The organism is Sphingomonas sp. Leaf4 (assembly GCF_920939515.1).
In the GTDB taxonomy this organism is placed as follows: Bacteria; Pseudomonadota; Alphaproteobacteria; order Sphingomonadales; family Sphingomonadaceae; genus Sphingomonas.
Genome location: NZ_CAKLBB010000007.1, coordinates 1 through 55,405 on the forward strand (window position 1 = coordinate 1; position 55,405 = coordinate 55,405).

Genomic DNA, 55,405 nt, shown 5'->3' on the forward strand with positions numbered 1-55,405 from the left:
ATGAAGCGTGCCGCCGAGCGGCTCAGCTCAAGTGTCGCGGGGTGGAGCAGCCCGGTAGCTCGTCAGGCTCATAACCTGAAGGTCACAGGTTCAAATCCTGTCCCCGCAACCATACTTACACAACGCCACACAACACATAGCCCGCGTCCGTCAGGACCGCGGGTCGCTACGCGTTCGACGTGCGCCATAACGCTTCGTCAGCGTGTATATGGCCGCACGCACAAGCCCGGCGATCGGAGGCTCGATGCCTGCCGATCGCCAGACGCACGCCTTATCCCTGCCGCATCGTTTTGACCGCATGATCCGCGGCTCGCGCCGTCAGCGCCATGAAAGTGAGCGACGGGTTGACGCAAGACACCGATGCCATCTGTGCGCCGTCGGTTACATAGAGATTGGCCGCGTCATGCGCCTGGCTCCACCCGTTCAGCACCGACTTGCCGGGGTCCGCCCCCATCCGCGCCCCGCCCATTTCGTGGATCGCGTCGCCGGGGACGTGCTCGCCCTCGTAACTGGTGACGTTGCGCATGCCTGCCGCCTTGAGCATCGCCTCGCCCTGTTCGCGCGCGTCGCGCATCATGCGCAGCTCGTTCTCACGGAAGCGGACGTCGAAACGCATCAGCGGAACGCCGAACCGGTCGAGCTTGTCGGCCTTCAGCGAGACGCGGTTGTCGGCATAGGGCAGGCATTCGCCGAACGCGCCCATGCTGAACTTCCACGGCGAATAGCGTCGCATGCCCTGTTTCATGCTTGCGCCGAACCCGACCGGGGCGGCGGGATCGCGGCGGGCGCTGCCCTGATAGCCATAGCCGCGCTTGAAACCGACATCCTCGGTCGGGTTCAGGTTGCGGAAGCGGGGGACGTAGACGCCGCCGGGGCGGCGGCCATATTCGATGAATTCCTCCATGCCGGGAATCTCGCCCGACACGCCGACGCGGAAGATATGGTCCATGACATAGCGGCCGAGCGTCCCGCTGGTATCGAAATGGCTGCGCTCGCTGCCCGGCGCGCGTGAATTCATCAGTATCTGCACCGATCCCATCGCCGAGGCGCACAGGAACACCAGATTGGCACTGACGGTCTGCGCCTGTCCGGTCTTGGCATCGATATAGCGCACGCCGGTCACGCGCTTGTGTGCCGCGTCATAGTCGAGGCTGGTGACGACCGCGTCGGACTGGAGCGTCAGCCGACCGGTCGCGCGCGCGGCGGGCAGCGTCACCGCCTGTGTCGAGAAATAGGCGCCGAACGAACAGCCATTGCCGCACTGGTTGCGGAACTGGCATTTCGTGCGGTTCTGGTCGGGCTTGTCCTCGGTCATGTTGGACAGGCGGGTGTTGATGAGCTTGCGTCCCGGAAACCCGCTTTCCAGCCGGCCCTTGAGCCATTTCTCGGCGACGTTCATCGGCATCGCCGGCTGGAATTCGCTGTCGGGCAGATAGGGCAGATTCTCGCGCGATCCCGAGACGCCGATGTATTTTTCGACATAGCTGTACCATGGGGCGACATCGTCATAGCCGATCGGCCATGTGCCATCGACGCCCTCGCGCTGGTTCGCCGCGAAATCGTCGGCGCTCCAGCGGAACGTCCAGCGGCCCCAGATCAGCGACTTGCCACCGACCGCGCCGGGGCGGATCCAGTAGAATTTGTCGCCCTCGTCGAACGCATAGGGGTTCAGCCGGTCGTTGTTGTAGAAGCCCATGTTGCTCGGGGCGACATAGCCGTGCTTGGCGATGAAATAATCGCTCTCGATCAGCGGCTGCGGCATGATGTTGCGCGCGGGCACCTCATAGGCGGGCTTGCCGTCATAGGGATAGTCCTCGCCATGCTCGACCATCTTGCCACGGTCGAGCATCAGCACGCGCAGGCCCTTTTCGGTCAGTTCCTTGGCGGCGAACCCGCCGCTGACGCCGGAGCCGATGACGATCGCGTCGAAACGGTTGGTCGCTGCCATGATGGATCCTCAGTACCGGAGGCTACGCAAAGTGCGGAAGCTGGTGGTGATGTCGGGGAGATAGGGGGCGGGTGCTTGGTCGTTCTCGACATAGAAATGGCGAACGCCGGCGCTGCCTTTCAGCGCGAACAGCCGGGCGAAGTCGGTACGGCCCGCCCCCACCGCGGTCATGCTGCGATCGGCGCGCATGTCCTTGACGTGATAGCCGTAGATGCGCGACCCCAGCCGCTCGATCAACGCCGCCGGGTCCTCGCCGGCGAAGGCGACCCAGTAGAGATCGAGTTCGACCTTCACCAGCGCCGGGTCGGTCCGCGTCAGCAATTGTTCGTACAGGCTGACGCCGCCGGGGCGGACGGTGAATTCGAAATCATGGTTGTGATAGGCGAAGCCGAGGCCGGCACGGCGCAACTGTTCGCCGAAGCGGTTGAAATTGGGCAGCGCCGCCTGCCAGCCCGCCTCGGTGCGATGCTCGTCGGTCATATAGGGCAGGACGATCGTGTCCGCGCCCAACGCCTTGGCCATCGCCACCGACTTGTCGAAATTGCCCAGCAGCGCGTCATAGCCGACATGGATCGACGGCGCGCGCAGCCCCAGCCGGTCCATCGTCCGGCGCAGCAGACCATGGTCCATGGCGTCGTACCCGCCACCGCCATATTCGACCTCGCGGTAGCCGATCTTCGCGACCGATCGCAGCGTGGCGACCGGGTCCTTCTGGAACAGTTCGCGCACCGTATAGAGTTGCAGGCCGATCGGCCCCAGCCGTGCGGCGAAGGCTGGCGTTCCGGCAAGGGTCAGCGCGGCGCAACCGCCGGCGCCGGCCAGCATATGGCGACGGGAAAGGATCATGCGCTGTAGACCTTGTTGACCTGGGCATAGGGGAAGGCACCGTTATATTCGCCCGGCACCGGCAGATATTCGCGTTCCTGCGTCATTCCGATTTCCGACGTGTAATAGCCGGTGATGACGAGCTGGCGGAAATTCTCGAAGAAGCGCCCGTCGTCGCCCAGCGCCTTGTTCATCGCCAGCGTCAGCAGCGCGTCCTGCTGCGCCGGCGTCGCCTTCACCGCCGATACCTTGTAGTCGGCGATGCTGCGCGCCTCGACGGCATTCAGCCCGGCGAGGATCGGTGCCTTGTCCTCCGGCTTGGCCCAGTCGGCCAACAGCTTTTCGATGAACGCCGGCACACCGGCGGCGATCGCGCCGGGGGTGTCGGTGGTCGGGATCACCCGTTCGCTAAGCGCGGTCATCAACGCGCGTTGGGGGGCGGTGAACACGGCAACGCTCGGCGGACCGTCGCTGATGACTGGTAGCGCCGCCGTGCCGCGCACCGCGCTGACCGCCTGCGCCGCGCGGGCGATCGGCGCGAACATGGCGGTGCCGAACATGGCGGTGATCCCGGCAAGGGCATGTCTGCGATCGATCATCGGGCCTTCTCCGGCAGGTCCTGCGCGATCGCCTCGGCACCAAGCGGACGGACCCAGATGTTGCGGAACGACACCGGCGAATCATGATCCTGCAACCGGATCGGCGCGGTATCGGCATGGGCGGTGTAGCGCGCGACCTGCCGCCACGCGGTTTCGCCCAGCATCGCCTGATGGTTCTGCACCAGCACGCCGTTCAGAAACGCGGTGACATAGGCCGGGCGGACGAGCGTGCCGTCGGCCGCGAAGCGGGGCCGTTCGAACACGACGTCATAGCTCTGCCATTCGCCGGGCGCCCGCGCCGCATTCACCAGCGGCGGCTTCCAGCCATAGACCGCGCCGATCGTGCCATCGGCATAGGTCGGGTTGCGCCAGCCATCGAGGATCTGCACCTCGTACCGGTCCATGAACCAGATGCCGCTGTTGCCGCGATCCTGCGACGTCTTTGTCGGCGGGTTGGGCGAGCGGAACTCCAGATGAAGCTGAACGTCGCCGAACCCCTGCTTCGTACGCAGGTTGTTCTCGCCGCCGCTGGTCGCCCGCGCGGGGATGGTCAGCGCACCGCCCGCGACCGGCCACATCGATCGTTCCGCCACCCATGCGGCGGTCGAGCGCCCGTCGAACAGCATGACGGCATCGGCCGGCGCGCCGCCCGGCGTCGCAGCGGGAACGACGACCGTCGGGGCAGGGCGGTCGGCGTCGTGAACGCGCCACTTGCCATCGGGCAGCGTCGGCGTATCGCGGAACCCCGGCTTGTCCTGCGCCCCGGCGGGAGCAATCACCAGCGCCGAGGCGATCAGCGCTGCGGTACGGATCGTCATGCACCTTCTCCTGCGGCGACGTCGATCGCGCGATAGGCGGCGATCAGCCGTTCCTCACCCGCGCGGCCCTTCACCGAATTGCCGTGTTCCATGCCGATCACCCCGGCATAGCGCTTGTTCTTCAGCCAGCGGACGATGGTGGCATAGTTGATTTCGCCGGTGCCGGGTTCGTTGCGTCCCGGATTGTCGCCGAACTGGATATAGCCGATCTCGTTCCAGCAGATCGCCAGCGTCGGGATCAGATTCCCCGACTGGATCTGTTCATGGTACAGGTCAGCCAGCACCTTGACCGCCGGGCTGTTCACCCCGCGCGCGACGGCATAGCCTTGCGCGATCGTCTGCATGTAGACGCCGGGATGGTTCGTGCGGGTGTTGAGCGGCTCCATCACCATCGCCGCGCCGGTCGGCGCGATGATCTCGGCGGCACGGCGCATCACGTCGATCACCCGCGCGGTCTGAATATCGATCGGCAGCTTCGGGTCGAGGAAACCGGTGACGATGGTCATCCGGTCGGCGTTCAGCCGCTTCGCAACCTCGATCGAGGCACGAAGATCGGCGAGGAAGCCGTCGCGCTCGCTATCGTCGTTGCCGCCGAGCAGGGGGCGCGACTGCGACCATTTCGGCATGCTGGCGACGAACACGCCCATCTTCATGCCACGGCTCGACAGCGCTTTCGCCATTGCCTCCTGTTCGGCGACGGGGCGGGTCGCCGCCTCATTGTCCTCCCATGCGGTAAAGCCCTGGTCGGCGGCATAGGCGATCTGTTCGATCCGCCCGCCACGACTGGCGAAGCTGCCCTCGTGCGGTGCGAAATGCAGGCCGAACTTCGCTGCGTTCGATGCGGCCGGGCGCTGCGCGGCGAGCACGCCCGAGGCGGCGGTAACGGCCGCGCCACCGGCGAGGACGGTGCGACGCGACAGGGTCATTTCGCGACCTTGAGATAGGCGATGATCGCCGCGCGCTTGGCGGGATCGGGCGTGGCGATCGGCATCCGCGTGCCCGGCACCTTCTTGGCCGGGGCCGCCAGATACTCGTTCAGCGTCTTTTCGTCCCAGCGCAGGTTCGCCTTCTTCATCGCCGGCGAATAGTTGAAGCCGGCCACGCTCGCCGCCGCGCGTCCGACGACGCCGTTGAGGTTGGGGCCGATGCCGTTCCTGCCGCCGGCGTTCACCGTATGACAGGCGCGACAGGCGGCGAAGGCGGGCGGTGCCGCCGGGGCGGGGGCGATCTGCGCCAGCGCCATGCCGCCTAGCGTCACCGCGACCACCGCGCCCGCCGTTCCCGCGATCCATCGAATCATGCCGTCTCTCCCATGTCGATCCGCGTCCATTTGTCGGCGCCCGCCGCACTCGCGACCATCGCCTCGATAAAGGCCATCGTTCGCAGGCCGTCGCCAACTCCCGGAATAGCCGGTTCCTCGTCGCCACGGATCATTGCCGCAAACCCGCGATACAGGTTGGCGAACGCCTCGATATACCCCTCGGGATGACCCGCCGGTGTACGAAGCAGCGCCGCCGCTTGCGCGTCCATCCCCGGTCCGCCTGCGCGAACGATCTCCGCCGGCCGGTCGAGCCAGCGCAGGGTCAGCGTGTTCGGCTCCATCTGCGACCATTCCAGACCACCGAGCGATCCGTGGACGCGCAGCCGGAGGCCATTCTCCTCGCCCGCCGCGACCTGGCTCGCGACCAGCGTGCCGCGCGCGCCATTGTCGAACCGGAGCAGCGCGCCGACATCGTCGTCGAGCCGCCGCCCGGCGACATGGGTCGCCAGATCGGCCGACACCGCCGCGACCGGCAAGCCCGACACCTGTTCCGCCAGATGAAACGCATGGGTGCCAATATCGCCGAGACACCCGCCGATCCCGGCCTTGGCCGGATCGGTGCGCCATGCCGCCTGCTTGTTGCCATCGGCATCGATCGGCGCGCTCAGCCAGCCTTGCAGATATTCGACCTGCACCCGGCGAATCTCGCCCAGGTCGCCCCGCGCGATCCGCGCCCGCGCCTCCGCGACCAGCGCATAGCCGCTGTAGGTGAAGGCGAGCGCGAAGTGCCGCCCGTTCGCCTTCGCCGCAGCGGCGATCGCGCGTGCTTCCTCGACGCTCATCGCCATCGGCTTTTCGCAAAAGACGTGGAAGCCCGCCTCCAGCGCGGCGATCGCCATCGGTGCATGAAGGTGATTGGGCGTCACGATCGCCAGCGCGTCGATCCGTTCGTCCGCCGGGCGGGAGGCTTCGTCGGCCAGCAACGCCGCCAGATCGTGATGCACCCGCGTTGGGTCGAGCCCCAGCGCCGCGCCCGAACGGTGGCTACGCCCGGCATCGGTGCTGAACGCGCCGCCGACCAGTTCCCAGTCGCCGTCCAATGCCGCCGCCATGCGGTGGACCGCGCCGATGAACGCGCCTTCGCCACCGCCGGCCATCGCCAGACGCAGACGCCGGCTCATTCCGCGGCTCCGTCGGGCGACAGCCCCATCAGCTTGCGGATCGCGCCGCGATCGACGCCGCTCTGCGCGAAATCGTCGAAGGCGTGATCGGTCAGGCGGATCATGTGATCGCGGATGAACGGCGCACCCTCGCGCGCGCCATCCTCGCCGCGCTTGAGCGCGCACTCCCATTCGAGCACCGCCCAGCCGTCATAGCCATATTGCGCCATGCGGCTGAAGATCGCGGAGAAATCAACCTGTCCGTCGCCCAGCGAGCGGAACCGTCCCGCGCGATCGACCCAGTCCTGATAGCCGCCATACACCCCCGACCGTCCGGTCGGGTTGAACTCGGCGTCCTTGACGTGGAAGCAGGCGATCCGGTCATGGTAGCGATCGATGAAGTCGAGATAGTCGAGCTGTTGCAGCACGTAATGCGACGGATCGAACAACAGCCGCGCCGCCGGATGATAATCGACGGCTTTAAGGAACCGCTCCCACGTCGCGCCGTCGTGCAGATCCTCGCCGGGATGCACTTCATAGGCGCAGGCGACGCCATGCTCGGCGAACACGTCGAGGATCGGCCGCCAGCGCCGCGCCAGTTCGGCGAACGCCTCCTCGACCAGCCCTGCCGGCCGTTGCGGCCACGGATAGACATAGGGCCATGCCAGCGCACCGGAGAAGGTCGCATGCGCCTTGAGGCCCAGATTGGCGCTGGCGCGCGCGGCATATTTCACCTGTTCGACCGCCCATGCCTGTCGTTCGGCGGGCTTGCCGTGAACCTCGGGCGGCGCGAAGCCGTCGAACAACGTGTCATAGGCCGGATGCACCGCGACCAACTGTCCTTGCAGATGCGTCGACAATTCGGTCGGCTCGATACCATGGCGGGCGAGGGTGCCGCGCAGGTCGTCGCAATACTCCTTGCTCTCGGCGGCCAGCTTCACGTCGATCAACTGCGGATCGCACGGAATCTGCACCCCGACATAGCCCAGCCCCGCCGCCCATTCGGCAAGGTTCTCCAGCGTGTCGAACGGCGGTTCGCTGCCCTTGAACTGGGCGAGGAAGATGCCCGGACCCTTCATCATGCCATCGCCCCCTTGGTGGTGTCGCGGAAGGTGAACTGGAACAGCACGGCGATGATCGCGGCGGCGATGGCGGGATACCACCAGAGCTGATGCCAGTCGGCGACCGAGGGGGTCGCGGGCAGCGCGGCATAGAGCAGCCCGCCGATCTGCGAGCCGAGCAGCATGCCCACGCCATAGGTGAACAGCGTCAGCATCCCCTGCGCCTGCGCGTTCACGCCCTTGGGACTGGCGATCGTGCCGGTATAGATCGCACCGGCGACGAAGAAGAAGTCGTAGCACACCCCATGCAGCGCGACGCCGAGGTAGACCGCCCACAGCCCGTCGCCGCCATCGCCGATGGCGAATAGCGCATAGCGCAGCGCCCATGCCGCCATACCGACCAGCAGCAGCGGCTTCACCCCGAAGCGGCGATAGAGCAGCGGCATCGAGAACATGAATACCAGCTCGGACATCTGCCCGATCGCCAGCGTGCTCGCGACGTTCGTGATGCCGACCGCGCCGACATAGTTCGAGGCATAGGCATAATACATCGCCAGCGGGATCGAGATCAGCGTCGCACAGGCGATGAAGACGAGGAACGAACGCTGTCGCATCAGCGAGAACGCCTCGACGCAGAATACCTGCCTGAGAAGGCTTCCCCCCTGCGCCTTGTCGGCATCGACCGCCGGCAAACTGAAGCTGTAGAGGCCGAGCGCGATCGAAACGACCGCCGCGACGGTGAAGATTTGCGGACTGGCGGGCAGTCCGGTCCAGTCGATTACGAACCCCGACGCGATCCAGCCGATGGTGCCGAACGCGCGGACGAACGGGAACTTGTCCGTCCGGTCGCCGAAGCTCTTGAGCGCGATCGTGTTCGCGAGACCAACCGTCGGCATGTAGAGGATCATATAGCCCAGCAGCAGCGCGACGAACGTCGCACCGCGTTCGGGCGTGATGAGCGCAGGCATGAGGAACAGCAGCACACCGCCGACCAGATGCAGGATCACCATCAGCATCCGCGGCGAGACATAGCGGACCGCGACCATGCCGAGCAGCAGCGACCCGACAATCGACGCGATCGGTCCCATCGAGAACGCATCGCCGATCAGATTGCCGATGCCGACCGTCTGCATCACCAGTCCGAGCGTGACCTGCCATGCCCCCCAAACGAAGAACTGCATGAACATCAACACGCTCAGCCGCGCGGTCAGGCTGCCGCCCGTCGCGGGGCGCATCGCGTGCGCGCTATCGTCGGCCATGGCCATTCGCCATCCTCTCCTCGTGCAGCTTTGCTGCTTCGTTGGGTCGGAGGCTAGGTCGAACGATTGTCGATGTAAAGCTTTACATCGACAACGTCGCCGAACCGATCCACACAGGCAACATGCCGACGATCATCGATGTCGCGGCCGGTGCGGGTGTTTCGATCGCGACGGTCAGCCGGGTGTTCAGCCAGCCCGACCGGGTGGCCGAACCTACGCGCCGCCGCGTGCTGGCGGTGGTCGACGCGCTCGGCTACGCCCCCAACGTCGCCGCACGATCGCTGCGAACGCTGCGCGCCGCCAAGATCCTGCTGACCGTGCCGGATATCTCCAATCCCTTCTTTGCCAGCGTGATCCGTGGCGTCGAGGAAGCGGCGCGCGATGCCGGCTATACCGTGATCGTCGGCGACACGCGGCACGACCCGGAAATCGAGGACCGCTATGCCGAGATGCTCGCCCGGCGTGAGGTCGACGGGCTGATCTTCCTCGGCCACCGCCTGCCCGCCACGCTCGCTCCGCTGCTGGCACGGAACGGCGCGACCGCGCCGATCGTCAACGGCTGCGAGTATAGCGAGAGCCTGACGGTGCCGAGCGTGCATATCGACAATGCCGCCGCCAGCGCCGAAGCGATCGAGCATCTCGTCGCCCTCGGCCACACCGCGATCGGCATCGTCACCGGTCCCGCCGCCAGCCCGATCAGCCGCGACCGGCTGGCCGGGGCACTGGCGGCGGCGCGGCGGCACGGGCTGGAGGACCAGGCGATCGTGCGCGCGGGCGACTATTCGGCTCGGTCGGGGTATGAACAGGCGGACGAACTGGTGGCGCGGGGCGTGACCGCCATCGCCTGTTTCAGCGACGAGATGGCGTTGGGCGCGATCAGCGCGATTCGCGCCGCCGGCTTGTCCTGTCCGGCCGACGTGTCGGTGACGGGTTTCGACGACCTGCCGTTCGCCTGCTACTTCGATCCGCCGCTCACCACCATCGCCCAGCCCAAGGCGGTCATCGGCGCGCGCGCGTTCGGGCTGCTGATCGGCATCCTGAACGGCGATGTCGCGATCGAACGACAGGTCACGTTGCCGCACGAACTGGTCCTGCGGCACAGCACCGCGCCCGCCCGGTCGGGGGCGGTGTAGCTCGGTTCGTCGCAACCGGCTAACAATTGATCGATGTTCAATTGCGGTTAATTGAACGGTGCCTAATTGCTGCTTCGTGCCCTCGTGATGGGCGCCATGAAGGAGTAAGGACCATGAAACGCACGTCTTTCATCGCCGCCGCTCTCGTCACTGCCACGATCGCCGGCGCGACGCCCGCCGCCGCCTATCCGCTCAAAATCACCGGAGCGAGCATGGCCAGCCCCCGGCTTCAGGCGGATGTGCTGAGCGCCATCGCCGATTATTCCAGCCGCATCGGCGGCTGCCGCATGATCTATTCCGCCGACCGCGCGATCATGCCGCGCAGCTATGTGCCGCGTCAGCCGACCCGGCCGGCGCGCACGCTCGGCGGCCATTTCGAGGTGTGGACGATGAACGTCTGCGCCGCCCGCCAGCGGTTTCAGATTGCGATGTGGCCATCGCCGCGCGGCGGCGCCGATTTCGCCATCACCCCGCTCACCGGCCGCCTGCCGCTGACCGCGCGTTGACGCCCGAACGCTATTCCCTTCATTATCAAGCCTTGAGGAGACTCGTCATGCGAACCCGTCTTGCGGCTACCACAACGATCACCCTGTCGCTCGCCGCCATGGCAGCGACGTTTACCACCCCGGCCTCGGCACAGGACGCCGGCTGGAACGGCCGATATGTCTGGGAAGAGAACGTCGGGCGGCACGGCGGCAACACCCCGGCCGACAGCATCGTCGCGTTCATCACCTATACGCTCGGCGTCGGCCCCGGCAACGGCCCGACCGGCTGCACGCTGAACGGGCAGGGGTTTCAGACCAACAAGCGCATCCGCTGCACCGTCACGCCGCAGGGCAAGTCGATCGTCGTCAAATTCCACGGCTATGGCGCGGACAATATGTTCGACAGTGGCTATCGCCGGGGGCAGGCGCTGTTCACCCTGACGCGCACCCCACGCGGGCTCGTCACCGCGTTGCAGGCGCTCACCGCCTCGGCCAACGCGACGCCGCGCACCGGCAAGCTGTTCTACAAGGCGCTGTAACCGCCATCGGGAGACAGGCGATGGGTATCCTCACGCTATGCGGCGGCTTCATGGCGATGCAGTTCGAGAAGCGGCCCGAAGGCTATCTCTACCGCGTGAACGGCAAGGGGCCGGCGTGGCCGGTGACGCAGCGCGACTATGTCCGCTTCGTCCGCCGCGCCGGGGTCAGCTTCCTGCTGCACGTCGTCGCTCTCTGCCTGTCGATCGTCGCGGCGGCGATGCTGACCTCGTTGGTCTTTCCCCGGGGTGGCGAGGTGGGCGGGATGGTGATGATGGGCGGCTTCCTGCTGCTGATCGGCGTCGCGCTCTATCGCTCGCTGGTCTGGGCGATGCGCGCGCCTGTGCGGGCATTGGCCGGACAGGCGCCGATCGATGCGCCGTCGGCCGCGCCGCCCCCTCCGCGCCGCGCCGCGAAAGCGACTGCCGCTCCGCCGATGACGTGGGGCAAGCGGTTGCTGTTCGTCGGCTATCTCGTCGCGGAAGCGATCGGAGCGATCGTCGCGCTGGTGGTCGTGTCCGGCTGGGCGAGCGGCTGGGGCGATGCCGCCGCCGCGATCGCCGGTCTGGTTGCCGCCATCGCCACGATGTTCGCGATCGACCGGCTATGCAAGCGCCATACCGGTGAGAGCGTGATCGAGTCGCTGCCGTTCCTGCCGTGACGGACCGTCGCTTCGGTGCAGACCCAAGGAGAAACTCCATGGCCTTTTGTACCCGGTGCAGGACCGATCTCCCCGCCGACGCGCGCTTCTGTCCCGCATGCGGAACAGCGGCAGCCGATTCCGTCGCGCCGGCGAAGGTGCAACGTGAAGGGCGGGGCGGGCTGATCCTGCCGGCGATGATCGTCGTCGCGCTCGTCATCATCGGCGTCTTCCTGTGGAGCCAGCGTGACGCAGCCCGCCCGATCGCCGCATCCGAACCGACGCCGGCCACGGACAGACGCGACGTCCAGGCGACCCGAACCACCGTCGCCGCGATCGACACGGCGTTCCGTGACGATCCGGCAGCCGCCAGCGCGCGCTATGACCAGCCGGTCACCGCGACCGGTACGATCGTCTCGGCGACCGGCGGCGCCAGCCCGTCGCTGTCGCTCGAAGGGCGGACCCGGTTCAACTATGTCGTCGCCAATCTCGCCGATCGGGCGGCGCTGCCCGATATGGCACGCGGCGCGACCATCACGTTGAACTGTCGCCGGGCGAGCGCGATCGCCGGTACGACGATCCTCCACGGCTGCACGCCGGACCGATGATCGGCACAGGGCGATGACTCTGCCACGACGCTGGGGCCGGCTGGCGCTGGTCGGGTCGGCACTCCTGCTGCTCGCCGCCCTGCTATGGGGCGGTGCGCGTCCGGTCGGGGAGTCGCTGACCCGCCCCCGCGTCGCCGATCAGGCGAATGCGGTAGCGCGAGGGGCGGCGGCGTTCGAAGGGGCGGGGTTCGGCGGGATCAGCACGGCCGCGCTGTCGCGCAATGCCGTGCCGTGGCGGCTGGTCGCCGCCGCGCTGGTCCTCGACGCGCAAAGCCGCGATCCCGCCGCGCGCATCGATGCGGCGACGCTGGCACGGGTCCTCGCCCGTTTCGGGTTCCTGAACGGTGCCACCGTCGTCAACCGTCCGTCGGGTGTCATGGCAGCCACCACCGCCATGCCGCTCGGGATGACCACCGGCGATGTCGCGCCGGTCGGCGGCAGCGTGGTGCGCGTCGCCAACCTCGGCTGCGCCGCCTGCCACGCCGGCGTCGCCTATCACGCCGACGGCACGCCCGATCCGGCGCGGGCGGTGCTGGGGATGCCCAACACCTCGCTCGATCTCGAAGCCTATACCATGGCGGTGTTCGCCGCGCTGCGCCGCTTCTCCGCCAGCGACCGGCTGCTCCCCGCCGCCGACGCGCTGTTCCCCGACATGAGCCTGCGCGAGCGCGCGACGCTGCGGCTGCTCGTCCTGCCGCTGGTCCGGCGGCGGCTGGCGGCGCTGGGCGACGCGGCGCGGCCGTTGCCCTTTCCCAACGGCACGCCGGGCACCACCAACGGCGTCGCCGCGCTGAAGGCGGCGCTGGGCCTGCCGCTGATCGGCGGCGGGATGGGGGACGTCGGCACCGTCTCGATTCCCGACCTCGGCGACCGGGTGCTGAGGACCCGGTTGCTTGTCGATGGCGCTTACGGCGTGCCGGGCGCGGCGCGGCGCGCGACGACCCGCGCCGACCTGACCCCCGACCATCGCCGGGCGCTGGCGGCGATCACCACCTTCTTCACCGTGCCCAGCATGGGCGTGCATCCCGATGCCGCGCTCGACAGCCTCGGCGATGCGACGGCGGTCGTCGCGTTCCTCGAAACCTATCGTCCGCAGCCGTTTCCGGGCGTAATCGATCCGGCGCAGGCGCGCGCCGGGGCGGCGGTCTATGCCCGGGCGTGCGCCGCCTGCCACGGCGACTATCGGTTGTCGGGGCAGGGCGCACGGCTGGAGGGCTATCCCGACTGGATCGGCGAGGTCGGCACCGATCCGCTGCGCGGCGCCACCTTCGCCAAACCGCTGGCCGATGCGGTCGGCCACACCGCCTATCGCAGCCGGATCGCGGTGACGGCGGGGCAGGGCTATGCCGCGCCGCCGCTGACCGGGCTGTGGGCCTCGGCGCCCTATCTCCACAACGGATCGGTGCCGACGCTCGACGCGCTGCTGTCGCCCGAGCGGCGACCGGCGCGGTTTCAGGTCGGCGGCCATGCGCTCGATTTCGACCGGGTCGGGCTGCGGCTGGGCGCGGACGGCGGCTATCCGCGCGGCTATCGTCCGTTTTCGCAAGGCGTGTGGATCGATACGCGCCAGCCGGGACGCGGCAATGGCGGCCATGATTTCGGTGCCGGTCTGCCGGCGCGCGACAAGGCGTCGCTGATCGCCTTCCTCAAACTGCTGTGATCCTCACACCAGCAGATCGTCGAGTGCCCGGCGCGCGCGGGGCGGGACAGCCGCCCCCGCCGGACGCCGCCCGATTCGAAAGGCGCTGACGACCCGCTCGCCCGCCGGCACGCCGGCCATAGCCGCCACCGTCCGCGCCGCCGCAGGATCGTCGGCGAGCGCCGCCAGCACCGCCGCGCCGAACCCCGCCGCCTCCAGCCGCAACCACAGGCGGTAGAAGTGGCGACCGCTCTCGAACGGCGCTTCACGGGCGGGGCGGTGGAACACCACCAGCCCCGCCGCCGTGGCGATCTTGCTCCCCTCCGCCAGCAGCGGCCGGGCCAGCCCGAACCGGTCGAGCAGCGCGAAGCCCTTGCCCAGCACTACCCCGGCACCGCGCGCCTCGACCGCGCCCATCGCCATTGCCCCGGCATTCAGCCCATCGATCGCCCAGCGCGGATGGCTCCGCCGCAACCGCATCCACGACAGCAGTTCGCGGCGGAACCCGGCATCGCGCAGAAAGTCATAGCTCGCCGCATCATAGACCCGCGCCAGTTCGGTGAGCAGCGCCCGATCGGTCACGACCTTCGCATCCGCCCCGGCCAGCGCCGCCGCCGCGCCACGATCGGCATCTTCCACCGTCGCGAAGCCACCGCGCCACGACCGACGGGCATCGACCGCCCCGGCGAGCGGATCGGCGGCAGCGGCGTCGGACACGAACCGGTAGCCCGCGACCGGCACCAGACCCGGTTCGGCCAAGGGAAGCTCCGCCTCGCGCAGCGCCAGCCCGGCCCGTCCGGCGGCAAGCCGCAACCCTTCCGCCGCCGCGCCAAGGCTGATCCGCGCATCGTTGCCGGTCGGATCGCCGACGCAGAGCCGGGTCGCGACATCCTCGAACAATGCGATCCCGTCGTCCCCGATGCAGCGCCAGCGCGCCGGCTGGACATTGTGGACACTCGGGGCGAGCGCCGCCTCGGCGATCAGCGCGCCACGGTCGATCGTCATCCTGCGACATCCTTGCGGAACAGGTGCAGCCGGTGCAGCGACCGCGCGCCGAGCTTTTCCATCTGTCGCAGACTGGCGGCATTGCCATCGGCGATCCACGTGATGCCGAGCCGTTCATACCCCGCATCCCGCAGCGCGGTGACGGTGCGCGCCAGCATGCCGCCCATCAGCCCCTGTCCGTGATGGTCCTGTACCACCGAATAGAAGATGATGACCGCCCGCCTGCGCCGCAACCGATAGCGCAGATAGTGGAACGGGGTGGTCAGCCCGATCCGTGACCGTGTCGCGGCGAGGAACCCGTTCAGGTCGGGAATGCACACGATCGTGCCGACCGGGCGGTCGTCATGCAGCAATACCGACGACAGCCGGGGGTCGAGAATCGACATCATCTCGCCCGCCTGAAAGCGGAACTCGTCGGCGGTCAGCGGCACGAACATCGGATTGTCGGCGAACCCGTCGTTCAGCACCGCGCGCGCTTCCTCCATCCGCGCGGCGAAGCTCGTCTTTTCGATGGGTGCGAAGCGAAAGCCCCGGTCCGCCGCCGGGACGCGCAGGCCATCAATCCGGGCATCGCGCAGGTCCAGCTCGAAGGTCCGCATCGGGAAGCAGCGGGTGAAGCCATGCGCTTCGAGCAGGCGTGGGACGTGCGGCGGGTTGACGACCATGTCGGTATAGCCGGGCGCGCCATAACCGTCGGTCATCACCCCGCATTGCTGCATCGCCGTCAGGTTGAAGTTGCCGATCAACTCGCGCTGCCCGGCATCGCGCGCGAACGCCTCCGCCGCGCCCAGCAGCACGCCCGCTGCCGCATCATCGTCGGCGCAGTCGAAGAAGCCGAACTGCGCGCGCGCCGTGCCATGGCGCTCGTTCGACTGGCCGTGGACATGGGCGACGATCCGCCCGACCGGTCTGCCGTCGCGATGCGCGGTCCAGAAAGTGAAGCGATTGCCCGCCTGCCACAACGGATTGGCCGCCGGATCGAGCATCCGCCGGATGTCGCTCCTGAGCGGCGAGACATAGCCGTCCTGCGGGCGATAGGCGTGGAACGGCGCGTCGAAGAACGCCTCGCGGTCGCCGGTGCGCAGCTCGATCGTCATGCCGCCCGCTCGATCAGCCGGGCGGCCAGCGCGATCTCATCGTCGAGGCTCCGTCCGGCAAGGCCCCCGGCCGCCACCGCGAGCAGCCGTGGCGGATCGCGCGAGAGGCGGATCAGATGCGTCGCCTGGGTCGCGAGCAGCAGGTCGCACGCCGCATCGCGCGTCTCGGCATCGGCGAGATCGCCCCGCACGACGCGGTGGTCGAGCAGTCGGGCGACGCTCGCCGGGGGATAGGCGGCAAGCGCATCGCCTTCGATGATCCGCGCATGGTCGAGCAGCGGATGCGCCGACAGGATCGCGCCCATGTCGTCCGCGTCGACCCGCGCGAGCGCGGCGGTCAGGCCCGATTCCTGTCCCGCCAGATCGCGCGTCCGCTCGATCAGCAGCAGCAGCGCGGCGAGCGCGCCACCGGCGGCGGTCAGCCGCAGTCCGGTCGGGAGGTCGACGTCGGGCAGCACCACCCGACCGATCGCCACAAGCACGCCGCCCGCGCCGATCGCCACCGCCAGATCGGCGACCAGCCCCAGCGGCGTGCCGCGATCGTCGGCCAGCCGCGACGATCCGAGCACCATCACCAGCGCGGCGATCGCCCCGCCGCGCACCGGCGCGTCGGGCAGCAGCGCGGTGAAATCGGTCAGCGCCAGCGGGATCGTCAGCGCCAGCGCCAGCAGGAAACTGTCGAGCGTCCGCCGCTCGGCGAGCCTAAGGTCGCGGCGCGCTCGCGCCATCTGCGCGATCATCAGCACCAGCATCATCGCCTGAAACCCGGCCAGCGCCAGCAGCGCCGCCGCGCTCCACACCACCCCCAGCGTCACCGCCAGCACCGAAAAGCCTAGGCCACCGCCCAGCGCCAGCAGCTTGACACTCCGCCGGGCATGGCGGCGGCACAGTTCCTCGACCAGCCGGAGTGCTGCGAACGGCAGCCATGCCGCGACGGTCATCAACGCCACGACGACCGGCGTCGCGGGGACGACCGGCGTCAGCAGCCGCAACCCCGCCAGCATCGCGGTGAGCGTATAGAGCGCGCGCAACCGCGCCGCGACCGCCGATCGCGCGGCGGCCACGGCGACCCCCTGCCGCGCGATCAGCAATGCGATCAGTGCGATGCCGAGGATGATCGTATCGATCACGCCATCATCCGCCGCAGGAACCGCCGGACCACGATGCCGCGCACCGCCGCGATCGGAGCGGGCAGCGGACGTTCGATCCGTACCCGGTGCGGATTGAAGAAATACCCGCGATGATCGGTCCCGCCCGGCCGGCCGAGGATCACGCGGATCGCCTCCTCCGCCATCATCGTCCCCGCCATCGTCACCATCGTCGCGAACGAGAATCGCGACCGCTTGCCCGCCGCCACCTCCGCCGCGACGCCAAGGTCGACATGGGCGTGCGACGAACTGTGGGTCAGCACATATTCGATCTCGCGTTGCAGACAGGCGACGCGCATGTCCGCGTCGATCTCGGTCCACGCCACCCCGATCGTCGGATAGCGCAGCCGCACCTCGGGCCGAGCCGCGTCGGGGCGGACCACCGTGACCGACGGTAGCGGCGAGGCATAGGCATCGATCACGGTGCGGCCCCCCGCCTGCGCCCGGCGATACAGATGGGCCCCCGCCGCCGCATCGTCCATCCCGTTGACGATCACGTCGGCCATCGCGACCAACCGGTCGAGCGCGTGCGGCCATTCGCCGCCCAGCACCTCGATTTCCGCCTGCGGGTTGATCCGCAGCGCCCCGTCGCGCGCCGCCGCCGCCTTGCCCATGCCAACGGTGTCGAGCGTCGCGAACAACTGCCGGTTGAGGTTCGACACCTCGAACGTATCAATATCCGCAATCACGAACCGCCCGACCCCGGCGCGCACCAAAGCCATGAACGCCGCGCCGCCCATGCCGCCGACACCGGGGATCAGCACGCACGCCGCGCGCAGCCGCGCCTGCTCCACCTCGCTCACGAAGCCGCGATTGCGCGTGGTCATTTCATCATAGTCGAAGCCGGTCATCGCGCGGGTCTCAATCTGCCAAGGGGCCGGTCGGCGGCAAGCCATTGCAGCAACGGCGCGACCACCGCCTGCACCGCGATGATCGCGCCCTGCACCGCCAGTTGCGGAACGGCATGGCGCGGCACGCTGCGCGACAGGAACCGCCGCGCGGTCGCAAGGTCGATCCGCCCGATCTGCAACACGTCGTCGCCACGGTCGTAATCGAGCCTCTCGGCGCAGAAGCGGTTGTAGCGTTCGTCGCGGTGCTTGGCGGCGATCTCGAAGCGTTTCTTCAGATGATCCGATCCGCCGGTATAGGCGTCGGTGATGACATGGCCGACGGGATCGAACCCGGCCTCCGCCCCCACGCCGAACGCCGCGCGACAGCCGCGCATGATCTGATGCGCCAGATGGCGGTGCGCGAAGCTCGCCCGCGTGTCCGCCTGCGCCGGATAGACGTCGTCGAACGTCTCGGCGACCATGCCGACGACGGCGGGCACCTGGGTCACGCTGCTGATCCATAGCGGGCGCAGCCCGCGCCGGACGAACAGCGCGAAGCAGGTGAGGCCGTACAGTATCCACGACAGCCCGCCGCTGCGCGCCGCCGGATCGACCATCACCAGTCCCAGATGCAGCACCTCCTCGCGCACGCCGCCCCGCTCGACCGGCAGCAGCGGCATGGCGTTGAACGCGACCGGCGCGCCGGTCGAGGCATCACGGATCAGCGTCACCACGCTATGGTCCCATGCCGAACCGTCGGGCGCGAACAGGCCATAGTCGAGCTGCCGCCCGCCGAGACAGGTGGCGACCACGTCACGACATGCCGCCTCCAGCGCGGCGAAGTCGGCGGGCGACAGCGTCCGGCACGGCCGCTCGACGATCTCGACGAGATGCGTCGCGCCGGAGCGGAAGCGCAGGTGCAGGAACCTGCCGGAAAACGCCTGCAACAAGGCTCTCGACCGCATCGTGCCCTCATCCAGCGTCGTGGTCGCGACCGGCGTACCAGTTTTTTGGCGAAGGGTCGCGCCGGGAAAAATCGGCAGGGGTTGCGACGGATCGGCCGCGCCGCTGCGTTGAACGGGAACAAGGATGCTATGAACCCCCTATGCCGAACCACCGCCGGACCACCTTGCCGACCGGACCCGCGTGACCGCGGACGCCGATCCGGATGCCGCGCTGCTGCGCCGGCTGGCGGCGGGGGAGGCGGGTGCGCCCCGCGCGATGGTCGCGGCGAAGCTTGGCCGCATCCTGTCGCTCGTCCGGCGGATGCTCGGCGATCCGGGCGAGGCGGAGGATGTCGCGCAGGAGGTGTTCGCGCGCATCTGGCAACAGGCACCGCGCTGGCGGCCGGGGGCGGCGCGGTTCGATACATGGGTCCACCTCGTCACATTGAACCTGTGCCGCGACCGGCTGCGAAAGCCCCATGCCGTGGTGATGGCCGACCCGCCAGAGCGGCCGGACCCTTCGCCGGGTGCCGAGGCCGACCTGCTGGCTGCCGAGCGTGCGGCGGCGGTGGCGGCGGCGATCGCGCGCCTGCCCGATCGCCAGCGCGAGGCGGTGCTGCTCACCTGCTATCAGGAACTGCCCAATGCGCAGGTGGCGACGATACTGGGCACCAGCGTCGAGGCGGTCGAAAGCCTGCTCGCCCGCGCGCGCCGCACGTTGCGCGCGGCACTGGTCGATGACGGGGAAGGGTGACATGGACCTCCGACGATTTTCGGAGCTGTGCGACGCCTATGGCGGCACCATCGCCTGCTGGCCGCTGCAGGAGCAGGCGGCGGCTATCCGGCTGGCCTCGTCGGGGGAAGGGCAAATACTACTGGCACAGGCCGACCGGCTGGACGCGGCGCTCGCCGACTGGCGTCTGGGGGCGGCACCGCATGCATTGGCCGAATCGATCCTGCGCCATGCCCCGAAGCCGCGCGGTCGCGGGCCGATCGCGCTGTGGTGGTCGGGGCTGGCCGGACTGACGCTGGCGGGCGCGGCGGCGGGGGCGCTGGCCGTCACCCTGCTGCCCCCTCCACCGGTCTTCACCGACGATGGCGGCTACGCCGATACCGTATTCGGCGGTTGGGAGGCGGGACGATGAACGGATCGACGTGGCGCTGGCTGATGGCGTCGCTTGCGCTCAATGCCGTCCTGCTGGGCGCGCTGCTGGGCGGCGGGTGGATGCTTGCACGGTCGCCGGCACCCGCGCCCATCGCCCGGTTGCGCGAAGCGGGCAACGCGCTGAGCGCCGGTCAGCAACCCCGGTTCCGCGCGATGCTGCGCGATACGCGGATCGCCAACCGGCCGCTGCTCGACCGGGCACAACAGGCGCGGACCCAAGCGGCGACGGCGCTGGTCGCACGGCCGTTCGATCGCGAGGCACTGGGCGGTGCGCTCGGTCGCGCCCGTATCGCCGACCTTGCGCTGCGGCAGGCGCGCGAAGCGGCGATCGTCCGCTTCGCCGCGACGCTTTCTCCCGACGATCGCGCGGCGCTCGCCGCCGGACTGCGGACCACCATGCTGCGCGACGGGCGCGGCGAAGCACGAGCCATGCAAGGAGCCGGATCATGACCGCTGCCGACATCACCACGGCGCTGACCCGCTTCGGTCTGGGCGCGCGACCCGACGACCCGCTGCCGACCGATCCCAGACGCTGGCTGCTCGACCAGTTCGATCGCTACGCCGCCGCCCCGCCGTCGATCGCCACCGTCCCCACCAGCCGGGCGGTCGCGGCGCGATTGGCCGAGCTGTACGATCAGCGTCGCGACCTGCGCGAACAATATGGTCCGCGCCGGCAACGACCACCCGCCGCCATGGCACTGGTGCCGCCGCCGATAAGCCCGGCGATGAATTCCGCAGCGGCGATGCCCGCCGCCGACCCGTATCGCGATGCGCGACAGGCGGCGGGGCGTGACATGCGGCAGGGCTATGCCGCCGCCGTCGCCGCGCGGACCGGCATCGCGCTCACCACGACCACGCCGTTCGTCGAGCGGCTGGTGCATTTCTGGGCCAATCACTTCGCCGTTTCCGCCGACAAGCTGGAGATGGTCGGCCTTGCCCCCACCCTCGAATTCGAGGCGATCCGGCCGCACGTCCTTGGCCGTTTCGCCGACATGCTGCTGGCGGTCGAGCGACATCCGGCGATGCTCGTCTATCTCGATCAGGCGGTGTCGGTCGGCCCGAACAGCACGGTCGGCCAGCGCGGCGGACGCCGGGCGGGGCTGAACGAGAATCTGGCGCGCGAGATACTCGAGTTGCACACGCTCGGCGTCCGCACCGGCTATACCCAGGGTGACGTGACCGAACTGGCCCGCGCGCTCACCGGCTGGACCGTCGCCGGCCTTGCCCGGGGACCCGCCCAGCGCGCCGCGGGCGATGCCGCGCCGGGCAGCTTCGTGTTCGCCCCCGCGCTGCACGAACCCGGCGACCGCACGATCACGGGTACGCGCTATCCGGCGGCGGGCGAGGCGCAGGCGACCGAGGTGCTGGCCGATCTCGCCGCCAGTCCAGCCACCGCGCGGCACCTCGCGACCAAGCTCGCCCGCCATTTCGCCGGCGACGTGCCACCGCCGGCGATGATCGCGCGGCTGGAACAGGCGTATCTGTCGTCGAACGGCGATTTGCCGACGATATACCGCGCGATCATCGCCTCGCCCGAGGCATGGGTGCCGGCGCCGGTCAAGTTCCGCACGCCATGGGAATGGTCGCTCGCGACCTTCCGCGCGGTGGGCACGCGCGAGGTACAGCCCGGTGCGATCGTCGGCCTGCTCAACCAGCTCGGCCAGCCGGCGTGGAAACCGGGTCAGCCGATCGGCTATGACGATGTCGCGGCAAGCTGGGCCGGCCCCGACGCGATCATGCGCCGGGTCGAGGCGGCCGAGCGCATGGCCGGACGGACCCCCGCGACCGACGCCCGGACGCTCGGCGCGAAACTCTTCCCCGACGGCTTGTCGGCAGCCACGACGCAGGCGATCGCCCGCGCCGAAAGCCCGGCGCAGGGGCTGGCGCTGTTGCTCGTCAGCCCGGAAATGATGCGGAGATGACCATGATCGACCGTCGTACCCTGCTGGTCCGCTCAGGGCTTACCGCGCTGGCGATGGGGGTCGCGCCACGCATGGCGTTCGCCCGTGCCGAAACCGATCGCCGCTTCGTGTTCGTCATCCAGCGCGGGGCGGCCGACGGCCTCGGCATCGTCGCGCCGGTCGGCGATCCGGCCTTCGCGGCGCAGCGCGGGCAACTCGCCGCCGACTTCGCGACCGCGCCACGCCTCGATACGACCTTCGCGCTGCACCCGGCGATGACCGGGGCGGCGGCGCTGTATCGACAGGGGCAGGCGCTGTTCGCCCATGCCGTCGCCTCGCCCTATCGCGACCGGTCGCATTTCGACGGGCAGAACGTCCTCGAAACCGGCGGGGCGGGGGCCTATCAGGTGAAGGACGGCTGGCTCAACCGGATGCTCGGGCTGATCCCCTCGGGCAATGCGAAGGCGATCGCGGTGTCCGCCACCGTGCCGCTGGCGCTGCGCGGGCGGCATGAGGTGTCGAGCTACGCCCCCTCGACGCTACCCGATGCGTCCGACGACCTGCTCCAACGGGTCGCGATGCTCTATCAGGGCGATGCCCAGCTCCATTCGCTGTGGAGCGAGGCGCTGTCGACCCGCACGCTCGCCGGCGACCTGACCGGCAACGGCGGCCGCGATGCGGCGGCGACCGGCGCGCTCGCCGCGAAGCTGCTCGCCCCGGCCGAAGGCGCACGGATCGCGATGATCGAAACCGGCGGCTGGGACACCCATAGCCAGCAGCGCGGTCGGCTCGCCGCCAACCTGAAAGGGCTCGACGCGCTGGTCGGCGCATTGCAGACCGGGCTCGGCGCGGCGTGGCGCGACACGACGGTGCTGGTCGCGACCGAATTCGGGCGAACGGTGGCGGTCAACGGCACCGGCGGCACCGATCACGGCACCGGCGCGGCGGCGATGCTGTTCGGCGGGCGGATCAAGGGCGGCCGGGTCGTCGCCGACTGGCCGGGGCTGGCCCCCGCGCAGCTTCACCAAGGGCGTGACCTGCGCCCGACGATGCAGCTCGACGCGCTGATCTCGGCCGCCGTGGCCCATGCCTATGACCTTGATCCGCAACGGGTGGCGAACGCCCTGTTCGCGGGGACCGGAACCGGCCGGCCGTCGCTTGTTCTTTAGCGGTTGACCCATCTGACCAGAAGCGTCGCCCCAGCGGAGGCTGGGGCCTCCAGCGGCTCCTGACCCGCATCAGCCCCGGGAGATCCCGGCCTTCGCCGGGATGACGTTTGTTTCAGGGCGGATGGACCATCCGCTAATGCGCTTCACCCGGCTTCGCAATCCGTTTGGGCCGGGGGGCCAGCCAGATGATGAGCGCGGCCGCGCCGAACACCATCGCCGACAACAGGAACAGGTGGTTGATCGCCAGCGTGCTGCTCTCTCGCGCGACCGTCATCTCGACCGTGGCCCGGACCTGATCGAGCGAGAAGCCCTGCGCCATCAGCGCGGTCGTGGTCGGATCGGCGTTGAGCCGCGACACCATTTCGCTGCGCGCCACGATCATGCTGTCGGCATAGAGCGTCGTCGACACCGACGTGCCGATCGCCCCCGCCATGGTGCGCAGGAAGCTCATCACCCCCGCCGCCGATGCCGTCTCGTGCGGCTCGACCGCGCCCAGCGCGATCGTGGTCAGCGGAATGAAGAAGAACGGCATGCCGAACCCCTGCACGATCTGCGGAAACGCCAGCGTCCAGAAATCGGCCCCGGTGGTCCACCCGACGCGGATCAGCGTCGCCCCGGCGATCCACAGGATGCCGAAACACACCAGCGCGCGCGGATCGTGCTTCTTCATCAACTGCGCGACGATCGGCGACATGATGACCGCGCCCATCCCGTTAAACGCGGTGGCATAGCCGGCATAGGTCGAGGTGTAGCCAAGGCTCGCCTGCAACCATTGCGGGATCAGCACGACCGAGGCGAAGAAGGTGCCGAACGCGAACGACAGCGCGGCGACCGCGACGGTGAACCCCCGGTGGCGGAACACGCGCAGGTCGACGATCGGCTGCCGCTCGTTCAGCTCCCATACGACGAACACCGCCGCGCCCACGGCGGCGACCAGCCCAAGGATCACGATCGTCGGGTCCTCGAACCAGTCGTGCTCGCGTCCGATGTCGAGCATGATCTGGAGCGCGCCGATCCACAGCACCAGCAGGGCAAGGCCGATCTTGTCGACCTTGAGCGGCTGGCGCTCGGTCTCGGCGGGTTTCAGCAGCCGCAGCGCGCCGAACACGCAGAAGATCGCGACCGGAATGTTGATGAAGAAGATCCAGTGCCACGACCAGCTATCGCTGATCGTCCCGCCGAGGATGGGCCCGAGGATGGGCGCGGTGACGGTGGTCATCGCCCACATGCCCATCGCCTGACCATGTTGTTCCTTGGGGAAGATGCGCAGCAGCATCGTCTGCGTCAGCGGCATCAGCGGCCCGCCGCACAGCCCCTGGCCGATCCGCGCGGCGACGATCATCGTCAGGCTGGTCGACAGCCCGCACAGCACCGAAAAGATGCCGAAGCCGATCATGCCCACGACGAAGGTGCGCAGCGTTCCGAACCGCCCGGCGAGCCAGCCGGTCAGCGGCACGCAGATCGCCTCCGCCACCGCATAGGAGGTGATGATCCACGTCCCCTGACTGGTCGAGATGCCGAGCGACCCGGCGATATGCCCGACCGACACGTTGGCGATCGTCGTGTCGAGCACCACCATGAAATTGGTCAGCGCCAGCACGATCCCGGCGAACCACAATGTCGGCCCGGTGAATGGCTTGAAATCGTCTTTGCCGGCCATGTGCCGAACTCCCTACCGCCCGGAGATGTCGACGGTCGCGGTCATCGACAGGCCCACCCGTAACGGATGCGCCGCCAGCTCGCGTGGGTCGAGCGCGACGCGCACCGGCAGGCGCTGGACGACCTTGATCCAGTTGCCGGTCGCGTTCTGCGCCGGGATCAGCGCGAACGCCGATCCGGTCCCGCCCGAAAAGCCGATGACCCGCCCGTGATATTCGACGTCGTCGCCATACAGGTCGGACGTGAGCGTCACCGGCTGGCCCGGCTGGACCTTCGTCAACTGGCCTTCCTTGAAGTTGGCATCGACATAGACTTGCCCCACCGGCACGATCCGCATCACCGTGGTGCCGGCGGCGACGCGCTGCCCCACCTGGATCGTGCGGTTGGCGACCACCCCGTCGATCGGCGCGCGGATGATGGTGCGGTCGAGATCGAGTCGCGCCTGTCGCACCTTCGCCTCGGCGGCCAGCACGTCGGGCGCGGTTGCGGCGCTGGCGCCCTCGATCAGCGCCTGATTGGCGGCAAGCGTGCCCGCCGCAGCGCCACGCTGCGACGTCGCCTGCGCGACGGCGGCACGCGCCTGTTCGCGCGCCGCGCGGGCGGCGGCCAGTGCGTTGGTAGCGACGGTCAGCTCGTCGCCCGACACCGCGCCCGCCGGCACCAGCCGGCGGCGACGGTCGAAATCGACCTGCGCCTTGGCGAACGAGGCCTCGGTCGCTGCCAGTTGCGCCCGCGTGCTCGCCACATCGGCGGCGCGTGCGCGGACCTGTTCGGACAGCGCGGTGCTGGTCGCGGCGGTCTGGCCGAACGCGCGCCGCGCCTTGGCCAGTTCGGCCTCGGCGGTGGCGAGCGCGATGCGCGCGTCGCTGTCGTCGAGCCGGACGAGCACGTCGCCGCGCTTCACCGCCTGCGTATCCGCCGCGCCGACCGCGATCGCCTGTCCGGCGACCATCGGCGTCACCTGCGCGGTGTCCGCGCCGACATAGGCATTGTCGGTTTCGACATAGTGGCTGCCGACCAGCACGTGCCACGCGCCATAGCTGACGCCGCCTACCAGAACGATGGCGGCGATCCCGGTCAGCAGTTTCTTGCGTTTGCTCTTGGCCGGGGCATCGGTGGCGGAGGAGGCGGGTTCCAGATCAGCCATGGGGTAGGTCCTTGTCGGTCGGTCCGGCGGTCGCGGGCGCGGTGAACCCGCCACCCAGCGCCCGCACCAATGCGATGTCGAGCGTGAAGGCGCGCGCCTCCAGCCCAGCGACGATCGAGCGCGCCTGCAACACCCGCTCCTGCGCGGTCAGCACGTCGAGGAAGCGCGACAGCCCGCCTTCGTAGCGCAGCCGCGCGACCTGATAGGCGGCTTCGGATTCGGCTAATGAATGGCGCGATTCGGTCAGCCGGGTAGTCAGCGCCTGCTGGCTGACGATCGCATCGGCGACTGCGCGATAGGCTTGCGCGACGGTGCGGTCGTAATCCGCGACCGCCGCGTCATAGCCGCCACGCGCGACGCGGTAGCGGCCTGCCAACTCGCCGCCGCGAAAGATCGGCAGGCTGATCGCGGGGCCGAGCGTGCCGGCGGTCGATCCGCCCTTCAGCAGATTGTCGAGGCCGAGCGACACGACCCCGAACACCGCCGACAACCGGACCGAGGGGTAGAAGTCGGCGCGCGCAACCTTGATCCGGCTCGCCTCCGCCTCGACGCGGGTGCGCGCCGCGACCACGTCGGGACGGCGTCCGATCAGGTCGGTGGTGACGTCGGCGGGCAGGCCGCGCGGCGCGATGGTCGCGCGCGGCGCGACGATGGCAAGGCCCCGGTCCGGCCCTTGCCCCAGCAGCGCGGCGATGCGGTTACGGGTCAGCGCGATCTGCTCGTCGGTTGCCGCCAGATCGGCGCGCGCGGCGGGGACCGCTGACTGCGCCTGTTTCAGTTCGGCGCGGGTATCGAGTCCGGCGGTGACGCGGTCGGTGGTCAGCCGTTCGGTCTGTTGCCGGACGCCCAGCGCGCTCGCCTGCACCGCGCGGCCGGCGTACAGCGCCGCCAGGTCGGCATAGGCATCGGCGACATTGGTCGACAGCGTCAGGCGCGCCTGCGCCAGATCGAGCCGCGCCGCGTCGGCGTCCGATCGCGCCGCCGCATAGCCCGCGCGGTTGCGACCCCACAGGTCTGGGTCGAAGCCCAACTGCCCCTCGATCCGGCCGGTATCGTTCCAGCCCTTGGGCACGAAGTCTGCCGGGATGCCGTTGTTATAGCTCTGCTTGGTCAGCCCCGCGTTGCCGGCCACGTCGAGGCTCGGCAACCGCGTCGCCCCGGCCTGTTGCGCATAGCCATCGGCCTGCGCGATCCGGGCGCGGGCGGCGGCAAGGTCGGGCGATCCGGCCAGCGCTTCGCCGATCAGCGTGTCGAGCTGCGGGTCGCGATAGGCGCGCCACCACGCCGCATCGGGCCATGCGGCATCGCCGGTCGCGGCAAGCGTGCGCGCGGCGGCATAGGCGCCGGGCGGGGCGACGGCCGGGGCCGGCCCCAGTCGCGGTACGCTGGCGCAGGCGGACAGGAACAGGACCGCCGCCAGCGCGATCGGGCGGGCGGCATCGCGTGGAATCGGGCGCATCATCGGAAAAACCGTACTAATGGGTACGCTTCGCGGCATGATCCGGCGGCGATCGGTTGTCAACGAATATCCGTACTCTATAGTACAGTTTTATGACGACCGATAGTTCCGAGATCCCTCCGACCAAGCGCGAGGCCCGCAAACAGGATCGCCGCGCCACGATCGTCGCCGCCGCGCGCCGTTCGTTCCTCGACGATGGCTATGCCGCGACCTCGATGTCGGCGCTGCTCACGACGCTCGGCGGATCGAAGGCGACGTTGTGGAGCTATTTCCCCTCGAAGGAGGAATTGTTCGCCGCGGTGATTGAGGACGTGACCGCCGCGTTCCGTAGCCAAGTGATGGGCGAGTTGATGACGCCCGGCGATCTGGAGGCGACGCTCGTCAACTTCTGTCGCAGCTTCATGAACAAGACCGCGCACCCCGATGCCGTCGCGGCATGGCGGCTGGTCGTGGCGGAAAGCGGGCGCTTTCCCGAAGTCGGGCGCATCTTCTACCGACAGGCCGCCCACCATATCGAACGCGCGCTGGCCGACTATATCGCCCGCCAGATCGAGGCGGGGCGACTGCGCGACGAAGGCGCGATCGACATGGCGCGGATGCTGATCGGCATGACCGCCGCGCAGCAGAACCGCCGCCTGTGGGGCGTCGAGCCTGCCGGCGTCGATGGCATGGATGCCGAAGCGAGACGGTTCGTCGATTACTTCCTCCGTCTCTTCGCGATCGGTCGAACCTAGCGTAGAAACAAATCGTTACAATAACGGGTCAGAGGTGGCACCCTTTGCTACCGGTGGACAAGCTGAACGATACGGACATATTGAACCCCGCGTGACGCAACCGGACGGCGATCCGAGTAACAACGTCGCCAGAGGGGAACCCGCCATGTCATCGCTGCCGCTGTCGGTCGCCGCGCTGCCGATCCGCCGCCGCCATCTGATCGGTGGCGTCCCGCTTCTCGCCCTCAGCACCGTACTCCCCGCTGGCAGCCCGGCCGAAACGCCGCTGCCCGGCTGGACCGCCACGCGCGGCGGGGCGGGCCGGCGGACGCTCACCGTCACGACGCTGGCCGCCGACGGGTCGGGCAGTCTGGCCGCCGCGCTGGCGGTGCCCGGCGCGCGGCGGATCGTCTTCGCGGTCGGCGGGCTCATCGATCTGAAGCGAGCCACGCTGCGCATCCGCGAGCCGTTCGTCACCATCGCCGGGGAAACCGCGCCGTCGCCGGGCATCACACTCATCCGCGGCGGCATCTCGGTCGCGACGCATGACGTGATCGTCCGCCACATCCGCGTTCGCGCCGGTGCCGACGGTGCCGCCCCCCAAAGCGGCTGGGAAGTCGACGGCCTGTCCTGCACCGCCGCGCACGACGTCGTCATCGATCATTGTTCGTTCGCATGGGCGACCGACGAAAATCTGTCGGCCTCGGGACCGCGTTTCGACGGCGGCACGACACCGGACGCATGGCGCGCGCATACCTCGCGCAACATCTCGCTCACCCGCAATATCGTCGCCGAGGGGCTGTCGCATGCGTCGCACGCGAAGGGCGAGCACAGCAAGGGCTCGCTGATCCACGACAATACCACCGGCATCCTCGTCGCGCAGAACCTCTACGCGCATAATCACGAACGTCATCCGTTGGTGAAGGGCGGGGCGCGCGTGGCCTGCGTCAACAACCTGATCTACGATCCCGGCAACCGCTGCCTTCACTATGCGCTGAACGGCGTCGAATGGGGCGATCGCGCGTTCGTCACCGGCGAGTTGAGCATCGTCGGCAATGTCGTGCGCGGCGGTGTCTCGACCCGGCGCGACCTGCCGTTCCTGATTGTCGAGGGCGACGGCGACCTCGGGCTGCACATGGCCAACAATCGCGCGGTCCATGCCGATGGCCGGCCGATGCGCCGCATCGCAATCCTGCCGACCGTCCGCCAGCCGCAGGTGATCGACCGGCCGCGCCCGGTCGTCTGGCCGGCCGGACTGCGCGCGATCCCCGCCGGGCAGGTCGAGGCGCTGGTCACGGCACAGGCCGGCGCGCGGCCGTGGGACCGCGACGCGGTCGACCGCCGGATCGTCGCCGAGGTGCGCGAGGGCACGGGCCGCGTGATCGACGACGAGCGCGAGGTCGGCGGCTATGCCGTGCTGGCGAATGGCCCGGTGGCGGGAAAAATTCGGACCAGATGACATTGTAAGCGATTGTCGCCCTTGACAACTCCCCCGGTTACCGGTGCAATGACACCGGTTTCCGGCAATAGACCCCATGCGATGGGGCGTGGAACCGATTGGGAGAGACAATGACGCTCGCGTCCGCCATCCTCATGCTCGCCGCAGGTCCGGCGCCCGCGCCTGCGCCCGCTCCGGCCGGGGCGCCGGTGCCGGCATTTCCCGGCGCGGAAGGCGCCGGGCGCTTCTCCACCGGTGGGCGTGGCGGCAAGGTGCTGCGCGTCACCACGCTGGCCGATGCGGGACCGGGCAGCCTGCGAGCCGCCGTCGAGGCCGAAGGGCCGCGAACCATCGTGTTCGACATCGCCGGCACCATCGCGCTCCGCACGCCGCTGGTCGTGCGGCACGGCCGGATCACCATCGCCGGACAGACCGCGCCGGGCGACGGCATCACCCTGCGCGACCAGACGTTGCAGATCGCGGCCGACGACGTGATCGTCCGCTACATCCGCTCGCGACTGGGGGCCGAATCGAAGTCGCAGGGTGACGCGATCTGGATCAGCGGCGGCACGCGCATCCTCCTCGACCATGTCTCGGCAAGCTGGTCGGTCGACGAAACCCTGTCCGCCTCCGCCAACTACCGCGATGCCGCCAACAGCATCGGCGACCTGACCGTCCAGTGGAGCGTGATCGCCAACTCGCTGCGCCGTGCCGGCCATGTGAAGGGCGAGCACGGCTATGGCAGCCTGGTGCGCGGCGGTCGCGGATCGCGGATGAGCTTCCACCATAATCTATGGGCTAACCATGCCGCGCGGATGCCGCGCCCTGGCAATTACGCCCCCGCCGAAGCCGACCCGCGCGGCGCGGACTTCGATTTCCGCAACAACGTCTTCTACAACTGGGGCGGGGGCCGTTCGGGCTACAACGCCGATACGCAAAGCGTCGCGCGCTATAATTTCGTCGCCAACGCCTATTTGCCCGGCCCCGACAGCAAGGGGCGGATCGCCTTTGCCGAAAGCAACCGCCATGCGCAGGCATGGTTCGCCGACAATGCGATGGCGGGCGACGTGCCGGCCGATCCCTGGTCGCTGGTGTCGGGCGAAACCGGCGGGGCCTACCGCTTGTCCGCGCCGGTCGACATGCCGCCGGTCGCGACCGTCGCGGCGCTGGCGGCGGTCGAGCGGGTGCTGGCCGATGCCGGGGCCAGCCGCGCGCGCGATTCCGTCGACGCGGCGATCATCGACGGGGTGCGCCGTGGCACCGGCCGGCAGATCGATACCGAAGCCGATGCCGGCGGCTGGCCGACCCTGCGCGGTGGACCGGCGGCGAGGGACAGCGACGGCGACGGCATGGCCGACGGGTGGGAACGCGCCAATGGCCTCGACCCGAAACGACCCGACGGCAACGCCGATCGTAACGGCGACGGCCGCACCAATCTCGAAGATTATCTCGATTTTATGGTTCGCAGATGACACCGGTTTCCAAAGATAAAAAGGGGAGGATTGGAATCATGATCGCACGCAGGATGCTCCGCCTCGGCGCGTCGGGACTGGCGCTGGCCATCGCCGGTACCGCCGCCGCACAGGACGGCACCGCCATCGCCCCGGTGACCCAGGCACCACTGCCCTCGGCGCAGGACCAGCCGGCACCGCCGCCCGGATCGCCCGAGGCGAGCAACGCGCCGGGCGCACAGGCACCGGAAACGCCGACGATTGACGACGGCGGCGACGCCGGCGAGATCATTGTCACCGGCTACCGCGCATCGCTGCGCACCTCGATCGTCGAGAAGCGCGACGCGGCGGTCCAGATCGATTCGATCAATGCCGAGGATATTGCCGACTTCCCCGACAATAATCTGGCGGAATCGCTCCAGCGCCTGCCCGGCGTGTCGATCGACCGCGACAATGGCGAGGGCCGCTCGATCACCGTGCGCGGGCTTGGCGGCGACTTCAACCGCACCCGGCTGAACGGGCTGGAAGCGCTGGCGACGGCCGGCTCGAACGATTCGGGCACCAGCCCCAACCGTAGCCGCTCGTTCGACTACAACACCTTCGCCTCCGAACTGTTCAGCTCGCTCAAGGTGCAGAAGACCCCCTCGGCCGAAACCGACGAAGGGTCCTTGGGCGCGACGATCGATCTCCAGACCGGCCGGCCGTTCGATTACAAGAAGGGTGCGTTCGCGCTCTCGGCGGAGGGCAGCTATCAGGACAATATCGGCAAATGGACGCCGCGCCTCGCCGGCCTTGCCTCCAAGACCTTTGCCGATGGCACCATGGGCCTGCTGGTGTCGGCGGCGTGGAGCGAATCCAAGAACGCGATCGACCAGTACCGCCGGGGCGCCGGCCAGTCGGACTATGTCTATCGCGGATCGACCTGGGCGGGGAACGAGAATCCGCAGCGCGCCGGCTTCGCCGCGCCCGCCGGCACCAGCTTCGGCACCGCGATCACCAACCCGGATGCCATCGCCGCGCTGACCGGATCGAACCCGGCGGCCTATGCCGCGCTCTATCCCGGCGCGCCGTTCAACACGCCCGGTCGGTTCGACAATTCGACGGTGCGCTTCCCCGCGCTACCCTCGATCGAGCAGCAGGACGTCGAATATCAGCGCCTCGGCCTCACAGCATCGTACCAGTGGCAGATCGGCGACAAGACGCGGCTGAGCATCGACGGCCTGTATTCGCGCTTCAAGAACCGCAGTTCGATCTATCAGGTCTCGCCGGTCGGGCTGAACCGCAACAACACCAACGCCGCCTACAACACCGCCGGCAACACCCTGACGCCGCAGGCGGCACGCGCGCTCTATCCCGGCATCTGCACGCCCAATGCGGGATCGAGCCTGGTTCCCGCACAGGATTGCGGTCAGCAACTCTATGGCACCACTCCGGCGTTCGCGACCGCGCTCAATGCGCAGGGGCAGCGCGTCGCATCGGTGCTCGCCCCCTCGGCGGTGGTGCCGGGGACGGTCGCGGCCAACAATCCGACGACGTCGAACATCTTCAGCACCAATCCGTTCAACCTCGACCCGTATGACTATTACAACAATCCCAATTCGGTCGGCTATATCGCGTCGAGCAATCGGCTGGCCTATCGCGGGTCGCTGATCGGGCGGCCGGCGGTGCGGCTCGAAGAGGTCAACGTCACCAACGGCAACGTCGACTATATGGTCGCGACCAACGTCGACTTCCGCTCGGCGGTCGACCAGTCGATCTACACCACCAAGTTCCGCCAGGGCTCGCTCCAGCTCGAACATGAATTCAGCGACAATTTCCGCGCGGTGTTCATCGGCGGCGCGTCCGAATCGACCAATAATTCCGAAGGGCTGCTGGTCGAATTCAACCGGATGGACTCGCCGCAACGCTATGTGTTCGACGCGCGCGACGGCGGCGACATGCCGCTCGTGAATTTCGGTTTCGATGCCGCCGATCCGAACAACTGGGATACGGTCAAAAGCTTCTCGGGCATCCGCCGCTATCTGCGCTTCACCAAGAACACCTATAAGCAGGGCAAGATCGATTTCGACTGGCGGGTGAACGAAAGCTTCAACGTCGGCTTCGGCGGCAACTACCGCGAATATGCTTTTGCGACGCGCCAGTTCGAACGCAACAACGACCTGCTCAACCCGACGCTGCGCGAGGCGGGGGCCAGCGCGGCATCGGTGGGACAGGTCATCGACTTCGGGCAGGGGCTGGACGTGCCCGAAGGCACCGTCACCAGTTTCTACACGCCCAATATCGGCGCGTTCGACCAGTTGTTCGACTTCACCTGCAACTGCGTCAACAAATGGGGCGACTGGCGCCTGACCGACCGGCGCAACGGCGGGCGCGAGAATTTCGACGTGCTCGAAAAGGATACCGGCTTCTACGTCCAGGCCGACTGGACCAGCGAGCTGTTCGGGCGGCCGTTCCGCGGCAACGCCGGCACGCGCGTCGCGATCACCGACGTGACGTCGAACGGGACGACCCCGGCCGGGCGCGGCATCGTCGGCACCAACCGCTATACCGATTTCCTGCCGTCGCTGAACGTGGTGTACGAACCGGTCGAGGACCTCCTCGTGCGGCTGGGCGCGTCGCGGGTGATGGCGCGGCCGCTGCTGGGCAATCTGTCGCCGTCGATCACGGGCCTCAGCATCCCCAACACCGGCGATGCGGTCGGCGCCACGCTGACGATCGGCAACCCGCGCCTCAATCCGTTCCGCTCGACCAACCTCGATGCCAGCATCGAATGGTATTTCGCGCCGGGCGGCCTCGTCAGCGTCGCGGGCTTCAGCAAGCAGATCTCCAGCTTCCCGCAGACGATCTCGTTCGCCGGTCCCTTGTCGCAATTCACCGACGCCGCCACGATCGAGGCGATCCGCGCGCAGATCACCGATCCGATCCAGCTCGCCTATCTGAACGCCAACAACCCGTTCGTCGCCCGCCAGTTCGCCGATGCGCCGGGCGGCTATCTGCGCGGGGTCGAGATCAGCTATCAGCAGGAACTCGACTTCCTGCCGTGGTATTTCAAGAACCTCGGCCTCCAGCTCAACTACACGTACATCAAGTCCGAGCTGAACTATATCCTCGATCCGGGCCGGGCGGCGTCGGGCACCCTCGCCGCCATCCCGGCGAGCACCGGCACCGCCCCGTTCCTCGGCGTCTCGCCGCAGTCGGTCAACGGCACGCTGGCCTATGAAACGGCGAAGTTCCGCGCGCGCGTCTCGGTCGCCTATCGCAAGGGCTATTCGCAGACCTATCCGATCGCCGGCGGATCGTGCGCGCCGGGGTTGCAGAACAGCCCTGCCAACCCGTCGGTGGCGGGGACGCCGTGCGATTCACCGCTGGTCAACGATTTCATCTTCAGCCGCGACACGACCAACGTCGATGCGTCGATGAGCTACAAATTCACCGACTGGCTGTCGGTCAGCGCCGAAGGGCTGAACCTGACCAACCAGCCGAGCCAGCGCTACGCCTATCAGGGTCAGGACGCGGTGACGCAGTACAGCGCATCGGGTCCGATCTACCGCGTCGGCGCCCGGCTGCGGTTCTGATGTCTCTCCCCAGGGACCGCCTTCCCTCCGCCGGCGCCCCGCCGGCGGAGGGGCTTTCCCGGGGTCCACAGGCGACGGATGCACCGTCGCGAATTTCACCGAACGTCCGTTCCAGTCAGGAGTAGTCTCATGATCTCACGCCGCGATGCGTTCCGCACCCTCGGCGCGGCCGGGGCGGTCGCCAGCCTGCCGACCGCGATCGGCGGCACGGCATCGGCGCAGGGCCGCGCGCCGGATTATAAACGGGGTTATGACCATCAGCGGATCGCCGATCTGGGCGACGGACGGTTCCTCAACCCGCTGATGGCGGGCGACCATCCCGATCCGACCATCCTGAAGGACGGTCGCGATTATTACATGACCTTCTCGACCTTCGATTCCTATCCGGGACTGGTCATCTGGCACTCGCGCGACCTCATCAACTGGACCCCGCGCACCGCCGCGCTGACCACGAACATCGGATCGGTCTGGGCGCCCGAGCTGACGAAGCACAAGGGACGCTATTACCTCTATATCCCGACCAAGAATCCGACCACCAACTGGGTGATCTGGGCCGACCGGATCGACGGGCCATGGTCCGAACCCGTCGACCTCAAACTGACCGATCATATCGATCCCGGCCATGCGGTCGGCGAGGACGGGTCGCGCTGGCTGTTCCTGTCAGGCGGCGACCGCATCCGCCTGTCCGACGACGGACTCTCGACGGTCGGCAAGGTCGAGCATGTCTATGACCCATGGCGCTATCCCGACACCTGGGACGTCGAGGGGTTCAGCCCGGAGGGGCCGAAGGTGATGCGGCACGGCGAGTATTTCTATCTCGTCACGGCGGTCGGCGGCACGGCGGGGCCGCCGACCGGCCATATGGTGATCGCCGCGCGATCGAAGTCGATCCACGGGCCGTGGGAACATCACCCCGGCAACCCGATCGTCCGCACCACCTCGCTCGACGAGAAATGGTGGTCGCGTGGCCATGCGACGCTGGTCGAGGGGCCGGATGGGAGCTGGTGGTCGGTCTATCACGGTTACGAGAACGGCTATTGGACGCTCGGGCGGCAGGCGCTGCTCGATCCGGTCGAATGGACGCCCGATGGCTGGTTCCGCATGACGGGCGGCGACCTGTCGCAACCGATCGCCAAGCCCCGGGGCGGCAGCGCGGTCCGTCACGGCCAGCCGCTGTCCGACGATTTTGCGAAACTGGTGCTCGGCACCAAATGGAATTTCTTCAAGCCGACGCCCGAGGATCGTGCGCGGGCGCGGGTGGAGGGTGGCGCGCTGCTACTCGACGCAAAGGGCAAGGCGCCATCGGACGGTGCGCCGCTGCTGCTGATCGCGGGCGACACCGGCTACCGCTTCGAATGCGACATCGAGATCGCAGCCGGCGGCACCGCCGGACTGATCCTGTTCTACGACGAGAAGCTCTATTGCGGGCTGGGCTTCGACGAGAAGCGCTTCGTGACGCATCAGTATGGCATCGAACGCGGTCGTCCCGCCAATCCGCATGGGGCAAGGATGCGGATGCGCGTAACCAACGGCCGCCACATCGTCTCCTTCCATACCAGCGGCGACGGCGGGCGGACATGGAGCCGGTTCGATCGCGGCATGGAGGTGTCGGGCTATCACCACAATGTCCGTGGCGGGTTCCTGATGCTGCGCCCCGGCCTGTATTCGGCGGGCAGCGGCACCGCGCGCTTCCGCGACTTCCGCTTCACCGCGCTTTGAAGGAGCGGACGATGCTCGCCCTGCTGCTCGCCGCCGCGCTGACCGCCGGTCAGGTCGCACCCGCCGCCGCGCCGCCGGTCGTGCCGATCCGCGCGTCGAAGGTGATCCTCGTCGGCGATTCGACCACGGCGGTCAGCGGCGGCTGGGGCGGCAGCTTCTGTGCCGAGCATGTCGCCTCGTTCCTCGCCTGCGTGAACCTCGCGCGCGGCGGGCGGTCGTCGGGCAGCTATCGCGCCGAAGGATCATGGGCGCTGGCGCTGTCCGAGATGCGGACGCCGGGCTTCGTCAGGACATGGGTGGTGATCCAGTTCGGCCATAACGACCAGCCGGGCAAGCCCGGCCGCTCGACCGACCTCGCCACCGAATTTCCCGCCAACCTGCGCGCCTATGTCACCGAAACGCGCGCGGCGGGCGCGGTGCCGGTGCTGGTGACGCCGCTCAGCCGCCGCATCTACAAGGACGGCAGGATCGACAACGACCTCGCCCCCTGGGCCGACGCCGTCCGCCGCGTCGCGCGGGAAATGGACGTGCCGCTGATCGATCTGAACGCGCTGACGCTGGCCGAGTTGAACGCGAACGGCGAACGATGGGCCGAACGCTTCGCGCAACTGCCACCCACCGCCGCGCCGCCCGTGGCCGCCACCACCGAGACGAACGATACCCCCTTCGCCCAGCGCAAGCTGTCGTTCGACCGCACCCATCTGGGTCGCGCCGGTGCCGACCATGTCGCGGCGCTGATGGCCGGCGCGCTGGCACGGACGGTGCCCGAGATGCGGCCGATGCTCTACCCGACGCAGCCCGCGCTGCTGCCGCTGCGCTGAGGGAGCGGACGATGCGCCTTGCCCCGCTTGCCGTCATGCTGGCGACGATCGCCGTCGCCGCGCCCGCACAGCCCGCCGCCCCGCGGGTCGTCCATGTCTCGCCCGACCGGGCGGGGGCGTATCGCAGCGTGCAGCGCGCGATCGATGCACTGGCGACGACCGGCGGCACAATCCTAATCGCGCCGGGCCGCTATCGCGAGAAGCTGGTGATCCGGGGCAACGACGTGCGGCTGCGCGGCACCGGCCACACCCCCGCCGACGTCGTGCTGGTCTATGGCGATGCCTCGGCGACGGTCGGCGGCACGCTCAAGTCGGCGTCGATGACCGTCAGCGGCGACGGGTTCCACGCGACCAACCTGACGATCCAGAACGACTATTGGCTGAATCCTGCGCATCCGCCGTCGCAGGCGGTGGCGCTGGCGCTTACCGGCGATCGGGCGGTGGTGCGCCGCGTCCGGCTGCTCGGCCATCAGGACACGCTCTACGCCAATCGCGGCCCCAACCGCCGGCCGACGCGGCAGTATTTCCGCGACTGCTATATCGAGGGGCATGTCGATTTCATCTTCGGCGACGCCAACGCCTATTTCGATCGCTGCCAGCTCCACGGCCTCGCGCACGAAACCGTGTGGTACACCGCGCAGAGCCGCAACGCGCCCGATGACGAGGGCAGCGCCTATGTGTTCGACCGGTCGCGCTTCACCGCCGAAGCGGGCGCACGCAACATTTCGCTCGGCCGCGCATGGCGGCCCCATGCGCGGGTGATCCTGCTCGACGCGCGGCTCGACGCGCCGGTGATCCCGGCGGGCTGGACCGAATGGACGCCGGGCAGGACGACCACGCTCGATACCGCGTATTTCGCCGAATATCGCTCGCGCGGGCAGGGCGCATCCCCCGCCACGCGCGAAGCACGCACCCACCAGTTGACCGCCACGCAGGCCGCGCGGTGGCGGCTGCCGGCGTTCTTCGGCACCGACACCGGCTGGCTGCGCGATTAAGACCGATCGATATTTGGCCTGACGCCGGCCCGTAGCACCTCCCCTCCCTGACAAGGGAGGGGCCGGGGGTGGGTTGGCCCGCGAGGAAAAATAGGCGCGCCACAACCGGCCGACCCATCCCTAACCTCTCCCTTGTCAGGGAGGGGAGCAGGTCGGGTCGGCACTTCGTCGAAAGTCGATCCGGCCTCAGCGACAGATCGACGGTTCGCCCGGATCGAGGTCGAGGCAGCGGCCGTCGATCTCGCCCGCCGGCACCCGCAGCCCGATCGTCGCGGCCAGCGTGGGGAGGATGTCGACCGTCTCGACGCCGAACGGCTCCTCGAACCCGCCGGCACCCTTGCGCCAGAACAGGATCGGCACGCGGCGGTCATAGTCCCAGAAGCTGCCGTGCGTCGCCACCGACGTGCCCGCCACCGGATGCGGCACGGTCAGCACGCGCGGCTTCATCGCGACCAGCAGGTCGCCCGACCGCTCGGGATTGTACGACGCGCGCGCCCGCTCGAGCAGCGGCCAGGTTTCGGGCGGGGTATGCTGCGGCATCGGCGTGGCGAGGATTTGCGCGCGGGTGAACACCGCCTGCGTCTGGGGATGTGCCGCGAACCGCGCGATCGCCTCGCGCTCGACCGCCGCCTTCTGCGCCGCGCCCAGCTTCACGTCGTACCACACATCGCCATTGACCCCGCCGAGCAGCACCGGGCCGGCGATGCCGAGCTTCGCACCGATCGCCTTGCCGATGCCGTCGACCGTCAGCTCGCCGTCCAGCCGCACCGCATCGGGCACGGCATGCGCCGCCAGCCGCTCGCTCGCGTCGCTGCCGCCATGGTCGGCGGTCAGCACCACCTGATAATCGACGCCGGTCGCATCGAGGATCTGGAAGAAAGCGCCCAACGACTGGTCGAGCGAGGTCAGTTGCAGGCACATCTCGCTGCCCTCGGTGCCATAGCCGTGGCCGACATAGTCGGTCGCCGACGCGCCGATCGAGATGATGTCGGTCTGCGGCCCCTGACCCAGCTTCATGTCCTGGATCAGCCCGGCAGCGAGCGCCAGCACCGCCGCGTCATATTCGGGAGAGCGCCGGAAATTGGCGACGTCGCCCGCCGCGCGCGCGAAGCGGCCGGTGCCGACGGTCTTGTCGCCGACCCGCACCGCGCGGGCGAGCGGGCGGCAATAGTCGGGCAGGTCGAGCGCGGGCTGTGGCGTCGCGATCCGCTTGGCGACGGCGGCGTTGGCGCGCGCGACCACCGGCGGCATCGCGCGCCCGGCATAGCTGACGAAGCCGGTCTTGCCGAACCACCAGAGTTCGTCGACCTTGTGGCCGCCCATCATCACCGCCGCCCGGTCCTTGCCCGCGACCGAGACGACGCGGGTGCGCGGGTCGGCCGCCTTCATCCGCTCGCCCAGCGTCGGCACTTTCAGATGCACGTCGGACACGGTGTAATTATCGAAGGTCGATCCCGGAATACGCTCGTCCTCGGCGCAATAGACCTTGCCGTCGGCGCGGCCGCTCTTCTGGTCGATCCAGTCGTTGGCGATGATCCCGTTGCGCGCCGGCCGCGATCCGGTGAGGATCGTCGAATGGCCCGGGCACGTCTCGGTCGCGGCATGGCTCTGATAGCCTGCTGGGAACACCGCGCCCTGCATCAACCGGGTGAAGCCGCCGGTGAAGCGCCCGCGATATTCGGCGAACAGGTCGGCGGAGAACTGATCGACCGAGATCGCGACGATCAGTTTGGGCGGCGTCGCCGGATAGCCCGGCGGCACCGTCACCGGATCGGCTAGCGGCGCGGCGGGGGCCGCCGTCTGGGCAAGCGCGGGGGCGGCGGTCGCCAGCAGCACGGCGGCGAGGGGAACGAGACGCATCGACAACTCCGGGGACGGTGCATCCGTCCGTGACTTCCGCTACTCCGCGTCCATGACACCGGCAAGAACGCTCTGGCAGCGAATCATCCTGTTGCTCTTGCTGTTGGGTCCGGCGCTGCCGGCGGCGGCACAGACCGCGCCGGTGCGCCACGTCGCGATGCGGCTGGTCGCGGAAAGTGATCGGCCGGTGGCGGGACAAAGCGTCGCGCTGGCGCTGGTGTCCGAACCCGATGCCGGCTGGCACGGCTATTGGCAGAACCCCGGCGCGGTCGGCAGCCAGTCGCGGCTCGACTGGACCTTGCCCACCGGAGCAAGCGTCGGGGCGCTGCGCTATCCGGTGCCCGAACGGCTGCTGGTCGCCGGGCTGATGAACTATGTCTACGAACGGCCGTGGACGATCCTGACCGAGTTGCGCGTACCCGCCGGGCTGTCGGCGGGAACGCCGCTGCCGGTGCGACTGTCGATCGACTATCTGGTCTGCACCCGCGAAATCTGCGTGCCCGAAAAGGCCGAACTGGCGACCGACCTGATCGTCGGCGACGGCGCGGTCAGCGTGGAGCGGCGGCAGGCGTTCGACGGCTGGCGCCGCGCGCTGCCCCGGCCGATCGGATCGCCGGCGGTGTTTCAGGGTGGTGACGCTTTCCGCTTGCGCATCCCGTTTCCGGCGGACGTTGCCCCGGACGATGCGTATTTCTTCGCACAGACCGAAGGCGCGATCGATTATGCCGCGCCGCAATCGGTGGTGCGCGACGGCGATGCGATCATCCTCTCCACAAAGGGGGCAGGGACGCCGCCGGTGGTCGAAGGCGTGCTCGCGACCGGCGAGGGGCAGGGCTATGCAATCCGCGCCACGCCGGGCGTGGTCGCCGTTCCGCGTGAAGGCGGCTGGTGGCGGACCGCGTTGCTGGCGTTCGGCGGGGCGCTGCTCGGCGGATTGCTGCTCAACGTCATGCCGTGCGTGTTCCCGATCCTGAGCCTCAAGGCATTGAGCCTCGCCCGCGCCGGCGAAAGCGATGCCAAGGCGCGCGCGGAGGGTGTCGCCTATACCGCCGGAGCGGTCGCGACCTGCATGGCGCTGGGTGGCCTGTTGCTGGCGATCCGCGCGGGCGGTGCGGCGGCGGGATGGGCGTTTCAGTTGACCGATCCGCGCATCGTGCTGCTGCTGCTGCTGCTGACCGGCGGGATCGCGCTGAACCTCGCTGGGCTGTTCGAACTGCCGACGCCGCAGGTCGGCATGCGCAGCGGGCGCGGCGGTGCGTTCGCCACCGGCGCGCTGGCGGCCTTCGTCGCGACCCCGTGTACCGGGCCGTTCATGGGCGCGGCGCTGGGATCGGCGCTGATCCTGCCGCCGGTCGCGGCGATGGCGGTGTTCGCTGGGCTGGGGCTAGGGCTGGCGCTGCCGTTCCTGCTGCTGGGGTTCGTACCCGCGTTCAGGCGGCGGTTGCCCAAACCCGGGGCGTGGATGGACCGGCTGCGCAAAGGACTGTCGGTGCCGATGTTCGCGACCGCGCTGGCGCTCACATGGCTGCTCGGCCGGCAGGCGGGGGTCGATGGCATGACGCTGGGCCTCGCCGCGCTGCTGCTCTTCGCGCTGGGACTGTGGTGGACCGGGCGGCGTCAGCTTCGTAGTCTGACGCGCGCATGGTGGCCGACCGCCGCCGCGCTGGTGCTGGCGCTCCCCCTCGCGCTGCTCGTCAGCCGTGCCGCGCCCGGTGCTTCGGCCACGATCGCCGGGGCAGAGCCATTCAGCGAGGCGCGCCTCGCCGCGTTGCGCGCGCAAGGCCGGCCGGTATTCGCCTATTTTACCGCCGACTGGTGCCTGACCTGCAAGGTGAACGAAAAAGCCGCGATCGAGACGCGCGCCGTCGCCGATGCCTTCGGCAAGGCCAAGGTCGCGGTGCTGGTCGGTGACTGGACCGACGGCGATCCCGCACTCGGCCGCTTCATCGAAGCGCACAACCGTGCCGGCGTGCCGCTGTATCTATGGTATCCGGCAGGCGCGACGCAGCCGAGCGTGCTGCCGCAGGTCTTGACTCCGGCGACATTGACCGGCCTCGTCACGCAATAGGCCTTGCCGTTGCTCCTGCCGCAATGCAGCATGCAACCAAAGCCGCAGTCGGCGTTTTGGAGGATGGATGGGGCAGGCGTTCGACGAAATCTGGGGGCATGGCGGGCCGGACTCGCCACGCGAGGAACTGGCCGGGCTGGCGCGGTGGATGCAGGGCGTCCCGCCGCGCGAGTTGCGTCGGCGGTTGCAGGCGGCCGAAGCGACCTTCCGCCAATTGGGCATCACCTTCGCCGTCTATGGTGACAGCGAGGCGGCGGAGCGGATCATCCCGTTCGACATCGTGCCGCGCGTGTTCATGCCCGACGAATGGGCGCGGCTGTCCAAAGGCTTGGTTCAGCGGACGCAGGCGATCAACGCCTTCCTCGACGACATCTATGGCGAACGCCGCATTTTGAAAGCGGGCGTGCTCCCCCCCGACCTGATCTTCGGCAACAACCAGTTCCGCCCCGAAATCGCCGGCATCCGCCCGCCGCATGGCGTATGGGCGCATATCTGCGGCATCGATCTGGTCCGCACCGGCCCCGACGAATTCTTCGTACTGGAGGATAACGCCCGCACCCCGTCGGGCGTGTCGTACATGCTGGAAAATCGCGAGGCGATGATCCGGCTGTGCCCCGAACTGTTCCGCAATTTCCGCGTGGCGGCGGTCGACAGCTATCCCGACAGGCTGCTGGAGACGATGCGCTCGGTCGCGCCCGAACGTGCGGGCGCGCATCCGGTGTGCGTCGTGCTGACGCCGGGCCATTTCAATTCGGCCTATTACGAACACAGTTTCATCGCCGATTCGATGGGCGTCGAACTGGTCGAACCCGCCGACCTGCTGATCGACGACGACTGCGTGTATATGCAGACGGTGTCGGGGCGGGTGCGGGTCGACGTGATCTATCGCCGGATCGACGACGATTATATCGATCCGGTGGTGTTCCGCCCCGATTCGCTGCTGGGCGTCCCCGGGCTGATTGCCGCCTACCGCGCCGGCAACGTCGCGCTGGTCAACGCGCCGGGCAACGGCATCGCCGACGACAAGGCGATCTACAGCTACATGCCCGAGATCGTCCGCTTCTATTCGGACAGCGAGCCGCTGCTCCCCAATGTCGAGACATGGCGTTGTCGCGAGCCCGAAGCGTTCAAATATGTCCTCGACCATCTGGATGAGCTGGTGGTCAAGCTCGTCGACGGATCGGGCGGCTATGGCATGCTCGTCGGCCCGACCGCGAGCAAGGCGGAGATCGAGGATTTCCGCCGCGCGCTGATCGCCGAACCGCAGCGCTACATCGCCCAGCCCACGCTGGCGCTGTCGACCGTGCCGACGCTGACCGATGCGGGGCTCAGCCCACGCCACGTCGATTTCCGTCCGTTCGTGCTGACCGGCGCGAAGGACGTGCAGGTCGTGCCCGGCGGCCTGACCCGCGTCGCGCTCAAGGAAGGATCGCTGGTCGTGAACTCCAGCCAGGGCGGCGGCACCAAGGACAGTTTTGTCCTGCTTGACGACGGCCCACCGGCACAGGTCCAATCGATGGGCGGCATGACCCAACGTCAGGGAGGCCGCTGATGGCGATGCTCTCGCGTACCGCCGCGTCGCTCTACTGGCTGGGCCGCTATGTCGAGCGCGCCGATTTCCTCGCCCGGCTGGTCGAGGCGACGGTACGGCTCGACGCGCTGTCGTCGCGTCCCGCCGGCGATGCCGCTTGGGCCAGCGCACTGGCGGTCAGCTATACCGAGGAAAGTTTCGCCGCCAGCGGGCAGGCGGTCGGGCAGGGGGCGGTCGCGCGCTTCCTGACCTGCGACCGCAGCCACACCGGATCGATCCTGTGGTGCCTCGACGCCGCGCGCAACAATGCCAAGGCGGTGCGTACCGCGCTGACCCGCGACGCATGGACCGCGATCAATCGGGCATGGATCGTCTTCAACGGCCCGACGGAGGAGGGCGAGGAGGATATTCTCAACCTCGTCGAAGCGATCAAGGCCGAGGCGCGCGGCTTCGAGGGCGCGGTGCAGCGGATGATGAAGAACGAGGCGACGTGGTTCATCCAGCTCGGCGCCGCGATCGAACGGGCGGACAATACCGCGCGGCTGATCGACGTGAAATATCACCTGCTGCTGCCCGAGGGCGAGCGCATCGGCGGCGCGATCGACCGGGACCAGTGGACCACGATCCTCCAGACGGTGTCCGCCGTCACCGCCTATCGCTGGCTCTACAGCGAGGGGCTGAAACCCGCGCATGTCATCGAACTGCTGCTGTGCCGGGGCGAGGTGCCGCGCAGCCTGGCCGCGTGCGTCGACGAGACGGTCGAGATGCTCAACCTGCTCGGCAAGCGCACCGGCTTTCAGGGCGAGGCCGACCGCATGGCGCGCGCCCGCCTCGCGCGGATGCAGAAGACCCGCGCGCATGAAGTGATCGTGAGCGGGCTGCACGAATATCTGACCGCCTTCATCCGGGAGAATGCGATGCTCGACGCCGCCATCGCCCGCCAGTTCCGCTTCATCTGATGCGGCTGTCGGTCCACCACGAGACGCGCTACCGCTTCTCCGAACCGCAGGCGCGCATCGTCCAGTTGCTGCGGCTGTTCCCCGGCGACACCACGCACCAGACGGTCATCCACTGGCGGATCGATGTCGATTGCGACGCCCGGCTGCGCGAGAGCGTCGACGGCTACGGCAATCTGACGCGGATGCTCTATGCCGAAGGGCCGGTCGAGGGGCTGTTGCTGACGGTGTCGGGCGAGGTGCTGCTGACCGAGGACGATGGCGCGATCGAAGGGACGATCGAACCCTTCCCCGCCGACCTGTTTCGCCGGGAGACGCCGCTCACCCGCGCCGACGCTGCGATCCTCGCGCTGGGCGGCGGTGACAGCGTGGCGGCGATGACCGACCTCGCCGGCGCGATCCACACGCGCTGGCCGCTCGACCGCCGCCCGGCACGCGCGATCCGCAGCGCGGCGGAAGCAGCCGCCGACGACCGGCTGTCGCCGCGCGACATGGCGCAAATCTTCGTCGCGGCCGCGCGCGCGGCGGACGTGCCGGCGCGCTATGTCTCGGGCTACAGCCTGTCGGGCGACGACGAACGCCGCACGCCCGCGCCGCATGCGTGGGCCGAAGCCTATGTCGCGGGCGGCTGGTATGCGTTCGACCCGGCGGTCGGCGGGCGCTCGGGGCTCGACCATATCCGCGTCGCGGTGGCGCTCGACGCCGCCGGCGCCGCACCGATCGCGGGGGTGCGCATGGGCACCGGCGACGAGGCACTCGACGTCGACGTCCGGATCGAGGGCAGCGAGGCGGCGTAAGGCAGGATTGCTCCCCTCCCTGACAAGGGAGGGGCCGGGGGTGGGTAGGTTTCGGGGGCACCGATACGTACCCTCGCAGGCCAACCCACCCCCAACCCCTCCCTTGTCAGGAAGGGGAGCGGTCCGAATCAACCCTCGTGGTTGTTGGCGTAGTTCTTCAGCTCGTCGCCGACGATCTGGACGACGTGCAGCACGTTGGTCGACCCCGGCGTCCCGAACGGCACGCCGGCGCACACCACCACCCGGTCGCCGGCATTGGCCAGCTTGTGGCGCAGCACCATGCGCTTGGCCTTGGCCACCATTTCCTCGAACGATTCGACGTCGCGGGTGTGGACGGCATGGACGCCCCACAGCAGGCCGAGCCGCCGCGCGGTGTCGATCTGCGGGGTCAGCACCATGATCGGCACCGCCGGGCGTTCGCGGGCGATGCGACGCGCGGTCGATCCCGACTTGGTGAAGCACAGGATCGCCTTGGCATCGACGGTGGCGGCGATGTTCTTGGCGGCCTCGGCCAGCGCGTCGGCGGTGGTCGGGTCGGGGCGCAGCACGGTGAAGTGGACGCGGTCGCCATGCGCCGGATCGCGTTCGACGGCATGCGAGATGTCGTTCATCATCGCGACCGATTCGACCGGCCAGCTTCCCGCCGCGCTCTCGGCCGACAACATGATCGCGTCGGCGCCGTCATACACCGCGGTCGCGACGTCCGACACCTCGGCGCGGGTCGGCGAGGGCGACGAGATCATCGATTCGAGCATCTGCGTCGCGACGACGACCGGCCGGCCCAGCCGGCGCGCGGTCTCGACGATCCGCTTCTGGAGCGGCGGCACCGACTGCGGCGGCAGTTCGACGCCCAGATCTCCGCGCGCCACCATCACGCCGTCGCACTGTTCGACGATCTCTTCAAGCCGCGCGACCGCCGAGGGCTTCTCGATCTTGGCGAGCAGCGCGGCGCGGCCCTGGATCAGCTTGCGCGCCTCGGCCAGATCCTCGGGCCGCTGCACGAACGACAGCGCGATCCAGTCCACGCCCTGATCGACCGCGAAATGCAGGTCGGAAATGTCCTTGGGCGTCAGCGCGGCCATCGGCAGCACCACGTCGGGGACGTTCAGCCCCTTCGAATTCGACAGCGCGCCGCCGATGACCACCTCGGTCACGATCGTGTCCGCGTTGTGATCGGTGACGCGCAGCACCAGCTTGCCGTCGTCGAGCAGCAGGCGCGCATCGCGCGTGATCGCCGCGAAAATCTCGTCATGCGGCAGTTCGACGCGGGTGGCATCGCCCGGCTCGCTCGACCGGTCGAGGGTGAAGACCTGTCCGGTTTCGAGGGTCACCCGGCCCTCGGCGAAGCGGCCGACGCGCAGCTTCGGTCCCTGAAGATCGGCGAGGATCGTCGTCGGGCGGCCATAGTCGCGCTCCAGCCCGCGAATCGCCGCGATCACCGCGACCTTCGACTGCTGGTCGCCATGGCTCATGTTGACGCGGAAGGCATCGGCCCCCGCCTCGAACAGCTTGGCGATCATCTCGGGGGTGTTGCTGGCGGGTCCGAGCGTGGCAAGTACGCGAACCTTGCGCGAACGGGGGCTGATGGCCTTGGTCATTGTCACTCTCCGACGTTTGCGCGCCTGCCTCTAAGGGTTATTGCGGCGCGATCAACCTTGGAGGGCCGAGTCATGGCAACAATCGATTCCATCGACGAAGCGGCACAGGCCGCCGCGTTCCGCCGGCTGGTGCGCCACCTGCAACATCGCACCGACGCGCAGAACGTCGACCTGATGGGGCTGGCCGGTTTCTGCCGCAACTGCCTCGGCGACTGGCTGGGCGAGGCGGCCGGCATATCGAAGGACGAGGGGCGCGAGGCGGTGTACGGCATGCCCTATGCCACCTGGAAGGCCGACCATCAGCAGCCGGCGAGCGACGAACAGATCGCGCGGATGAAGGCCAGCGTGGCCCGGAACGAGGCGCTCGATAACAGCGCCCCGGCGAGCGATCCGCCCGCGATTTCCCCGGCGAAGTAACCGCCAATACGCCCCCATTGAGACGCGCGCGCCGATCGGCTAGGCGCGCCCGTTCACCATTTGCTCCGGTATCCAAGGGAACCCCATGACCGACAACGTCTCCGCCGAACAACTGCGGCTGCTGATCGAGCGTATCGAACGGCTGGAAGAAGAGAAGAAGGGCATCAGCGACGACATCAAGGACGTCTATGGCGAAGCCAAGTCGACCGGGTTCGACGTGAAGACGATGCGCACGATCATCCGCCTGCGCCGCATGGAAAAGCATCACCGCGACGAAGCGGACATGCTGCTCGAAACCTACAAGACCGCGCTCGGCATCTAGGCAGGGAAGGGGGCGGGACCATGGCCAGCGTCTTTCACTTCGCGACCCGTCTGCTCAAGGGGCATGGCGATCCGCATGGCGAGGAAGAGGCCCGTGTCCTGTCCGCGATCGAACGCGGCGCGCCGGTCAGCCGCGACGCCGCCGACGAATCGGACGCGCGATCGACGCTCGGCGACCGGCTGGCCGACCGTGTGGCGGCGGTCGGCGGGTCGTGGGGGTTCATCATCGCGTTCACCGTGGTGCTGCTCGGCTGGATGCTGCTCAACTCCGACGTGCTGTCGCATTTCGGGCTGGCGTTCGATCCCTATCCCTACATCTTTCTCAACCTGATGCTCTCCACGCTGGCGGCGATCCAGGCGCCGGTCATCATGATGAGCCAGAACCGGCAGTCGGAAAAGGACCGGCTGGCGGCGCGGCTCGACTATGAAACCAATCTGCGCGCCGAGATCGACATCCTCGCGCTCCACGCCAAGCTGGACACCGACGTGATCGACCGGCTGGCCGCGCTGGAGGCGAAGATCGACGCGCTGGCGCAACACGCCGCCCGGGGTTAGAGCGGGCGATAAACCTCAAGAGGCACCGATGGCAGGCCATAGTAAATTCAAGAACATCATGCACCGCAAGGGCGCGCAGGATAAGAAGCGCTCGGGCATGTTCAGCAAGCTCAGCCGCGAAATCACCGTCGCGGCCAAGATGGGCCTGCCCGATCCCGACATGAACCCGCGCCTGCGCGCCGCGATCAACGCCGCCAAGGCGCAGTCGATGCCCAAGGACAATATCCAGCGCGCGGTGGACAAGGCGTCGAAGGGCGACCTCGAGAATTACGAGGAAATCCGCTACGAAGGCTTTGGCCCGGCGGGCGTCTCGCTCATCATCGAGGCATTGTCCGACAATCGCAACCGCACCGCGACCAACGTGCGCACCGCCGTGTCGAAGAACGGCGGCAACCTCGGCACCGCCGGGTCGGTCAGCCATGGCTTCGACCGCGTCGGCCTCATCAGCTATCCCGCCAAGGCCGGCGACGCCGAGAAGGTGTTCGAAGCCGCGCTGGAAGCCGGCGCCGAGGACGTCACGTCGGGCGAGGACGGCCACGAAATCTGGACCGCCGTCGCCGACCTGCACGAAGTCGCCAAGGCATTGGAAGCGGTGCTGGGCGAGGCCGAGGGCGCGAAACTCGCCTGGCGGCCGCAGACGATGGTCTCGGTCGGCGAGGACGATGCGGCCACGCTGTTCAAGCTGATCGACGCGCTCGACGACGACGACGACGTGCAGACCGTCTGGGGAAATTACGAGGTTTCCGACGAGGTCATGGAGAAGCTGGGTTGAGGAGATAAGCGATGACCAACGAGCAGAAAGCCTTGCAGATCGCGCAAGAGATCGTTCGTAAACATGTGCCGACAGCTCGTTGTGAGTTGCAAGACTACGGGCATCAAATTGGCTGTGGCGATTTGGATGCTTGGGGAAACATCCAAGATGTGAAATTGCGTAGGTCGCACTGGAATGAAGATAGCTTCAATCATGCTGGTGAGGTATTGAAGCGCAAGCTTGCCACTGGCGGTTCAACGGCGGGTTGAGTTTGCTGATCCTTGGCCTCGATCCTGGTCTCGGCACCACCGGCTGGGGGCTGATCCGCGCCGATGGCAACCGGCTGAGCCATGTCGCCAACGGGCAGATCCGCACCGACCCGTCGATGCAACTGCCCCGGCGTCTGGCATTGCTGTTCGGGGCACTGGGCGAAGTGATCCGCACCGAACGCCCCGACGGCGCGGCGGTCGAGGAGGTGCTGGGCAACAGCAACGCGCAGTCGACGCTCAAGCTCGGGCAGGCGCGCGGCGTCGTCCTGCTGTCCGCCTCGACCGCCGGCCTCGCGATCGGCGAATATCATCCGAGCGTCGTCAAGAAGGCGGTGGTCGGCACCGGCGGCGCGGACAAGAAGCAGATTCAGGCGATGGTCGGCCATCTCCTGCCCGGCGTGAAGCTGACCGGGCCGGATGCCGCCGACGCACTGGCGGTGGCGATCACCCACGCCCACCATCTGGCCAGCGCCCACGCCCGCGCGCGGCGATCGACTGGGATCGGGGCGTGACGACGCCCTATCCTCGGCCGTCACCCCGGACTTGTTCCGGGGTCCAAATTGCTCCCCTCCCTGGAAGGGAGGGGCTGGGGGTGGGTCGGCCCGCGAGGAAAGATAGGCGTTCCACAACCGGCCGACCCACCCCCGCCCCCTCCCTTTCAGGGAGGGGAGAAACCGAACGTCGCGGCCACCAACCCCACACAGGCACATCATGATCGCGCATCTGAAAGGCACGCTGTCCGTCTCCGGCATCGACCATGCCGTCATCGACGTGGGCGGCGTCGGCTATCTCGTCGGCGCGTCGTCGCGTACGTTGCAGGCGCTGGGGCCGGTCGGGGGTAGTGTCACGATCCACACCGAAATGCTCGTCGCCGAGGATTTCATCCGCCTCGTCGGCTTCGCCAGCGCCGACGAGCGCGACTGGTTCCGCCTGCTCACCGGCGTGCAAGGGGTCGGTGCGCGTGTCGCGCTCGGCATCCTCTCGACGCTGTCGCCCGACGAGGTCCGCACCGCGATCGCGCGCGGCGACAAGGCCAGCATTGCGCGTGCCAACGGCGTCGGCCCGAAACTCGCCCAGCGCATCGCGATGGAGCTGAAGGACAAGGTCGGCGGCATCGCGCTCGGCCCCGGCGCGGTCGCCCCGGCGGCAGCCGAAGGCGGCGTGGAGGGCGATGCGGTATCGGCGCTGCTCAACCTCGGCTTCCGCCCGGCTGAAGCGGCCACGGCGGTCGGCAAGGCGGCGGAGGAACTGGGGCCCGGCGTCACCCTCGACGCGCTGGTGCGGCTGGCGCTGCGGAAGGCGTCGCGGTAGGTTCGCAACGGCGGGATGCGCCCAATACCGGACATTGCGCGCTAGCTTTTAAATTCGCTAAATCCGTCGTTCCGCAATGTGCGGGATGCTCCAAGGATAGGCACGGTATGCCGGCTTCGTTCTGGTTTGTTGAGGAACCCTGCCAAAGCAGCAAAGTGCTTCAATGGTTTCGAGCCTTGCCGACTCCGCCAGAAGAGGTTGCGTCAGCGAAGGGTTACAATCTCTATTTTCGTGCCGCCGGACCACTCGCAATAGACGATGACGGGTCGATCGATGGCTCTCGATCGCCAGTCGTATCGGTGATTACGCCGTCATTTCGCCGTGCTGTGATGTGGACGATAGGATCAGTCCATTTTTGGCCGACGCCCGTCGGCCAGTTCCCTGAGGTTGCAAAGATCAGGAAACATTTCAGGCGATGGATCGAGGAGCATCCGCTTGTCTATGATCCGCACATCAACGCCGACAACCCATTCGCATACTATCTAGAAGGCTCCGCCGCGAATCGAGGCGCGCTATACGCCCTACCGACTGGGATGGCGGCTCTGACTCGCGGACAATTCTTTGTGGACGATCTCGACAACGACTTTGTTCTCGATCGAGTGTGCCGAAGCCTAAAACTGCGCGGCATCGAATGCCAGAGTTAGGGCGGCTGCCTGACCTTGCGTTACCAGCAGCAGAAAGGCAGCTTACCACCAATTCCCCCCCCCACCAACCCCCTCGACGCGCCACCCCGCGAACGTCTAGGGAACACCTGTGACCGACGACCGCATGACCACCCCCCTTCGCCGTCCCGAGGACGTCGATGCAGCCCTCCGCCCGAAGGCGCTCGACGAATTCGTCGGGCAGCGCGCGGCGCGCGAGAATCTGCGCGTGTTCATCGATGCCGCGCGCGGGCGGGGCGACGTGCTCGACCATGTGCTGTTCTTCGGCCCCCCCGGCCTCGGCAAGACCACGCTGGCGCAGATCGTCGCGCGCGAGATGGGGGTGGGGTTTCGCGCCACTTCCGGCCCGGTCATCGCCAAGTCGGGTGATCTGGCGGCGCTGCTCACCAATCTCGAGGATGGCGACGTGCTGTTCATCGATGAAATCCACCGCCTCAATCCGGCGGTCGAGGAAGTGCTGTACCCGGCGATGGAGGACCGCGCGCTCGACCTGATGATCGGCGAGGGGCCGTCGGCGCGCAGCGTCCGCATCGACCTGCCGCGCTTCACGCTGGTCGGGGCGACCACGCGGCAAGGGCTGCTGACCACGCCGCTTCGCGACCGCTTCGGCATCCCGGTCCGCCTGCAATTCTATACCGTCGAGGAACTGACCCGCGTCGTGACCCGCGCCGCCGGACTGCTGGGACTGGGCATCGCCACCGACGGCGCGACCGAGGTGGCGAGGCGTGCGCGCGGCACCCCGCGCATCGCCGGGCGGCTGCTGCGGCGGGTACGCGATTTCGCCAATGTCGCGGGCGTCGATGTCGTCGATGCGCGCACCGCCGACGCGGCGCTCAACCGGCTGGAGGTCGATGCCAAGGGGCTGGACGCGATGGACCGCCGCTATCTGACGATGATCGCCGATGTCTATCGCGGTGGCCCGGTCGGCGTGGAGACGCTGGCGGCAGGCCTGTCCGAACCGCGCGACACGATCGAGGAAGTGATCGAACCCTATCTCATCCAGATCGGCATGATTGCCCGCACCGCGCGCGGGCGCTGCCTGAATGCCGGCGGGTGGAAGCATCTCGGCTTCGAGCCGCCGGCGGGCGTGCAGGACGGGCTGTTCGAATGAAGGGGCGGGGCATGAAAAAGGCATGGCTGTCGTCGACGGCGCGTGGGTTGATCGTCGCCCCGGTCGCGACCGCGGTCCCGCTGCGGATCGGCGTCGCCATGGCCGGGGACGCAAGCGTGCGGGTTACGATCGCGGCGGAGACGTTCGTCCTGCCCGACGATCAGGACGCGCTGGGGGGCGCGCTGGCCGCCATTCCCGACAAAGGCCGCCCGGTCGTCCTCGACGTCGTCGGCACGGTCGCGCTGCCCCGGCGGGTCGCCGGCGGCATCCTGCATCTCGTACAGTCCGCCGGGTTTCAGAAGGTCAGCGTCATCACCGACCCGGCGGCCGGCTGATCCGCTCAGGCGGGCGTGGACTCGCCCAGCAGCCACGCCATCGCCTCGCCCCGGTCGCTGAACAGCGTGTGCCCCGGCACCGTCCGCCGTGCCTGTTGCCGCAGCAGCGCGCTGGCCAGCAGCGTCGCGACGCGGTGGCCGACCAGATCGGTGTCGTTGCCCACCACCGCCAGCCGTTCGAGCATCGGCCGGTTCTGCACCGGATAGCCGGTCAGGTCGAGCAATGTCACCTGCGACCCGATCGGTACGCCGACCAATGGCATTCCCGGCAGCAGCGCGCGCACCTTGCGGTCGAACCGGTCATAGATCGCGTCGTCCCAGAATCCGCGAAAACTGATCTCCAGTAACCGCCGTTCCGGGGTCAGGCGGATGGTATAGGCCGGATCGTCGAACTGATGAACGCTGGGAGCCATGGCGTCAGCCAATCATGGGTCGGTTAATATTTCGATACCGGCGGGGTGTTTGGCGGCATGTCCGGCGCTCCCCCCCCTTTCCCCATGCGCCTGCGGGGGGTAAGACCACGCCCATGACCGCCCCCGACCAGCCGACCGGTGGCCGCTTCGTCGGGACCACGCACCGCTTCCCGCTGCGGATCTATTTCGAGGATACCGACCTGTCGGGCGTCGTCTATCACGCGAATTACCTGCGCTATTTCGAACGCGCGCGCAGCGACATGCTGATGGTGGCCGGCGTTGACCAGCGCGCGGCGCAGGAAGCGGGCGAGGGCCATTACGCCGTGCGATCGATGCAGCTCGACTGGCGGGCGCCCGCCCGGCTCAACGACGCGCTGGTCGTGGTCAGCACGGTCGCCCGGGTGCGCGCGGCGGCGGTGGATATTCAGCAGACAGTCATCCGCGACGATGTGTTGTTGGCATCGGCGCGGGTCGAGGTGGCGTTCGTTGGCGGCAACGGGCGACCACGGCGGCAACCGGCGGCGTGGATCGATGTGTTCGCGCGGCTGGCCGAAACCGGAAAAGGGGCATGATGGACGTTTTCGTGAATACCGATGCCGCGACCATGTCGCCGGTCGCGCTCTTCCTCCAGGCCGACTGGGTGGTGAAATCCGTGATGATCGGCCTGCTCGCGGCCAGCGTCTGGACGTGGGCGATCATCGTCGGCTTCCTGGTGCGCGCCCGCAAGGTCCGCCGTGACATCGACCGGTTCGAGGGCGAGTTCGAACGCGCCGAGGACATCGATGCCTTTCACCGGCTGCAGGGATCGCGCGATACCGCGATCGCCCGTGTGTTCTCGTCGGGGGTGCGCGAATGGCGCCGGTCGACCGCCGCCAAGGCGATCGACCGCGACGGCACGCGCGAACGCCTCGCCACCGCCATGGCGTCGAGCGTGGCGGACGAGAGCGAGACGCTGGCCGACCGGCTGAACGTGCTGGCGACGATCGGGTCGGTGGCGCCGTTCGTCGGCCTGTTCGGGACGGTGTGGGGCATCATGCGCTCATTCACCTCGATCGCGTCCGAACAGAATACCTCGCTCGCGGTCGTCGCGCCGGGTATCGCCGAGGCGCTGTTCGCGACCGCGATCGGGCTGTTCGCGGCGATCCCCGCCGTCATCGCCTACAACCGGTTCAGCCATAGCGTGAACCGCATCGAATCGCGCCTCAACCGCTTCGCCGATGCGTTCCACGCGACGCTGTCGCGCCAGCTCGAAGGCGTCTGAGGCGTGGGGATCAACCTGCCGTCCGCCAAGGGCAAGGGCCGCCGCGCGCCGATGGCGGAGATCAACGTGACGCCATTGGTCGACGTCATGCTGGTGCTGCTCATCATCTTCATGGTGACGGCACCGCTGATGACCAGCGGCGTGCCGGTGAACCTGCCCGACAGCCGCGCCAAGGCGGTGACGCCCGAACAGGAGCCGCTGACGCTGTCGATGGATGCCGAGGGGCGCACCTTCCTCGACGACGTCGAAATCTCGGGCGATAATCTGCCGGGCGAGCTGGAGAAGATTGCGGCGGCGGGGGCCGGTGCCACCGAGCCGCGGCAGGTGATGCTGCGCGCCGACCGCAGCCTCGACTATGGCCGGGTCAACCGGGTGCTGGGCGAACTGAACCGCGCTGGCCTCAACCGCGTGTCGCTCATCAGCGTGGCGCAATAGCGCGATGCAGAAGGCGGAGAAGATCGGACTTGGCGTTGCGGTTGCGGGGCATGCCGTCCTGTTCGGGCTGTTGTCGGTCGGCTTCCTTGCCACGCCTAACCCGCTGAAGCTCGAATCCCCGCCGATGGACGTCAGCTTCTCGGAAGAGGTCGCCGCCGAGCAGACCTCGCCCAACCCGAACGAAGCGCCGGCGGTCAGCGAGGCCCCCGACACCGGTCCGCCCGAGGATGCCGCGCCCCCCGAAGCGGCAAGCGAACCGGAACCCGCGCCCGAGGCAGAACCCGCGCCGCCGGTCCCGGCACCGCCCGTACCCGCGCCGCGTCCGCAACCGGCCCCGCGTCCTGAACCGAAGCCGGAACCCAAACCGGCGCCAAAACCCGCCCCGGCACCCAGGCCGGTCCCGAAACCGGTGCCCCGGCCCGCGCCAAAACCGGCACCCGCGCCCGAACCCAAGCCCGCGCCGGCCAGAACCCCGCCGCGCCCGACGCCGGCGCGTCCGGCGGCACAGCCCAAGGCCGCGCAGCCGAAAGCCGCGCCCAAGGCCG

General features: G+C 68.6%; 56 protein-coding genes and 1 tRNA gene (1 of these 57 cut by a window edge). 37 read left to right on the top strand and 20 right to left on the bottom strand.

Translation table 11 applies throughout. The features are described from left to right. The first annotated feature begins 35 nt into the window (after positions 1–35). Positions 36–112, top strand: a tRNA-Met gene (locus tag LRA89_RS11495). A gap of 159 nt (positions 113–271) precedes the next feature. On the opposite strand, the gene LRA89_RS11500 is transcribed toward LRA89_RS11495, so the two are convergent. The 9 genes from LRA89_RS11500 to LRA89_RS11540 are packed head-to-tail and all read right to left on the bottom strand — an operon-like array spanning position 272 to position 8,931. Continuing rightward, entirely contained in the window at positions 272–1,948 is a 1,677-nt protein-coding gene (locus LRA89_RS11500) for a GMC family oxidoreductase (protein ID WP_230770262.1), read from the bottom strand. 9 nt (positions 1,949–1,957) lie between these two features. Next, a complete protein-coding gene (locus tag LRA89_RS11505) occupies positions 1,958–2,794 on the bottom strand; it encodes a sugar phosphate isomerase/epimerase family protein (RefSeq protein ID WP_230770263.1) in 837 nt (278 codons plus the stop codon). Next, entirely contained in the window at positions 2,791–3,372 is a 582-nt protein-coding gene (locus LRA89_RS11510; protein WP_055755250.1) for a gluconate 2-dehydrogenase subunit 3 family protein, read from the bottom strand. Before LRA89_RS11510 ends, LRA89_RS11505 begins: the two co-directional genes overlap by 4 nt. Continuing rightward, positions 3,369–4,190, bottom strand: a complete 822-nt coding sequence (locus tag LRA89_RS11515) for a 3-keto-disaccharide hydrolase (RefSeq protein WP_055755251.1) — start codon at positions 4,188–4,190, stop codon at positions 3,369–3,371. Before LRA89_RS11515 ends, LRA89_RS11510 begins: the two co-directional genes overlap by 4 nt. Further along, positions 4,187–5,116, bottom strand: a complete 930-nt coding sequence (locus tag LRA89_RS11520) for a hydroxypyruvate isomerase family protein (RefSeq protein ID WP_055755252.1) — start codon at positions 5,114–5,116, stop codon at positions 4,187–4,189. The genes LRA89_RS11515 and LRA89_RS11520 overlap by 4 nt, the downstream gene beginning before the upstream one ends. Continuing rightward, on the bottom strand, positions 5,113–5,490 hold the full coding sequence (locus LRA89_RS11525) for a c-type cytochrome (RefSeq protein ID WP_230770264.1): 378 nt from the start codon (positions 5,488–5,490) through the stop codon (positions 5,113–5,115). Before LRA89_RS11525 ends, LRA89_RS11520 begins: the two co-directional genes overlap by 4 nt. Next, the gene (locus tag LRA89_RS11530; protein ID WP_230770265.1) at positions 5,487–6,632 is read right to left on the bottom strand and encodes a Gfo/Idh/MocA family protein; all 1,146 of its coding nucleotides are present in this window, start codon (positions 6,630–6,632) and stop codon (positions 5,487–5,489) included. Before LRA89_RS11530 ends, LRA89_RS11525 begins: the two co-directional genes overlap by 4 nt. Further along, positions 6,629–7,690: a sugar phosphate isomerase/epimerase family protein gene (locus tag LRA89_RS11535; protein ID WP_230770819.1), complete on the bottom strand. Its 1,062-nt coding sequence runs from the start codon at positions 7,688–7,690 to the stop codon at positions 6,629–6,631. Before LRA89_RS11535 ends, LRA89_RS11530 begins: the two co-directional genes overlap by 4 nt. Then, entirely contained in the window at positions 7,690–8,931 is a 1,242-nt protein-coding gene (locus LRA89_RS11540) for an MFS transporter (protein WP_230770266.1), read from the bottom strand. Before LRA89_RS11540 ends, LRA89_RS11535 begins: the two co-directional genes overlap by 1 nt. A 122-nt stretch (positions 8,932–9,053) precedes the next feature. Here LRA89_RS11540 and LRA89_RS11545 point away from each other — a divergent pair, with 122 nt between their 5' ends. The 6 genes from LRA89_RS11545 (at position 9,054) to LRA89_RS20555 (ending at position 13,994) form a co-directional block, all read left to right on the top strand. Next, on the top strand, positions 9,054–10,064 hold the full coding sequence (locus LRA89_RS11545) for a LacI family DNA-binding transcriptional regulator (protein WP_230770267.1): 1,011 nt from the start codon (positions 9,054–9,056) through the stop codon (positions 10,062–10,064). Positions 10,065–10,177: 113 nt separating this feature from the next. Next, positions 10,178–10,570: a hypothetical protein gene (locus tag LRA89_RS11550; RefSeq protein WP_230770268.1), complete on the top strand. Its 393-nt coding sequence runs from the start codon at positions 10,178–10,180 to the stop codon at positions 10,568–10,570. 47 nt (positions 10,571–10,617) lie between these two features. Next, on the top strand, positions 10,618–11,088 hold the full coding sequence (locus LRA89_RS11555; protein ID WP_230770269.1) for a DUF5991 domain-containing protein: 471 nt from the start codon (positions 10,618–10,620) through the stop codon (positions 11,086–11,088). A gap of 20 nt (positions 11,089–11,108) precedes the next feature. After that, entirely contained in the window at positions 11,109–11,747 is a 639-nt protein-coding gene (locus LRA89_RS11560; protein ID WP_230770270.1) for a hypothetical protein, read from the top strand. A 38-nt stretch (positions 11,748–11,785) separates the two neighbouring features. Beyond that, the gene (locus LRA89_RS11565) at positions 11,786–12,334 is read left to right on the top strand and encodes a zinc ribbon domain-containing protein (RefSeq protein ID WP_230770271.1); all 549 of its coding nucleotides are present in this window, start codon (positions 11,786–11,788) and stop codon (positions 12,332–12,334) included. Between the two features lie 13 nt (positions 12,335–12,347). Beyond that, the gene (locus LRA89_RS20555; protein WP_329958513.1) at positions 12,348–13,994 is read left to right on the top strand and encodes a c-type cytochrome; all 1,647 of its coding nucleotides are present in this window, start codon (positions 12,348–12,350) and stop codon (positions 13,992–13,994) included. A gap of 3 nt (positions 13,995–13,997) precedes the next feature. Here LRA89_RS20555 and LRA89_RS11575 read toward each other — a convergent pair whose 3' ends face one another. The 5 genes from LRA89_RS11575 to LRA89_RS11595 are packed head-to-tail and all read right to left on the bottom strand — an operon-like array spanning position 13,998 to position 19,018. Continuing rightward, a complete protein-coding gene (locus LRA89_RS11575) occupies positions 13,998–14,978 on the bottom strand; it encodes a hypothetical protein (protein ID WP_230770843.1) in 981 nt (326 codons plus the stop codon). After that, entirely contained in the window at positions 14,975–16,075 is a 1,101-nt protein-coding gene (locus tag LRA89_RS11580) for a GNAT family N-acetyltransferase (protein WP_230770272.1), read from the bottom strand. The genes LRA89_RS11575 and LRA89_RS11580 overlap by 4 nt, the downstream gene beginning before the upstream one ends. Further along, positions 16,072–17,205, bottom strand: a complete 1,134-nt coding sequence (locus LRA89_RS11585; RefSeq protein ID WP_230770273.1) for a hypothetical protein — start codon at positions 17,203–17,205, stop codon at positions 16,072–16,074. The genes LRA89_RS11580 and LRA89_RS11585 overlap by 4 nt, the downstream gene beginning before the upstream one ends. Beyond that, on the bottom strand, positions 17,202–18,074 hold the full coding sequence (locus LRA89_RS11590) for a HesA/MoeB/ThiF family protein (protein ID WP_230770274.1): 873 nt from the start codon (positions 18,072–18,074) through the stop codon (positions 17,202–17,204). Before LRA89_RS11590 ends, LRA89_RS11585 begins: the two co-directional genes overlap by 4 nt. Further along, positions 18,071–19,018, bottom strand: coding sequence for a hypothetical protein (locus tag LRA89_RS11595; protein ID WP_230770275.1), 948 nt, complete (start codon positions 19,016–19,018; stop codon positions 18,071–18,073). The genes LRA89_RS11590 and LRA89_RS11595 overlap by 4 nt, the downstream gene beginning before the upstream one ends. Before the next feature lie 181 nt (positions 19,019–19,199). Here LRA89_RS11595 and LRA89_RS11600 point away from each other — a divergent pair, with 181 nt between their 5' ends. The 5 genes from LRA89_RS11600 to LRA89_RS11620 are packed head-to-tail and all read left to right on the top strand — an operon-like array spanning position 19,200 to position 23,232. Next, complete coding sequence (locus LRA89_RS11600; RefSeq protein ID WP_230770276.1) at positions 19,200–19,751, top strand: RNA polymerase sigma factor; 552 nt, start codon at positions 19,200–19,202, stop codon at positions 19,749–19,751. A 1-nt stretch (position 19,752) separates the two neighbouring features. Next, positions 19,753–20,142, top strand: coding sequence for a hypothetical protein (locus LRA89_RS11605; protein WP_230770277.1), 390 nt, complete (start codon positions 19,753–19,755; stop codon positions 20,140–20,142). Next, complete coding sequence (locus tag LRA89_RS11610) at positions 20,139–20,612, top strand: periplasmic heavy metal sensor (protein ID WP_230770278.1); 474 nt, start codon at positions 20,139–20,141, stop codon at positions 20,610–20,612. Before LRA89_RS11605 ends, LRA89_RS11610 begins: the two co-directional genes overlap by 4 nt. Beyond that, positions 20,609–22,084: a DUF1800 domain-containing protein gene (locus tag LRA89_RS11615; protein WP_230770279.1), complete on the top strand. Its 1,476-nt coding sequence runs from the start codon at positions 20,609–20,611 to the stop codon at positions 22,082–22,084. Before LRA89_RS11610 ends, LRA89_RS11615 begins: the two co-directional genes overlap by 4 nt. Before the next feature lie 2 nt (positions 22,085–22,086). Next, the gene (locus LRA89_RS11620) at positions 22,087–23,232 is read left to right on the top strand and encodes a DUF1501 domain-containing protein (RefSeq protein WP_230770821.1); all 1,146 of its coding nucleotides are present in this window, start codon (positions 22,087–22,089) and stop codon (positions 23,230–23,232) included. A gap of 133 nt (positions 23,233–23,365) precedes the next feature. Here LRA89_RS11620 and LRA89_RS11625 read toward each other — a convergent pair whose 3' ends face one another. From LRA89_RS11625 to LRA89_RS11635, 3 genes are read right to left on the bottom strand one after another with little or no spacing between them, the layout of a single operon-like run. After that, complete coding sequence (locus LRA89_RS11625; RefSeq protein WP_230770280.1) at positions 23,366–24,892, bottom strand: DHA2 family efflux MFS transporter permease subunit; 1,527 nt, start codon at positions 24,890–24,892, stop codon at positions 23,366–23,368. A gap of 12 nt (positions 24,893–24,904) precedes the next feature. Next, positions 24,905–26,038, bottom strand: coding sequence for an HlyD family secretion protein (locus tag LRA89_RS11630; protein ID WP_230770281.1), 1,134 nt, complete (start codon positions 26,036–26,038; stop codon positions 24,905–24,907). After that, on the bottom strand, positions 26,031–27,500 hold the full coding sequence (locus LRA89_RS11635) for an efflux transporter outer membrane subunit (protein ID WP_230770282.1): 1,470 nt from the start codon (positions 27,498–27,500) through the stop codon (positions 26,031–26,033). Before LRA89_RS11635 ends, LRA89_RS11630 begins: the two co-directional genes overlap by 8 nt. Positions 27,501–27,589: 89 nt before the next feature. Here LRA89_RS11635 and LRA89_RS11640 point away from each other — a divergent pair, with 89 nt between their 5' ends. The 7 genes from LRA89_RS11640 to LRA89_RS11670 all read left to right on the top strand — a co-directional run bounded on the left by LRA89_RS11640 (position 27,590) and on the right by LRA89_RS11670 (position 38,209). Next, the gene (locus LRA89_RS11640; protein WP_230770283.1) at positions 27,590–28,231 is read left to right on the top strand and encodes a TetR/AcrR family transcriptional regulator; all 642 of its coding nucleotides are present in this window, start codon (positions 27,590–27,592) and stop codon (positions 28,229–28,231) included. 145 nt (positions 28,232–28,376) lie between these two features. Further along, positions 28,377–29,669 carry a pectate lyase family protein gene (locus LRA89_RS11645; protein ID WP_230770284.1) on the top strand — a complete coding sequence of 431 codons (1,293 nt, stop codon included), beginning with the start codon at positions 28,377–28,379 and terminating at the stop codon, positions 29,667–29,669. Between the two features lie 110 nt (positions 29,670–29,779). Next, positions 29,780–31,120: a pectate lyase gene (locus tag LRA89_RS11650; RefSeq protein ID WP_230770285.1), complete on the top strand. Its 1,341-nt coding sequence runs from the start codon at positions 29,780–29,782 to the stop codon at positions 31,118–31,120. Between the two features lie 38 nt (positions 31,121–31,158). Next, on the top strand, positions 31,159–34,674 hold the full coding sequence (locus tag LRA89_RS11655) for a TonB-dependent receptor (RefSeq protein WP_230770286.1): 3,516 nt from the start codon (positions 31,159–31,161) through the stop codon (positions 34,672–34,674). A 129-nt stretch (positions 34,675–34,803) separates the two neighbouring features. Next, positions 34,804–36,393: a family 43 glycosylhydrolase gene (locus tag LRA89_RS11660; RefSeq protein ID WP_230770287.1), complete on the top strand. Its 1,590-nt coding sequence runs from the start codon at positions 34,804–34,806 to the stop codon at positions 36,391–36,393. A gap of 11 nt (positions 36,394–36,404) precedes the next feature. After that, positions 36,405–37,214 carry a rhamnogalacturonan acetylesterase gene (locus tag LRA89_RS11665; RefSeq protein ID WP_230770288.1) on the top strand — a complete coding sequence of 270 codons (810 nt, stop codon included), beginning with the start codon at positions 36,405–36,407 and terminating at the stop codon, positions 37,212–37,214. A gap of 11 nt (positions 37,215–37,225) precedes the next feature. Then, positions 37,226–38,209, top strand: a complete 984-nt coding sequence (locus LRA89_RS11670) for a pectinesterase family protein (protein ID WP_230770289.1) — start codon at positions 37,226–37,228, stop codon at positions 38,207–38,209. 186 nt (positions 38,210–38,395) lie between these two features. On the opposite strand, the gene LRA89_RS11675 is transcribed toward LRA89_RS11670, so the two are convergent. Next, positions 38,396–40,069: an alkaline phosphatase family protein gene (locus tag LRA89_RS11675; protein WP_230770290.1), complete on the bottom strand. Its 1,674-nt coding sequence runs from the start codon at positions 40,067–40,069 to the stop codon at positions 38,396–38,398. A 52-nt stretch (positions 40,070–40,121) separates the two neighbouring features. On the opposite strand from LRA89_RS11675, the gene LRA89_RS11680 reads away from it, so the two are divergent. The 4 genes from LRA89_RS11680 to LRA89_RS11695 all read left to right on the top strand — a co-directional run bounded on the left by LRA89_RS11680 (position 40,122) and on the right by LRA89_RS11695 (position 45,421). Continuing rightward, the gene (locus LRA89_RS11680; protein WP_230770291.1) at positions 40,122–42,137 is read left to right on the top strand and encodes a protein-disulfide reductase DsbD family protein; all 2,016 of its coding nucleotides are present in this window, start codon (positions 40,122–40,124) and stop codon (positions 42,135–42,137) included. A 67-nt stretch (positions 42,138–42,204) separates the two neighbouring features. Next, on the top strand, positions 42,205–43,689 hold the full coding sequence (locus tag LRA89_RS11685; protein WP_230770292.1) for a circularly permuted type 2 ATP-grasp protein: 1,485 nt from the start codon (positions 42,205–42,207) through the stop codon (positions 43,687–43,689). Between the two features lie 5 nt (positions 43,690–43,694). Further along, positions 43,695–44,627 carry an alpha-E domain-containing protein gene (locus tag LRA89_RS11690; RefSeq protein WP_230770823.1) on the top strand — a complete coding sequence of 311 codons (933 nt, stop codon included), beginning with the start codon at positions 43,695–43,697 and terminating at the stop codon, positions 44,625–44,627. Continuing rightward, positions 44,627–45,421, top strand: a complete 795-nt coding sequence (locus LRA89_RS11695; RefSeq protein WP_230770293.1) for a transglutaminase N-terminal domain-containing protein — start codon at positions 44,627–44,629, stop codon at positions 45,419–45,421. Before LRA89_RS11690 ends, LRA89_RS11695 begins: the two co-directional genes overlap by 1 nt. A gap of 128 nt (positions 45,422–45,549) precedes the next feature. Here the strand turns inward: LRA89_RS11695 and pyk are convergent, their stop codons facing one another. Further along, positions 45,550–47,019, bottom strand: coding sequence for a pyruvate kinase (pyk, locus tag LRA89_RS11700; protein WP_230770294.1), 1,470 nt, complete (start codon positions 47,017–47,019; stop codon positions 45,550–45,552). 72 nt (positions 47,020–47,091) lie between these two features. Here pyk and LRA89_RS11705 point away from each other — a divergent pair, with 72 nt between their 5' ends. From LRA89_RS11705 to LRA89_RS11750, 10 genes are all read left to right on the top strand, one after another. Beyond that, positions 47,092–47,436 carry a DUF1244 domain-containing protein gene (locus LRA89_RS11705; protein WP_230770295.1) on the top strand — a complete coding sequence of 115 codons (345 nt, stop codon included), beginning with the start codon at positions 47,092–47,094 and terminating at the stop codon, positions 47,434–47,436. 85 nt (positions 47,437–47,521) lie between these two features. After that, positions 47,522–47,758: a DUF2312 domain-containing protein gene (locus tag LRA89_RS11710; protein WP_055755283.1), complete on the top strand. Its 237-nt coding sequence runs from the start codon at positions 47,522–47,524 to the stop codon at positions 47,756–47,758. A 20-nt stretch (positions 47,759–47,778) separates the two neighbouring features. Then, positions 47,779–48,312, top strand: coding sequence for a DUF1003 domain-containing protein (locus LRA89_RS11715; protein WP_055755284.1), 534 nt, complete (start codon positions 47,779–47,781; stop codon positions 48,310–48,312). 28 nt (positions 48,313–48,340) lie between these two features. Continuing rightward, on the top strand, positions 48,341–49,084 hold the full coding sequence (locus LRA89_RS11720; RefSeq protein ID WP_055755285.1) for a YebC/PmpR family DNA-binding transcriptional regulator: 744 nt from the start codon (positions 48,341–48,343) through the stop codon (positions 49,082–49,084). Positions 49,085–49,095: 11 nt separating this feature from the next. Next, on the top strand, positions 49,096–49,332 hold the full coding sequence (locus LRA89_RS11725; protein ID WP_230770296.1) for a hypothetical protein: 237 nt from the start codon (positions 49,096–49,098) through the stop codon (positions 49,330–49,332). Positions 49,333–49,334: 2 nt separating this feature from the next. Continuing rightward, positions 49,335–49,844, top strand: coding sequence for a crossover junction endodeoxyribonuclease RuvC (ruvC, locus tag LRA89_RS11730; protein WP_056493269.1), 510 nt, complete (start codon positions 49,335–49,337; stop codon positions 49,842–49,844). A gap of 199 nt (positions 49,845–50,043) precedes the next feature. Next, positions 50,044–50,643 (top strand): Holliday junction branch migration protein RuvA, encoded by a 600-nt coding sequence (gene ruvA, locus LRA89_RS11735; RefSeq protein ID WP_230770297.1) that lies wholly within the window; start codon positions 50,044–50,046, stop codon positions 50,641–50,643. A gap of 107 nt (positions 50,644–50,750) precedes the next feature. Next, positions 50,751–51,287 (top strand): hypothetical protein, encoded by a 537-nt coding sequence (locus tag LRA89_RS11740; protein ID WP_230770298.1) that lies wholly within the window; start codon positions 50,751–50,753, stop codon positions 51,285–51,287. 109 nt (positions 51,288–51,396) lie between these two features. Further along, entirely contained in the window at positions 51,397–52,416 is a 1,020-nt protein-coding gene (gene ruvB / locus LRA89_RS11745; protein WP_230770299.1) for a Holliday junction branch migration DNA helicase RuvB, read from the top strand. 11 nt (positions 52,417–52,427) lie between these two features. Beyond that, positions 52,428–52,751, top strand: coding sequence for a hypothetical protein (locus LRA89_RS11750; RefSeq protein ID WP_230770300.1), 324 nt, complete (start codon positions 52,428–52,430; stop codon positions 52,749–52,751). Between the two features lie 5 nt (positions 52,752–52,756). On the opposite strand, the gene LRA89_RS11755 is transcribed toward LRA89_RS11750, so the two are convergent. Further along, positions 52,757–53,164, bottom strand: coding sequence for a hypothetical protein (locus LRA89_RS11755; RefSeq protein ID WP_230770301.1), 408 nt, complete (start codon positions 53,162–53,164; stop codon positions 52,757–52,759). 113 nt (positions 53,165–53,277) lie between these two features. On the opposite strand from LRA89_RS11755, the gene LRA89_RS11760 reads away from it, so the two are divergent. The 4 genes in view from LRA89_RS11760 to LRA89_RS11775 are tightly spaced (at most 4 nt apart) and all read left to right on the top strand, a layout consistent with a single transcriptional unit that may run on beyond the window. Beyond that, positions 53,278–53,736, top strand: a complete 459-nt coding sequence (locus LRA89_RS11760) for a YbgC/FadM family acyl-CoA thioesterase (RefSeq protein WP_056493259.1) — start codon at positions 53,278–53,280, stop codon at positions 53,734–53,736. Then, positions 53,736–54,425: a protein TolQ gene (gene tolQ / locus LRA89_RS11765; RefSeq protein ID WP_414886716.1), complete on the top strand. Its 690-nt coding sequence runs from the start codon at positions 53,736–53,738 to the stop codon at positions 54,423–54,425. The genes LRA89_RS11760 and tolQ overlap by 1 nt, the downstream gene beginning before the upstream one ends. Before the next feature lie 3 nt (positions 54,426–54,428). Further along, complete coding sequence (locus tag LRA89_RS11770; protein ID WP_056493253.1) at positions 54,429–54,860, top strand: ExbD/TolR family protein; 432 nt, start codon at positions 54,429–54,431, stop codon at positions 54,858–54,860. Between the two features lie 4 nt (positions 54,861–54,864). Beyond that, positions 54,865–55,405, top strand: partial view of a cell envelope biogenesis protein TolA gene (locus tag LRA89_RS11775; RefSeq protein WP_230770302.1) — the 5' portion only. The gene runs 521 nt beyond the window's last position; 541 of the gene's 1,062 nt are visible here — the first part of the coding sequence; it begins with the start codon at positions 54,865–54,867; its stop codon lies off the right edge, out of view.

Excerpts from the sequence above, each read along its gene's own strand:
- tolQ (WP_414886716.1), top strand. The coding sequence starts at position 53,736 with ATGGACGTTTTCGTGAATACCGATGCCGCGACCATGTCGCCGGTCGCG.
- LRA89_RS11580 (WP_230770272.1), bottom strand. The coding sequence starts at position 16,075 with ATGACGATCGAGCTGCGCACCGGCGACCGCGAGGCGTTCTTCGACGCG.
- LRA89_RS11725 (WP_230770296.1), top strand. The coding sequence starts at position 49,096 with ATGACCAACGAGCAGAAAGCCTTGCAGATCGCGCAAGAGATCGTTCGT.
- LRA89_RS11545 (WP_230770267.1), top strand. The coding sequence starts at position 9,054 with ATGCCGACGATCATCGATGTCGCGGCCGGTGCGGGTGTTTCGATCGCG.
- LRA89_RS11540 (WP_230770266.1), bottom strand. The coding sequence starts at position 8,931 with ATGGCCGACGATAGCGCGCACGCGATGCGCCCCGCGACGGGCGGCAGC.
- LRA89_RS11690 (WP_230770823.1), top strand. The coding sequence starts at position 43,695 with ATGCTCTCGCGTACCGCCGCGTCGCTCTACTGGCTGGGCCGCTATGTC.
- LRA89_RS11515 (WP_055755251.1), bottom strand. The coding sequence starts at position 4,190 with ATGACGATCCGTACCGCAGCGCTGATCGCCTCGGCGCTGGTGATTGCT.
- LRA89_RS11595 (WP_230770275.1), bottom strand. The coding sequence starts at position 19,018 with ATGCGGTCGAGAGCCTTGTTGCAGGCGTTTTCCGGCAGGTTCCTGCAC.
- LRA89_RS11645 (WP_230770284.1), top strand. The coding sequence starts at position 28,377 with ATGTCATCGCTGCCGCTGTCGGTCGCCGCGCTGCCGATCCGCCGCCGC.
- LRA89_RS11555 (WP_230770269.1), top strand. The coding sequence starts at position 10,618 with ATGCGAACCCGTCTTGCGGCTACCACAACGATCACCCTGTCGCTCGCC.
- LRA89_RS11505 (WP_230770263.1), bottom strand. The coding sequence starts at position 2,794 with ATGATCCTTTCCCGTCGCCATATGCTGGCCGGCGCCGGCGGTTGCGCC.
- LRA89_RS11615 (WP_230770279.1), top strand. The coding sequence starts at position 20,609 with ATGACCGCTGCCGACATCACCACGGCGCTGACCCGCTTCGGTCTGGGC.
- LRA89_RS11655 (WP_230770286.1), top strand. The coding sequence starts at position 31,159 with ATGATCGCACGCAGGATGCTCCGCCTCGGCGCGTCGGGACTGGCGCTG.
- LRA89_RS11610 (WP_230770278.1), top strand. The coding sequence starts at position 20,139 with ATGAACGGATCGACGTGGCGCTGGCTGATGGCGTCGCTTGCGCTCAAT.
- LRA89_RS11750 (WP_230770300.1), top strand. The coding sequence starts at position 52,428 with ATGAAAAAGGCATGGCTGTCGTCGACGGCGCGTGGGTTGATCGTCGCC.
- LRA89_RS11510 (WP_055755250.1), bottom strand. The coding sequence starts at position 3,372 with ATGATCGATCGCAGACATGCCCTTGCCGGGATCACCGCCATGTTCGGC.
- LRA89_RS11530 (WP_230770265.1), bottom strand. The coding sequence starts at position 6,632 with ATGAGCCGGCGTCTGCGTCTGGCGATGGCCGGCGGTGGCGAAGGCGCG.
- LRA89_RS11695 (WP_230770293.1), top strand. The coding sequence starts at position 44,627 with ATGCGGCTGTCGGTCCACCACGAGACGCGCTACCGCTTCTCCGAACCG.
- LRA89_RS11575 (WP_230770843.1), bottom strand. The coding sequence starts at position 14,978 with ATGACGATCGACCGTGGCGCGCTGATCGCCGAGGCGGCGCTCGCCCCG.
- LRA89_RS11640 (WP_230770283.1), top strand. The coding sequence starts at position 27,590 with ATGACGACCGATAGTTCCGAGATCCCTCCGACCAAGCGCGAGGCCCGC.
- LRA89_RS11520 (WP_055755252.1), bottom strand. The coding sequence starts at position 5,116 with ATGACCCTGTCGCGTCGCACCGTCCTCGCCGGTGGCGCGGCCGTTACC.
- LRA89_RS11715 (WP_055755284.1), top strand. The coding sequence starts at position 47,779 with ATGGCCAGCGTCTTTCACTTCGCGACCCGTCTGCTCAAGGGGCATGGC.
- LRA89_RS11605 (WP_230770277.1), top strand. The coding sequence starts at position 19,753 with ATGGACCTCCGACGATTTTCGGAGCTGTGCGACGCCTATGGCGGCACC.
- LRA89_RS11620 (WP_230770821.1), top strand. The coding sequence starts at position 22,087 with ATGATCGACCGTCGTACCCTGCTGGTCCGCTCAGGGCTTACCGCGCTG.
- LRA89_RS11630 (WP_230770281.1), bottom strand. The coding sequence starts at position 26,038 with ATGGCTGATCTGGAACCCGCCTCCTCCGCCACCGATGCCCCGGCCAAG.
- LRA89_RS20555 (WP_329958513.1), top strand. The coding sequence starts at position 12,348 with ATGACTCTGCCACGACGCTGGGGCCGGCTGGCGCTGGTCGGGTCGGCA.
- LRA89_RS11625 (WP_230770280.1), bottom strand. The coding sequence starts at position 24,892 with ATGGCCGGCAAAGACGATTTCAAGCCATTCACCGGGCCGACATTGTGG.
- LRA89_RS11535 (WP_230770819.1), bottom strand. The coding sequence starts at position 7,690 with ATGAAGGGTCCGGGCATCTTCCTCGCCCAGTTCAAGGGCAGCGAACCG.
- LRA89_RS11705 (WP_230770295.1), top strand. The coding sequence starts at position 47,092 with ATGGCAACAATCGATTCCATCGACGAAGCGGCACAGGCCGCCGCGTTC.
- LRA89_RS11685 (WP_230770292.1), top strand. The coding sequence starts at position 42,205 with ATGGGGCAGGCGTTCGACGAAATCTGGGGGCATGGCGGGCCGGACTCG.
- LRA89_RS11755 (WP_230770301.1), bottom strand. The coding sequence starts at position 53,164 with ATGGCTCCCAGCGTTCATCAGTTCGACGATCCGGCCTATACCATCCGC.
- LRA89_RS11680 (WP_230770291.1), top strand. The coding sequence starts at position 40,122 with ATGACACCGGCAAGAACGCTCTGGCAGCGAATCATCCTGTTGCTCTTG.
- LRA89_RS11710 (WP_055755283.1), top strand. The coding sequence starts at position 47,522 with ATGACCGACAACGTCTCCGCCGAACAACTGCGGCTGCTGATCGAGCGT.
- LRA89_RS11635 (WP_230770282.1), bottom strand. The coding sequence starts at position 27,500 with ATGATGCGCCCGATTCCACGCGATGCCGCCCGCCCGATCGCGCTGGCG.
- LRA89_RS11650 (WP_230770285.1), top strand. The coding sequence starts at position 29,780 with ATGACGCTCGCGTCCGCCATCCTCATGCTCGCCGCAGGTCCGGCGCCC.
- LRA89_RS11660 (WP_230770287.1), top strand. The coding sequence starts at position 34,804 with ATGATCTCACGCCGCGATGCGTTCCGCACCCTCGGCGCGGCCGGGGCG.
- LRA89_RS11720 (WP_055755285.1), top strand. The coding sequence starts at position 48,341 with ATGGCAGGCCATAGTAAATTCAAGAACATCATGCACCGCAAGGGCGCG.
- LRA89_RS11670 (WP_230770289.1), top strand. The coding sequence starts at position 37,226 with ATGCGCCTTGCCCCGCTTGCCGTCATGCTGGCGACGATCGCCGTCGCC.
- LRA89_RS11560 (WP_230770270.1), top strand. The coding sequence starts at position 11,109 with ATGGGTATCCTCACGCTATGCGGCGGCTTCATGGCGATGCAGTTCGAG.
- LRA89_RS11500 (WP_230770262.1), bottom strand. The coding sequence starts at position 1,948 with ATGGCAGCGACCAACCGTTTCGACGCGATCGTCATCGGCTCCGGCGTC.
- ruvA (WP_230770297.1), top strand. The coding sequence starts at position 50,044 with ATGATCGCGCATCTGAAAGGCACGCTGTCCGTCTCCGGCATCGACCAT.
- LRA89_RS11590 (WP_230770274.1), bottom strand. The coding sequence starts at position 18,074 with ATGACCGGCTTCGACTATGATGAAATGACCACGCGCAATCGCGGCTTC.
- LRA89_RS11665 (WP_230770288.1), top strand. The coding sequence starts at position 36,405 with ATGCTCGCCCTGCTGCTCGCCGCCGCGCTGACCGCCGGTCAGGTCGCA.
- LRA89_RS11565 (WP_230770271.1), top strand. The coding sequence starts at position 11,786 with ATGGCCTTTTGTACCCGGTGCAGGACCGATCTCCCCGCCGACGCGCGC.
- pyk (WP_230770294.1), bottom strand. The coding sequence starts at position 47,019 with ATGACCAAGGCCATCAGCCCCCGTTCGCGCAAGGTTCGCGTACTTGCC.
- LRA89_RS11525 (WP_230770264.1), bottom strand. The coding sequence starts at position 5,490 with ATGATTCGATGGATCGCGGGAACGGCGGGCGCGGTGGTCGCGGTGACG.
- LRA89_RS11740 (WP_230770298.1), top strand. The coding sequence starts at position 50,751 with ATGCCGGCTTCGTTCTGGTTTGTTGAGGAACCCTGCCAAAGCAGCAAA.
- LRA89_RS11675 (WP_230770290.1), bottom strand. The coding sequence starts at position 40,069 with ATGCGTCTCGTTCCCCTCGCCGCCGTGCTGCTGGCGACCGCCGCCCCC.
- LRA89_RS11550 (WP_230770268.1), top strand. The coding sequence starts at position 10,178 with ATGAAACGCACGTCTTTCATCGCCGCCGCTCTCGTCACTGCCACGATC.
- LRA89_RS11760 (WP_056493259.1), top strand. The coding sequence starts at position 53,278 with ATGACCGCCCCCGACCAGCCGACCGGTGGCCGCTTCGTCGGGACCACG.